This is a genomic window from Nocardia citri (assembly GCF_054065835.1).
This window is the reverse complement of sequence record NZ_JBSUQM010000009.1, coordinates 1-55,655: the sequence shown is the minus strand read 5'-3', so window position 1 is coordinate 55,655 and position 55,655 is coordinate 1. Positions and strand designations below refer to the sequence as shown.

Sequence of the window (55,655 nt, the reverse complement as noted above, 5' to 3'; positions counted from 1 at the left end):
GCGAGCCCGGCGGCGACGGCGACCGGGTTCCCGGACAGGGTGCCTGCCTGATATACCGGGCCGAGCGGCGCAAGGTGATTCATGATCTCGGCGCGCCCGCCGAACGCCGCAGCGGGTAGTCCACCGCTCATCACCTTGCCGAAGGTGTAGAGGTCACCGGCGACGCCGTCGCGACCGAACCAGCCGGACCGGCTCACCCGGAATCCGGTCATCACCTCATCCATGATCAGCAGCGCGCCGTCCTCGGCGGTCAGCTTGCGCAGGCCCTCGTTGAAACCGGGCAGCGGTGCGATCGCACCCATATTGCCCGCGGCCGCCTCGGTGATCACACCCGCGATTTCACCCGGATGTGCGGCGAAGGCAGCGGCGACGGCGTCGATGTCGTTGTACGGCAGCACGATGGTGTCACCGGCTTGCGCGCCCGTAACGCCAGGCGAGGTCGGCAGGCCGAGCGTCGCCACGCCGGATCCGGCGTCGGCGAGCAGTGCGTCCACATGGCCGTGGTAGCAACCCGAGAATTTTATGATCTTGGCGCGACCGGTGTAGCCGCGAGCCAGCCGGACCGCGCTCATGGTGGCTTCGGTACCGGAGTTGACCAGGCGAACCCGGTCCACCGGAGCCATCCGTTCGGCGATCAACTCGGCGAGTTCGATCTCGGCCTCGGTCGGCGCACCGAAGGACAGGCCGCCGACGGCCGCACGCTGCACCGCCTCGACCACCTCGGGATGTGCGTGGCCGAGAATCATCGGACCCCAGGAACACACCAGGTCGACATACTCGTTGCCGTCGACATCGATGAGTGTGCAGCCCTTGGCCGATGCGATGAATCGCGGGGTGCCGCCGACGGACTTGAACGCCCGCACCGGCGAATTCACACCGCCCGGAATCACCGAAGCGGCCCGATCGAAGAGCCGAGCCGAGACCGGCACCGATGCCCTGGTCACGCGGGGAGAAGAACTCACGACGTCCAGTGTCTCAGCCCGATTGGAAGGAGTCGACGACAGGGTGTAGTCGAGTGACGCAGACCGCAGCTCGGTCGTGCCCATCGGGGCAACACGCCGATCATGGTTGCGGCCGATATCGGTCGCTGACCGATGGCTGATGCGTAATCTCGGTGCGTTGTCGCACCATCCAACCCATCGGGAGGGTCCTATGCGGTTCGCCGTCATCAGTGCCACGATCTTCGCCGCGCTCGCCGCCCTTGTCACCTTCGGCACCGGGACCGCGGCCGCCGCGGATCTGATCAGCCAGCCCGACCGGATCGGGCTACATCTGGATCACACGGAGACCGTGGCCCTCGGCGACGGACCGCTGCCCGCGTTGGTCACCATGGTGGTACCGCTCGACCGGATCGGTGCCGGACTCAAAAGCGATACCGAGATCTACCGTGACGAGAACGGCGGTGTGCACGCCTCATTGCGGCAGGTCATCATGGAGGCGGCCGGCCATCCGGACGGCACCGTCACCCTGTACGTCAACGCGCCGGGCGCGAGGGGCGGCCGCATGTTGGACGTTTATCAGAACTGGGGTTAGGTGTACATGCACGGCGCGGAGGCCGAGATGGTGTGCAGCTGGCACATGAAGTTGTTGTACACACTCGCCGAACCCGAGTCGGGCACGAAGATCGGCGCGGGCTGGGCCACCTCGGCCTGAGTGTCGGTCTGGGCAGCGGGCTCCAACGGCAGTCCCGACGCGGCCCATGCGGGCGCCGCACCGATCGCAGCCGCCGCGACGACCGCAGCGCACACTTTCCCGGCAAAACGAATCACAAGCATTTCTCCCAGTCGACACAATTCGGATACCGGCCGAAAGCTTAACGGCCACAACAGTATTCACTGAATGCCGACCATTGCACCTCGCGGCTGCGGCACTTGCACGGTAGTGCAGTCGCGGCCGATGCGCCAGGGCACGTCTGTCGATAGCGCGATCGGCACTAGATGGTGATGCCCAAGCAGAACAGGGCGAATCCGGTCGTCAGTAGGCAGTCCAACGGGACCGGAAGCAGATTCAGCGGCGAGAACGATGAGACTGTCATGCTGCGATGTTCCCGCGAAACTCGAGACCAAACAGCCCAGGCGATGTCGATCGCCGGTAATTGCCCGCGTTCAGCGCGAACGCACGGCCCGGACTGTGCGCGCGACGGCATCGATGGCGAGCACACCGGACACCATGACCAGGACAGCGGCCAGGACCAACCACGGAGCGCTGTAGCGGGTGGCATCGAAGCCGGGCACCTCGCCCGACGGCGCGAAGGTGGTCCTGATCAGTCCGTTGCGCCAGCTCACCACCGCGAGAATCGCGCAGCCGAGTCCGAGGGTGAACTCGACCAGTGCCGTCAGCATCCGGTCACCGAGCGCGATCAAGCGCCTCAACGATCCGCTCCGTTCTCGCTGTCTTCGGTTTCCTCGGTCCGCATGGCCTTATCGGAATCGGTCCGGCCGAGCGCTTCGGCGAGCGCGGCCCGCAATCCGCGATGATCCTTCGCCCACGCCTGTACCAGTTCACCACCGACGAGCCGCAGCCCGATGCCTTTACGCCGGCGTGGCATCCCGCTCAATTCGCCGAGCGAACGCGCCGATTCCCAATCCTCGTCATCCCAGGAGTCATCGTCCCGCTCGGGCAGCACCGCGTCGATCGCCGCGAGCGGCAAGGTCTCGGTGCCCGCGCGCAGCGCGGCGGGGGTCAGCTCGATACTCACATGTCGCTGCCCCGCGATCACCTGCAACACAACGAAACCCGCGATCAGCGCGGCACAGAAAATGAGGGCGAGCCAGTGCACCTGGGCAGCGGTCACCAATTCCAGAATCAGTACGACAAGACATAGCAACGGGCCGTAGGCCACCGAACGCCAGCGTGCGCCCGGCTCGGCGAACAAGACGGTCGTGCCATACCCGGAGGCCGTCACACCCTGCTCCCGGTCGCGCCGAGCACGGCGACGGGAATCGACATCCGGCCCCTGATCAGCCGACCGCGCCAGGCAGAATCAGCAGCGCGACGGTGACCACTGCGAACAGGATCAGCAGGCTCAGTACGAGCAGATCTCGTCGAATGCTCTGCGGCTGTTGGATCACCACTCGCATCGCTGTCTCCGATCTCCCGGAACCATCTGGTCGACGTACTTACAAAACGTAAGACAACGTGCAACGAACGACTTCCGGTTCCCATGTCCTCTGTGACAACCCTCACGATACATGCTGCCGATTTCTTGACAAACTCGCAGACCGCTGCGCCTTCCGTTCACCTGCGACTCATCTGGAAGTACGCAGTCGAGTCCGGACGGTGACTCAGATACACCGCACCCGCCGCCAGTACTCCCTGCACGATCGCCGCACCACCGGCTACCAGCGAGGCCGCCCCGGTCACCGCTTCCAGCGCGAACAGGGTGCCGACCGCGACCAGCACCAGCCAAACGCCCACAGCAGTCAGAAGCGTCCGCGCCCACAGCTTTCCGCGCACAAACTGGTGCACGAACAGCAAAGCGAATGCGGCCAGCGCCAACCCGATCACCACAGCGACCGCAAAAGCCAACGAGACCATCAGCTCCGCACTGGGCATCGTGAAATTCGGATCGCTGACGTGCACCTGGTCATACATCTTCTGCGCGAATTCCCTGCGCTGCTGAAACGCCGCGAAAACCGAACCGATCATCTGCACAATGCCGAATCCGATTACACCCCACCACAATTGCCGCGCCGTCCGAACATCCTCCGGCGGCTCCGGCCGGGGCCGTGGCGGCCCGACGACGGACCCACGCGGATATGACCCGGGTGGATATTTCTCAGGCGGATACGGCATCGGCGCATACACCCCAGGCGGAATCGCGCCCTGCGCATACGACCCAGACGGATACACGCCTTGCGGATGCGAACCCGACGATTGCGTACCTACGCCACTCGGCCCCGGCGATTGCGCAACTGCGGATCTCGGGCCGTGTGGACTCGAACCAGCCGCCTCGGGTACTTCGGCACCCCGTGGCCGCACGGCCGACTCAACATCGTGTGGTGCAGCCAGATGTTCCCTCGGCAGATGCACCCCCTCCGGGAGTGGCGCGGGCGAGCTCGGTGCCGGAGTATCCGAGGCATGCGGATTCGACCCGCTCGACTCACGATTCGGCGCATTCGAATCGCTGGACTCGGAGCCGGATGACTGCGGTGTGGTGGGATCCGGGCTCGACGAATCCGACTCGACCGACTTCGGATTGCCGGACTCCGAACCCTTGGGTCTGAGTGGATTCGTCACGACAGCCAGTGCGCGGCCTCGGTCGCCCAGTAGGTGAGCACCATATCCGCGCCGGCCCGGCGGATGCCGATCAGTGATTCCAGGATGGCGGCGCGGCGGTCGATCCAGCCGCGCTGGGCGGCGGCGGTGATCATCGCGTATTCGCCCGAGATCTGATAGGCGGCCACCGGCACCGTCGATTGGTCGGCGACATCGCGCAGAATGTCCAGGTACGACATCGCGGGCTTGACCATCACGATATCGGCGCCCTCGGCCAGATCCAGTCGCAGTTCCCGAATGGCCTCGCGGCGGTTCGCCGGATCCTGCTGGTAGCTACGCCGATCCCCTTCCAGCGAGGAGGCGACCGCCTCGCGGAACGGACCGTAGAACGCCGAGGCGTACTTCGCCGCGTAGGCGAGGATGCCGGTATCGGTGCGCCCGACCGCGTCCAAGCCGCGCCGGATCGCGCCGACCTGGCCGTCCATCATGCCGCTGGTACCGAGCAGATCCGCACCGGCCTCGGCCTGAGTGAGGGCCATCTCCACGTAGCGGTGCAGCGTGGCGTCGTTATCGACGGCACCGTCCGCGGACAACACGCCGCAGTGCCCGTGATCGGTGAATTCGTCCAGACAGGTATCGGCCATGACCACGGTCGAACCGCCGACCTCGTCCGCGAGCGCGCGCAGCCCCCGGTTGAGAATGCCGTCGGGATCGCTGGCCTTGCTGCCGGTGGGGTCCTTGTCTTCGGGCAGCGGCACGCCGAAGAGCATGAGCCCACCCACACCCGAGGTGACAGCGTCGACCGCCGCCTTGCGCAGCGAATCCATCGAATGCTGTAGCACGCCGGGCATGGAGCCGATTTCGCGTGGCTCGTCCAGCCCGTCGGCTACGAACATCGGCAGCACCAATTGCCGTGGTTCCAGAGTTGTCTCGGCCACGAGACGACGCAGGGCGGGGGTACGGCGCAACCGCCGCGGGCGGTCCAATCCGGTCATGAAACGCACCATACGCTCGGTTCGAATGCGCGTCACAAGCGGCGGGTGCGCCGACCGATCAGCGGGCCGGGAAGCCGAGCGGCATCTGTTCCCTCGCCATCCCTGTTAAGGCTGCCTCGAGGATTCGATAAGCCCGGTGCGCGACACTGCGGGCCACCCGGCAGTCGCCGGCGATCTACCAGCCGCTCGAAGAGTGCGGAAATTGTGGGTGCGAGGGGGCGGATGATGGTGGGGAGTGGCCGGTCTTGTTCCAGGAGTACGCGATGACCGAATTCGCGATGCCACCGCGGCGACGCACCGATTGGGAGGGCCTGCGCAGGCTGGCGCGTGGCGGGGACCCGGGCGTGATCGTGCAGTTGGCGCAGCGGTTAGCCGAGGCGGGTGAAACCGCCGAGGCCGAGCAGTGGTTCCGCCGTGCCGCCGCCCAAGGCAGCGGACCGGCCATGGCTGGCCTCGGCGCATTACTCGCCGCGGATGGTCGGATCTCGGATGCGATTCGATGGCTGGAGTTCGCGGTCGCCGCCGGCTGTCCGGGTGCGGATCAGCAGTTGGGGACGTTGTATCTGGAGCGCGGAAATCTCGACGCCGCCGAACTGTGGTTCCTGCCCGCAGCCGAGGACGGGCTGCCGGAGGCACTGTGCAATATGGGCGTTGTCGCGAGTCGCCGCGGTGTCGATAATGAGGCACGGCATTGGTACGAGCGGGCGGTGCGCGCCGGAAGTCCAACGGCCATGCGCACTCTCGGGGTCCATCTGGCACGCGAGGGTGACATCGCGCAGGCGATCACGCTGCTCACCGAGGCGGTCCGGCGCGGCCGCGACGACGCCATGGCCGTACTCGGCGCGATCTTCCTCGACCACGGCGACTGGGTCGAGGGTGAGCGGTGGTTGCGCCGCGGCGCCGCGACAGGCGATGCCGATTCCATGTTCCAGCTTGCGCGATTCCTGCGCGAACAATCCGCGCACCCGGACAACTCGGCTGCGGCCGACGCGGCAATAGCCCAGGCGTACAAGGACGCCCGCTATTGGCTCGAGCGCGCCGCCACCCTACGCCATCCCCAAGCGCTCGACCTCCTCCACCAACTCTGAACAAACACCCGACCGACGGATCAGCCGAGCGGACCACCAGTTCCACAGCCGGACACCCGGTCTCACAGCGGCGCACCCGTTTCACGACAGGGCACCGTTTGCCCCGAGTGCCCGAGTCACCGTGTGGTTGTCCGGAACCGCCGAAAGGCCTTGTGGGCAGGCGTTTTTGTCGGTGGGCAGGAGTAAAATCGAAGGCGTGTTCGAAGGGAATCGCGCCAGATTCCCGATTGCGACGGGAGGACGCCACCGTGCCCAATACCGCACCGAAGTCGAAGGTCATCGATCGGCCCTATGTTCCGCTGCAGAAACGGCCGCTGCCCGCCGGGCGGCCGCGCAAGTGGTACATCTCGCACAATCGGCGACTCAAGGCGATGCGGCTGACGATCGCTCTGCTGGACTCCGGCATATATCTGCCGAGCCAGGCCAGTAACGAAAGGATCCGGCGCACAGCCGAACTCATCGATATCCGCCCGCCGTCCGACACCACCTGCCGCTTGGTGCGGACCCTGATGCGCTACAGCCGCTGATCAACGGGGCTCGACAGCTGCGGCGGCTCCGGTTGTGCGGCGGGGCCGACGCTAGCGACTACTCGCAGGTCGCTCGAAATAGCCCGCCCTCGCCGCCCAACCGGATAGCTAACGGCTGCGGCGGCTCTTCTTGCGTGGCGGAGGCAGCAGCCCCTCGGCACGCAGGCGAGCCGCATGCTCGGCCAATGCCTCGACCAGCGGGCCGACCTGGGCGACCTCCGGCTGCACGTCCACGCGCAGGCCGAATTCGATAGCCGTCTCGGCGGTCTTCGGACCGATGCACGCAACGATGGTGCGCGCGTGCGGTTTACCCGCGATACCGACCAGATTGCGGACCGTGGAGGATGAGGTGAACAGGACCGCGTCGAAACCACCGGTCTTGATCATCTCGCGAGTCTCGGCCGGTGGCGGCGAAGCACGCACCGTGCGGTAGGCCGTCACGTCGTCGATTTCCCAGCCGCGGTCGCGCAGACCCTCGGCCAGAGTCTCGGTAGCAATGTCCGCGCGCGGCAACAGGACTCGGTTCACCGGGTCGAAAACGTCGTCATAGGGCGGAAAGTCGGCGAGCAGACCCTCGGAGGACTGTTCACCGCTCGGCACCAACTCCGGATTGATGCCGAACGAGCGCACCTTATCCGCGGTGGCCTCGCCGACACAGGCGATCTTCACACCGGAGAAAGCCCGAGCGTCCAGACCGAATTCGGCGAACTTCTCCCAGACGGCGCGCACGGCATTGGTGGAGGTGAACACCACCCATTGGTAGCGGCCGTCGACCAGCCCCTTGACCGCGCGCTCCATCTGCGCCGGACTGCGCGGCGGCTCGACCGCGATGGTCGGCACCTCCATCGGAATGGCGCCGTGGGTGACCAACCGCTCGCTCATCTCGGCGGCCTGATCCTTGGTGCGCGGCACCAGCACGGTCCAGCCATACAGCGCCCGCGACTCCCACCACGACATCTTCGACCGCTGCGCGACCACCTTGCCGATGGTCACCACCAGCGGGCCGACCAATTCGGACGCCGCACTGTTGAGCGTAGCCAGGGTGGCCTCGATGGTGCGCTGCTGGCGGGTGGTGCCACGCACCGTCACCGCAACCGGAGTCTGCGGTGCCATACCGTGTTCGACCAGCGCACTCGCGGTTTCGGCGAGGTGGCCCGAGGTCGCCGACAGCACCAGCGGGCCGGGCGCGGCGGCCAGTGCGGCCCAGTCGACCTCACCGCGCACATCGGCCTCGGTGTGGCCGGAGCCGAGCGCGATACCGGCGAAACTCGGCACCGCGGAACCGTTGGGCAGCCCCGGCAGCACCTCGAAGACCATATGCGAGCGCGTCACCGCATTGACCTCCGCGATCACCGAATCGGTGGTCAGCGGATCACCCGCGACCACCCGGACCACGTCGTGCCCACCGCGGGCCTCGGCGATCAGGGTCTTGGCCACCTCGGCGGGGTCGCCGAGCGCGGGCCGCACGTCCACCGGACGCTCACCGTCCTCGCCCGGCTCGACCGCGATACCGATCAGGGCGAGCACGCCCTTGTCGACATCGGGATCGGTGAATGCCAATGTCGCCCGCCTCAGCACCTCGCGCGCACGCACTGTCAGCAGTGCGGCGTCGCCGGGCCCGGACCCGACGAACAGGATCCGACCTGGATGCTTCTTGGTTACACGACTCATGCCCGCACCTCGCTAACGCTCGGCACAGACATCGCCGAAGGCGCTGTGCTGTTGATTCGCTCGCTGCGCTCGCTCATTGGCTGTTCTCCGTTGGGCTGGAATTGGAAAAGTCAGTGGGCGGGTTAACCGCTGCTTCCGGTGTGCTGAGCAATTCGCGGGCGCCCAGATCGAGCAGTTCGCGGGCCAACTCGCGGCCGAGCTCCGCTGCGCGCTCGGGCGCACCGACCACGGAGGCTCGCAATACATCGGATCCGTCGATGGCCGCCGCGCAACCGCGCAGCGACAGTTCATCGACAATTCTGCCGTCATCGTCAAGCGATTCGACGACCTCGGCGATCGCGCCGATCGGCGCGGTGCAACCGGCCTCCAGTTCGGCCAGCAGCGACCGTTCGGCGATCACAGACGCGCGGGTCGCGGCGTCGTCGAGTTCGGTCAGTGCCTCGCGCAATTCGGTGTCATCGCTACGGCACTCGATCGCCAACGCACCCTGTGCGGGCGCGGGCAACATCTGCACCGGCTCCAACGCCTCGGTGACCGCGTCGAGCCGACCGATTCTGGCCAGTCCCGCCCTAGCCACCACGACCGCGTCCATCTCCCCCTCGCTGACCTTCCGCAGCCGGGTGTCGAGATTGCCGCGCAGCGGGACGATCTCCAGACCGAGCCCGAGCGCGCGCAATTGGGCCGCGCGGCGCGGTGCCGAGGTGCCGACCTTGGCACCGGGGGGCAGCTCACCGAGCACCAGACCGTCGCGCGCCACCAGTGCATCGCGCGGATCCTCGCGGGACGGGATGGCGGCGATGGTGAAACGGGGATCCTGTGCGGTCGGTAGGTCTTTGTACGAATGCACCGCGATATCGATATTTCCGGCGGCCAGTTCGTCGCGTAATGCCGAGGTGAAGACGCCGACACCGATCTGCTGCACCGGATCCGCGGACAGGTCACCCGCGGTCTTGACGATCACCAGCTCCGCCTCGTGTCCGGCCGCGATCAGGGTGTCGCGGATGGTGCTCGCCTGGGTGCGGGCGAGCAAACTGCCTCTGGTACCGATCCGCCACGGCACGCGAATGCTGCCTGCGGTCACATTTTCCTCTTCCTGCACAGCTGTCATGCCGTATGCCCCTGTTCTTCGCCGCGGTGTCCGGCGGTGAAGTCGTCGGCCAGTGCGATCTCGCCGTCGCCGACGAAGCGATTCGCGGTGTGCTCGTCGGCGATCGGACTGATCTCCATCGGGGTCGCGACCGCTTGCGCCGCACCGGGTCTGAGCTCGAACAGTTCGCGCAGTGCCTCGGCGTAGGTATCGCCGCCCGGGGTGGAGGCCAGCTGCTTGACCCGCACGGTCGGCGCGTGCAGCAACTTGTCGACCACGCGACGCACCGTGCGCGCCACCTCGTCACGCTCCGGATCCGCCAGTCCGGGCAGCCGGGAATCCAGGCGCAGCAATTCGGCCTCGACCACATCAGCCGCGCGCTGCCGTAGCGCGGCTACGGTTGGGGTGACCTCCGCCATGCGCTGGCCCGCAAGGTATTTCGCGAGTTCGTCCGCGACGATCGAGCGTGCGGCCGCGGTGTCATCGGCGGCCGCACCGGCCGCCGGATCGCGCTGCAATGTCTCGATATCGATGACGGTGACACCGGGCAGTCCGGCGACGGCGTGTTCGACATCGCGTGGCAGCCCGAGATCGCAGAACACCAACGGCCGTTCCACCGCGCTGGCACGCTCACGTTCGGCGAGTGCGCGATGGGTATCGGCCAGCGTCACCACCGCGCCGACCGCGCCGGTACAGGTGATGACGACATCCGCGACCGCCATCGCCTCGGTCAGCCGCGACAATTCCATCGACTCAGCCGCGACACCATGACTGCGCGCGGTCGCGGCGAGCCGCTTGGCGCGGGCCGGTGTGCGATTCACCACGAGGATGCGGCCGATGCCCGCACGCGACAGATGCGCCACCGCGAGCCCACCCATCGCCCCGGCACCGAGCACCACGGCGGTCTGTCCGGCGAGTGGGCCGAGCATCTGCTGCGACCGATCCAGCGCCACCGAAACCACCGACGCACCGGCCCGGTCGATACCGGTCTCCGAATGCACTCGCTTACCGACGCGCAGTGCGTGCTGCGCGAGTTCGTGCAGGGTCCGCCCGACCGCCTGCTGCGCATCGGCGGAGGCGTAAGCGCCGCGGATCTGGCTGAGCACCTGCTGCTCGCCGACCACCATCGAATCCAGGCCGCTGGCCACTGCGAACAAATGTTCGGCGGCGGCCTCGCTGTAGCGCACGTAGGCGTGCTTGGTCAGATCCGGCATCGGCAGCCCGGAATGTTTGGTCAGCAGTTCACCGACCTCGGCGAGACCGCCGTGGAAGGCGTCCACCACCGCGTAGACCTCGACGCGATTGCAGGTCGAGACGATCATCGCCTCGGACACATGGCTGGAAGTGAGCATTCGATCGATCAGTTTCGGCCGGTCCGCGTCGGTGATCGCGACCTTCTCCAGAATGGAGACGGGGGCGCTGCGATGCGAGATCCCGACTAAAAGAATGCTCATGGTGTAACCACCGATCCCTTGCTGGATGGCTCCGTTGCCGAATGCGAGGTCGTCGAGTGCTTGAGCGCCGGATGTCCGGCAGCGGTGTGCGCGGGCACGCGGTGGGCGATTCGGCCGGCGGAAACCGCGTGCGCGACCTCGGGCAGCGGCGGCGCATTGCGCGCGGTCTCGAACGACAGCATCTGCAGTTCGACCGCCAGATCGACCCGGCGCACCTCCACCGTCTCCGGTGCGCTCAGCTCACAGGGGGCAAAACTCAGAATCGATTGCAAACCGGAGGCGACCAGCAGATCGCAGACGTTCTGGGCCGCGTCATCGGGCACGGCGAGCACCGCGATGGTCGGCTTCAGCACCTCGATGGCCGGGGCCAGGTCGGCGACATCGCGCACCATCAGACCGGCGACGGACAGGCCGATCACCTCGGGGTGGTTGTCGAATATGCCGACCACCGTGAAACCGCGCCGCTGGAACCCGCCGTAGCCCACGAGGGCCCGGCCCAGATTTCCGGCGCCGACCAGTACCACTCGATGCCCCTGGGACAGCCCGAGTACATCCTCGATCCTGGTGCGCAGCTTGGCCACGTCATAGCCGACACCCCGAACACCGTTGGGGCCCAGGAAGGAAAGGTCCTTGCGTAACTTGGCCGAATTGACACCCGCCGCGACAGCCAGTTCCTCACTCGATACGATGGCAACACCGTCGTCGGCCAACATGGCGAGGACCCGGAGATAGGTGGCCAGCCGCGCCACCGTGGCCTGCGGGATGTCCTTCTGCAGAGCCCTGCCGGAGACGCCGTTCGGCGCCTCATGCTGCTCTGTCACGTCGTCGGCTCCTCGTTCCGGCCTCCGGCGAGGTCCGGTCGTCGTTCGATCTCGGGCCCGGGGCGGTCCGGTGCCATGGTCGAAGTATTCGGAATGCTGGGTTCGTTACGCGGTGGATCCGCAGCCTCGGCATGCGGGTCGCGTGCCACCACCGTAACCGCTTGTGCAGCCCTTCACAAAGTCGGTGAATTTGACCTCATTTTCCGCCGCGACCAGCAGCGCGGCCGAATCGGGCCGGATCAGCAATCTCTCAGCGAGTCAAGTCGGCCCGCAATCGGGGCTCGTCGACCTCGAAATAGCTGTGCTCACGACCGTCCAAAAGCACGACGGGAAGCCGGTCACCGTACTCCGCGCGCAGGCCAGGGTCGATTCCGGCGGCTTCGTCGACGTCGACGGTCGCCGGTTCGATATCGAAATCGGCGCAGATCGCCTCGAGTCGCTCGAGTGCGATAACACACAGCCCGCAGCCCGACCTCGTCAGCAGCGTCACCGAATGTGTGGGATTGGTCATGACCGATATTAAATCCCCTCGCCACGCTCCGATCGGAGCGCGCAGTAGTGCCTGCACTGTCACAGTGGACAGCTAATGTGGTTGTGGTTCGCGCGACGGGCGGAGGTACTGGTGCCGGAACGATCGAAGGTGGCAAGGGCAGGTTTCATCGCGGGACGATTCGGTGAGTTTCCGGTGCGGTGGAATCAGGGTCGACTCGGCCAGGGTCTGCAGGACCAGCTCGCGCGCATCTCTCGCAGCCCCTTCGGCCCGAGCGAGGAAGAGCTGCGGGCCAATCTGGCCGGTGAGGCCAGCGCCGAGGCGGCGCTGTCGCTGCACGATGCCGAACTCGCCGAAGCCGATGTCGAGGCGACCGGCCCTGAGGTGCCGCGGGATCTGACCGCCGCCGCGTTCTTCGATGTCGACAACACCATGGTGCAGGGTGCGTCGATCGTGCATTTCGCCCGCGGCTTGGCCGCGCGCAAATACTTCAAGACCTCCGATCTGGTGGATGTCGCCTGGAAACAGGTGAAGTTCCGGGTCACCGGCAAGGAGAACAGCACCGATATGGCGGCGGGCCGAGAGAAGGCACTGGCGTTCATCGCCGGTCGCCCGACCGCCGAGCTGGCCGCGCTCGGCGAGGAGATCTACGACGAGATCATCGCCGACAAGATCTGGCCCGGCACAAGGGCTTTGGCGCAGATGCACCTGGATGCGGGTCAGCAGGTGTGGCTGGTGACCGCGACCCCGGTCGAGCTGGCACAGGTCATCGCGAAGCGGCTCGGACTGACCGGTGCGCTCGGCACGGTCGCCGAGAGCGTCGACGGCAAGTTCACCGGACGACTGGTCGGCGACATCCTGCACGGACTCGGTAAAGCGCATGCGGTGCGCACGCTGGCGATCCGGGAAGGCCTGAACCTCAAGCGTTGTACGGCCTACTCCGACAGCCACAACGATGTACCGATGCTGTCGCTGGTCGGGACCGCGGTGGCGATCAATCCGGATTCGGACCTACGCGAGGTGGCGAAGAATCGCGGCTGGGAGATCCGTGATTTCCGCACCGGACGCAAGGCCGCCAAGATCGGCGTGCCGACGGCGCTAGTACTCGGCGCCGCCGGCGGCGCGGTCGCCGCGGCGGTCACCCGACGCCGCGAACACTAGCCCGTGAACGGGTTGCGGCGCTTGGTGAGCAGTTTGTAGAGGGTCTGCTGAATGGTTTCGCGGACCTGGTCGGTGACCTCGAACATGGTCATCGGATCGTCCGCGTCCTCGGCCTCGTAGCCGGTGGTCGCGATCGGCTCGCCGAATTCGATGTACCACTTCGACGGCAGCGGCAGCGCACCGAGCAGACCCAGATGCGGGAACAGCGGCGTCACCGGGAAGTACGGCACATTGAGCAGCCGGGCGAGCGGCTTGATATCGGCCAGCTTCGGATAGATCTCCTCCGAGCCGACGATCGAGCACGGGATGATCGGCGTGCCGGTGCGCACCGCCGCCGCGACGAATCCACCGCGGCCGAACCGCTGCAGCTTGTAGCGGTCGGTGAACTGCTTACCGACGCCCTTGAAACCCTCAGGGAAGACACCGGTCAATTCGCCCGCGCGTAAAAGCCTTTCGGCATCCGGACGGCAGGCCATGGTGTGCCCGGCCTTGCGGGCGAGCGCACCGAGCATCGGCATTTCGAAGATGAGATCGGCGGCCAGCAGGCGTAGTGCGCGTTCCTTCGGATGGCGATCATGGATCGCCAGTTGCAGCATCAGCCCGTCGAGCGGGATGGTGCCCGCATGGTTGGCGACGATCAGCGCACCGCCGGCCTCCGGAATGTTCTCGATCCCATTGACCTGCACCCGGAACCAATAATCCGAGAGCGGCCGCAGCGCGGGCAGGATCAGCGATTCGAGCAGATGTTCGTCGAAACCGAACTCGTCGACCTGATAGTCCCCGGTGAGCCGACGGCGCGCGAAATCCGCGGTGGTGCGGATCTGCTTGCCGATAGCGTCGCGCAGCATATCCGTCACCGAACGCGGCGCCGGAGGTTCGGCGGCTGCGAGACGTTCGGTCAGCGAGGTCACCACCTGGCTCGGCGTGTGCTCGCCGGTCAGCGGTTCCGGCCAGCGCCGCTGCGTGGTCCGCTGGCGCGTTTCGACATTCAGATCGTGGAGTTGGATGACTTTGGCTACGTCATTCATGTATGTGCTCCCGTACCGGCCCCAAGAGGCCGAGCAGTTTATGTTCTGCGGCATCGATCCAGGCTGGATCGATGACGGGCCGCGACGCTGCGCCCCCGATGAAGTCGTCGAATGCCTGCACCGTTGTCCAGCGCGGGACAAACCCGAGTTCGGTGCGCATCCGGGTGGTGTCGAGACCACAGCCGAAATGGAAATAGTCGATCTGTTCACTGGTGAAATCCCGCATGATCGGGCCCATGAGCGCGCGGCCCGCGGTGCGGAACACCAGCCACGGGATCGGCAGCTCGATCCGGCCTGCCCGTCGGATGGCCTGCGACAACGCCAGTGCACCGTCCCCGGCGATGTTGTAAGTGCCGCCAGGTGCCTGCCGGGCCGCGTGCGCCATCACGGCGATGGCGTCCTCCTCGTGCAGCAACTGCAGCCGGGGATCGCGACCCAAGACGGTCGGCGCGACCGGTGAACGCAGATACTGCACACCGCGTCCGGCCAATCGCGGACCGACAATCGGCGCCAAACGCAAAATCGAAGCGGCGATATCGGGACGTCGCCGCGCGAGTCCGCGCACGAATCCTTCGATTTCGATCATGTCGCTAGCAAACCAACCGCTCGGTGGGGTTCGCGCACTCATTTCTTCGGTGAATTTCGCGGGATCCTTCGCGCTACATCCGTACACTGCCGATGTCGAACGCACCACCACGCGCCGCACCGAAGGCGATTTCTGACATACCGCGAGCAGCTGCATCGCGCCGAGGACATTGAGGTCCTTCATCACCGCCCGGCCGCCACCAGCCGGTGGATGCGTGACCATCGCGGAGTGTACGACCGTATCGACCTCATTGCCACTGATCACCTTGCGGATCAAGGGATTTCGAATATCGGCGCGCACGAATTCGGCGCGTCCCATGCGCCGTTGCAAGTCGCGACTGGGGGTCATGGTGTCGACGGCCAGGATGCGTTCGATGTTCTGGTCCTGGGCCAAACGCGCGATCACGTTGCCGCCGAAGAATCGGCTGGCACCGGTCACCATTACCACCTTGGGTGTATGTCCATCCCGAATCTCAGAACCCACCGCACCGGATCCCAACTGTGACAGCCCCCCAATTCCATTTGCTGCGGTACCAGAGTAACCGGTCGACTCCGATACGCAGAGAGTATTAACCAGGTTCTAACGACGACTTCAGCCATCTGATACATGAGCAAATTTCAAAATTCGCTGTTTCAAAAAGAAAGGCCCGCCACCAATCGGTGACGGGCCCTCCAGTTGACGCGCTGCCCCTTTCGAGCGACCTGCAAGCAGTCGCTGCGGCCGGACTTACTTGCCGAGTTTGCGCCGCTGAACGCGCGTGCGGCGAAGCAGCTTGCGGTGCTTCTTCTTCGACATGCGCTTGCGGCGCTTCTTGATCACAGAACCCATAGGGTCGTCCTCGCGTTCTCTCTACTCGGCGCGCACGCCAATCACGTACGCCTATTTCAGCGTCCGCGCCGCCAGCTGGCACCGGACACCACAAAGCGGTGCCGCCGGCAGGCGCACACGAACCGAGGGTTCATCCTACCGGGACACCGGCAACCTGATGAAACCGCCTCATCCAGCGTCGAAGTAGGACGTCTCCAGGTAGTCGTGCACCGCCTTGGCGTGCACACGGAACGAACGACCGACGCGCACGGCGGGTAACTCACCCGAGTGCACCAACCGATAGACCGTCATCTTGGACACTCGCATAAGGCTCGCAACCTCGGCGACCGTGAGGAACTGAGTACCTCCACCGAGCACCGATTGCGACGGAGCCGCCGAACCGCCTTGGGTTCGGGAACCGGCCCGGCCACCCGATTGTCCGGAACTTCCTGGCGACGTCCCCGAACTATTCGCAGACATCTTGTTAGACATCATCGCACCACTGACCTCCGGCACGTCCGCGCCGCCGGCTTCCCCACCGGCGGAACAGACACGCACGTGCTCCTTGAAGCTTAGCGGGACCTGTGGGATTACTGCGACGGGTGTGAGAAATCAGGTTTACATGCAGGGAACCGACCGGTCACCCCATAGATGCGCGGTGTTCGATCATCGCCCGCTCAGGACGATCAGGACGCGCTGCCGCCCGCACCGTCGTGCGCGCCCTGTTCAGCGGATCGATGCTTCGCAGCGTGCAAAGCCTCGAGGAAGGCCGAGCGCACCCCGCCGCGCTCCAATTCCCGCACCGCGGCTGCGGTCGTGCCCGCCGGCGAGGTCACGGCGGCGCGCAATTCGACGGCGGTCTGGCCGGTGCTCTCCAGCAGGGCGGCCGAGCCGACCATGGTCTGCACCACGAGTTCGGTGGCGACGTCGCGGGTCAGACCGAGCCCGACACCGGCATCGATCATGGCCTCGACCACCAGGAAGAAGTACGCGGGTCCCGAACCCGAGACCGCGGTCACCGCGTCCATCTGCGCCTCGGTCACCGTCGCCACCTTGCCGACCGCGCCGAGCAACTCGGTCACCTCGGCCAACTGTTCCGAGCGGGCGTAGCGGCCCGGTGCCAGCACACTCATGCCCTGGCCGACCAGCATCGGGGTATTCGGCATCACCCGCACCACGGGGAAGCCGGCAGGCAGCTTGTTCTCCAGCCGCGCCGTCGGCACACCCGCCGCCAGCGACACCAGGATCTGATCGCGGTCGGCGTCGAGTTCGGCCTTGCCGAGCTGAGTCAGGACCGTATCCACGTCACTCGGCTTGACCGCGATGACCAGAACATCCGCGCCGACGATCGCGTCCGCGATCGAATCGGTGACCCGCACGCCGAACCTGTCGCCGATGAGTTCGGCCCGATCGGCATGGGTCTCTACGACAACCAGATCCTTCACCGCGCGTCCGGATTCGAGCAATCCGGCGATCAACGCCTCCCCGATGCGACCGCCACCGATCACCGCAACTCTCGTCATGGGCCTAAGGCTAGTCGCGCGACCATATCGGCTCGGCGCTGGGGAACAGCCGGACCTATGGCTGCTGCGGCACCAGCGCGAGCTGACGGCTCTGCGCGACGACGGCGCCGGTGGAGTCGAGAATGAGCTGGTCCTCGTCGAACATACGCTCGCCGACCTCATGGCTGGTCGCGACGATCCGCATCCAGCCCGGGGCCGGACGGCGGCGCAGATAGGTGGTCATCTGAACCGTCGGGGCCCAACCGAAGTGGCCGAGGTTCACCGTGACGGGCGGGCTCATATCAGCGGACATGATCGCGAAGTACATGGCGATATCGGGATCCTGCCGATCGCCGTCGAATGGGCGCATCCAAAGGCGCAGGCGCGGTTCACCTTTCGCGCCGTCGAGGAATCGGGCCGACTCCCGGTCGATGAACAGTTCGACCCCTTGCGTCATATGGACGAGCTCGCCGATTGACGAATCCCGGTAACCGACGGCATCGGCGGGCGGTTCGACCGGCATATCACCGTGCGCGGGTGCGTAGATCGGATCGGCATCGTCGAGATGACCGAAGGTGAACGCGGTGTGCACCAGCGTGCGCCCGCTCTGGATCAGGTTCACATCGACCAGGCAGATCTGGCGGCCGATCTTGCGGATGTGCACCTCGTATTCGACCTCACCCGGTTCGGGTGCGCCCAGGAAGTCCGAGCTCGCCGCGATCGGTGCCATGGCGACCAGGGCCGGATCGGATGCGCGCAACCAGCGGGTAGCCGCGGCGGCGCTGGTCGCGACCATGGTGCCGCCGTGCACCTTCGGGCCGATGGTCCAGATCTTATCGATGATGCCCAGGTAGCGACCGGTATCCGGGGTGGCGGACAACAGTTCGGTCAGCTTGCACACCCGGCTGAAGGGTGCGTTTGTCGTGATGGCCTGCTCGGTTTCAGCGGTCAACTCCGGCATCGTCACTCCTGTCGTCGGTCGGCCGCGTCGGCGGGACACAGCGTTCGTGCAGCCTAGAACGAAGCGATTCGCGGTCGGAATTCCCCTCTGTCGCCAGATCGGTGCGACGTCACACCTGGTTGGCGTGCGTGGGTGCCGGAGCGGGTGTGCTGAGGTGGGTTCTAGCGAAGTCCAGTGTGCGGTTCAGCATGCCCGCGCGGTCCTGGGCGGTGCGCGCGTTCTGGGTATTGATCTCGGCGATCGCGTGGCCGGCGAAACCGGAACGCAGCAGCGCCGCGCACAACTCGACACAGGGCTGGGTGCCCTCGCCCGGGACCAGATGCTCATCGTGCGCCGCACCGCGGCCGTCGGCGAGATGCAGATGCGCAAGGCCCAGGCCCATCCGCGCGGCAAGGGCCAGCGGATCGGCACCGGCGGTCGCGGTATGTGAGAGATCGAGAGTGTAGTGCTGGAATCCGGTATCGGTCGGATCGTAGGACGGGCTGAACGCGGTGAGACCGGGACCGGGTCCGCCGCGACGCTCCAGTCGCTTCACCGCCCCGCTCTTGCGACCGAAGAGGGTGTCCGCGCGCATGGGGAACATATTCTCCACCGCCACGATGACGTGGCTGTGCTCCTCCAACTCGGCCACCTGATCGGCGAAGCCCTGCGCATACCTACGCTGCCAGCGGAATGGTGGATGTACCACCACGGTGCCGGCGCCGAGCGCCTCGGCGGTGCGCACACTGCGCTCGAGTTTGGCCACCGGATCCGAACCCCACACCCGCTGCGAGATCAGCAGGCACGGTGCGTGGATCGCCAGGATCGGCACACCGTATTTGCGGGAATAGGCCTGAACCGCGGCGATGCTCTGGCTGGCCGGTTCGGCCCAGACCATCAATTCGATTCCGTCGTAACCGATTTCGGCCGCGTATCGAAAGGCCGACTCGGTGTTCTGCGGATATACCGAGGCCGTCGAGAGGCCGACGAGGATCTGCTGACCGGCGGATCCGCCGATCGGTGCATCAAGCGAATGGGGTTCGGTGCACACATCGAGATCGGGAGCGCGGCCTCTGGTCGCGCCCGCTGATCCGGTGTCGTCCGCCTGCCCGATGTTCCCCACAGTCGCTCCCTGCTCAGTTCGTACTGAGTAGAAAGGCTAGCGGTCCCAAGGTGACGAAGATGCCGACAACGACCGCTATCACCGTGCTGAGGATGTCATCGGTGCGCCGCAGTATGCGCACCAATGCCACCAGGCCCAGGATCACGATCATCGCCAGGCACAGCGCCACCCAGGGCAGCATTTCCCACATGCGCTCGAAGCCCTTGAACAGCAACATTCCGGCGACCGCCGCGCCGGTGCTCTGACCGCCGAGAATCATCCACTGTCGGCGATTGGCGTCATAGTCCGACCTGCGTGCGAAGCGCGAGCGCGCCCGTCTCGGGGACAGGCGGGAAGCGAAGGAGTGGTCCGAACCGACATCGTCGCCGTCGAAATCCTCGTCGTCGTCGAGGGCATCACCGGTCGGGAACGGTTCGTACACATCGGTTAGACCGTCGTACACCTCATCCGGCTCGGGACCGGTATCACGTTTCGATCGACCGCGCCGTCCCCACCCGTTGCGCTCGGCGACGCGGCTGTTCGCCCGCTCCGCCTCGGCGCGTTCGACTTCGTCACGCAGCAGGTCGCCCGCGACGGTCTGGCCCGAGACGAGCTGTTGATCCTGACTGGCCAGCGACCACGCGGCGGTGGGGATGCCCTCGGACTCGAGCGCGCTGTTCTTCGGCGGTACATGTCTGCGCGCCGACCAGGCTGGCAGAGCGCCTTCGACCGGACCGTCCCGGCGTGCGGATCTTCGCTGATCCGGCGGCTCGGGGTGGGCGCCGCGCTCGAGGCCCGGGCGTGCCGGACCATCCGGTAGCGGGGGCATCGGCGGCGCGGGCATCGGCGGCGGCGCGGATTCCTGGGCGAAGCCACTGGTGGACGGCGACCATCCCACTGTCGCGGGTCCGGCTTCGGCCGCCTCGGCTGCCTCCGCCGCCCGTCGCCGAGCGGCCCGACCGCCGGGTCTGGCGCCGTCCCGGTGCGGGTCGGGCGGCGTGTCCGCGCCGCGGCGACCGATGCCGTGGCCGAGTTCACGCAGCGCCGGTACGTCGGGAGTGTCTTGCTCCGGTTCGGCATACCGACGACGGCGGCCGGTGCGTCCGGAGTCGACTGCCGGGGCGGCATCGGCCAGCGGATCCCGCGTGTACGGATCGGGCGCCGGGGCGTACAGATCCGATATCGGCGCGGATAGCGGATCCGCGGGCGCGGCATATCGCGCCGAATCGGCGCCAGGCATTTCCCGCCCCGGCATGACCCGGCTCGACCAGCCCGGCGCGCCCTGCGGATCGGCGGGCGCCTCCGGGGCGGCGTACGCCGAGAGCGGGTCGTATGGGGTGATCGGCCCCGACATCGGCGAGTAGTTGGGTAATTCGGGCGTGGCGTCACGCGCTGGATCCGGTGCCGCGGACGACGCGGGTTCCGGCGCAGGCGTTTCGAAACCAGACGCATAGCCGCCGGACTGGAAACCGGAGGGTTGGTAACCCGACGCGTCGAACCCGTTGGATTCGGGCGCGGGTGGCTCGTAGGCCGGTTCGTCGTCGTCGGCGGGTGCGGCGTGCGCGGAATGGCCACCGCCGCCGACCGGAATGGCGGGCAGGTCACCGGTCAGCTCGGCCACCGAGATGCCGCGACCGCTGCGCCGCCGCCGTCCGCCACCACCGGACGATGCCGCGCCCTGCTGTCCGTTGCGTGCCAGCAGCTCGGCAACCGATAGCTGCTTGGAATCCTCACTCATGACGACACCGTTTCGATCGGGTCCGATAGACCGCCGCCGGGCACCGGCTTACCACTCGCGTCCACAACGGCACCCGGCAATGCCGTAGCCCGCGGTCCGCCGTTCATATCGGTATCCAGTTTGCGCAGGATGAGCCCTTCGCGCAGTGCCCACGGACAAATCTCCAGGGTATCCAGCGATAGTGCCCGCATACTCGCCTCCGCGACCAGCGCACCAGCCACCAATTGCTGTGACCGATCGGAACTTACGCCTTCCAATTCTGCACGGTCCGCCGCCGTCATTCTCGAGATGAAGGCAATCAGTTGGCGCAGACCTGAGCTGGTGAGTGTACGGCGCACGCGCAGTCCCGCCGAAGAGGGTGCCGCTCCGGTCAATCGGGAAAGGGAGCGAAATGTCTTCGAGGTGCCGACGGCGAGATCCGGTTTGCCGGCCTCCAGCAGCTGTCTCGTCGGTGCGACGAGTTCCGCGTCGAGCCAATCGCGCAGCACCGCGACGCGGCGCTTGCCCGGCGGATCCGAGCTCAGCCATTCTCTGGTCAATCTCCCAGCGCCGAGTTGCAGGGAGAGCGCGACATCGGGTTCCTCGTCGCCGCCGTTGGTCATTTCCAGCGAGCCGCCGCCGATGTCGAGATTGAGGATCCTGCCCGGGCTCCAGCCGTACCACCGCCGCACGGCGAGGAAGGTGAGCCGGGCCTCGTCGACACCAGAGAGAACCTGCAGTTCGACGCCCGTTTCGGTGCGAACCGTGGCGAGCACTTCATCGGAATTCGCGGCCTCACGCAGCGCCGAGGTCGCGAACGGCATCAGTTCGACGCACCCGGAGGTCTCGGCGATGCTGGCGAATTCGGCGACCGTCGCGATCAGCCGTTCGGCCCCCTGGACGGTGATCCGACCATCGGAGTCCATATTCTCCGATAGCCGGAGAGTGGCCTTCGTCGAGCTCATCGGCATCGGGTGACCACCGCGATGGGCGTCCACCACAAGCAGGTGGACGGTATTGCTTCCGACATCGAGTACCCCAAGCCGCACATGAATACGGTACTGGGTGATCCAGGCCTTCAGCCCAGGCGCCTGAACTGTTAGCGTCCTGAAGTGTGACCGTAGGCGCAGCAATGAGTGAGCGCAGCGAGCGAACCAGCAAGCACCGCGCGCAATCGCGCACGACGGAGCCGAGCACCAGCGAGGTGGAGTCGTGAGCGGCTCCAAGAGGCCCCGACCAGCGGGAAAGATCGATCCGGCGCCGGAGGTCGATCTCGATTTTCCCCGTGAATGGATCGAGTTCGTGGATCCCGCAAACGACGAGCATGTAATCGTCGCGGATTTGACCTGGCTGCTGTCGCGCTGGACGTGCGTCTTCGGAACTCCGGCCTGTCAGGGAATTCTCAGCGACCGCCCCGATGACGGCTGCTGCTCGCACGGAGCGTTCCTTTCCGACAAGGACGACCGCAAGCGCCTGACCAATGCTGTGAAAAAGCTCACACCGAGCGACTGGCAGCTGATGGACGAGGCGACCGACTCCGACGGCAAGATCACCAAGCAGGGCTATCTGGAGCTCGACGAGCTCGAGGACGAGCCCGCCCTGCGCACCCGGCGCTTCGATGGCGCCTGCATTTTCCTGAACCGTCCCGGCTTCGCGGGCGGCGTCGGCTGCGCGCTGCACACCATGGCGCTGCGCAAGGGCATCGAGCCGCTCGAGGTGAAGCCGGATGTGTGCTGGCAGCTGCCGATCCGACGCACCCAGGACTGGGTGGATCGCCCCGACGGCGTGCAGATCCTGAAGACCACTATCACCGAATACGACCGGCGCGGCTGGGGTCCCGGCGGCGAGGACCTCGACTGGTACTGCTCGGGCTCCCCCGACGCCCACGTCGGCACCCGCCCGGTGTGGCAGTCCTACGCTCCCGAACTGAAGGAGTTGCTGGGCATACCGGCCTATGAAGAGCTGGCCAGGCACTGCAAGCGGCGCGAGGGACTGGGCCTGATCGCGATCCATCCGGCGACCGTGCATGCCGACCGGATGAAATCCGACCAACCCATTGCCGATCAGTCGGCGTGAGATGTGCATAGGCGGGCTCGTCTGCGCTCGGCCGAGCGCAGACGCTAGCGACGAACTGCGTCCGGCGGCGCTCGAGCAGAGGTGATTCACCTCCCCGCCATGCGAGCTTCACTCAGATGCGGTTGGATGTGCGCTCATGTTGAAGAAAGCTCTGACCCTGACCGCTATCGCGCTCGGTACCACCGCCGCACTGACCGGTGCCGCGCATGCCGAACCCAATGGCGACCCGGCCAAATACGCTGATTTCACCGCCGACTTCCTGCCCGCCAACACCCCGGAGGCGATCAACGCTCAGGCGAACGGCAAGAACCTGATCATGAGCCCGTACGGCATCTCGCACACCATCGCCTGCCGTGGCACCAGCGCGGCCGACGTCTACGAATGCATGCAGGAAGACGATCTCGGCTGGATCACCCTGCACAAGCAGGACGTCCCCGGCCTCGGCCCCACCTGGGTCTACCTGCCCTGATCCGGATAAGCAGCAGCACCGAGGTTGTCGGGGCCTCGGTTGCTGCGAATCTTTTGCCTGCGTATCACCTGATTTCGCAAGCACACGGGCAAATCGCCGGGTAGGCCCGAGACCGGTGACCGTCACGACCGCCGGTCCGTGACGCGCGTCTTGCCTCGCCTACCCGATCGGCAAAATATTCGGGGCGGCGGTCAAGCCTCGAGCTTGTAGCCGAGGCCGCGTACGGTGACCAGGTGCTCCGGCTTGGCCGGATCACCCTCGATCTTCGAGCGCAACCGCTTGACGTGCACGTCGAGGGTCTTGGTGTCGCCGACGTAATCGGCACCCCAGACGCGGTCGATCAGCTGGCCGCGGGTCAGCACGCGGCCGGAATTGCGCAGCAGATATTCGAGCAGATCGAATTCCTTCAGCGGCAGGGTGACCTGCCTGCCGTTGACGTGCACGGTGTGGCGGTCGACATCCATCCGGACCGGTCCGGCCTCGAGCACATTGCTCTCATTGCCCCCGTCCAGTTCATCGCCCGCGCCGCGGCGCAGCACGGCCCGGATGCGGGCGATCAGTTCGCGGGCGGAGTACGGCTTGGTTACGTAGTCGTCGGCGCCGAGTTCCAGGCCGACCACCTTGTCGATTTCGCTGTCGCGTGCGGTGACCATGATCACCGGGACGCCACTGCGAGTGCGCAGCTGTTTACATACGTCGGTGCCGCTCATGCCGGGCAGCATGAGGTCGAGCAGTACGATATCGGCGCCGGAGCGGTCGAATTCGGCGAGCGCGGATGGTCCGTCACCGACGACGGTGACCTCGAAGCCCTCCTTGCGCAGCAGGAACGCGAGCGGATCGGCCAGCGACTCCTCATCTTCGACGATCAGAACACTCGTCATCTGCGTGCCTCCACACCATTCGGTCTGCCCGGCCCCATGGGGCGCGGGTGTATTTCTCTCATGCTCACCTCGACACCGTCGACCTCTTCTTCGCCGCCGGATTCATGGTGGGCAGGTATTCGCAGGGTGAACGTCGATCCGGTGCCGAGCTTGCTCCACAGGGTGATCTCACCGTTGTGATTGGCCGCCACATGCTTGACGATAGCCAGCCCGAGTCCGGTACCACCGGTGGCTCGCGCGCGTGCCTTATCGGATCGGAAGAAACGTTCGAACACCCGCTCCTGATCTTCCTTGGCGATGCCGATGCCGCGATCGGTCACGGCCATCGCGACGTGATCGCCGCGCAGAGAGCGGCTCACCGAAACGTGGGAGCCGGTGGGCGAGTACGCGATGGCGTTCTCCACCAGGTTCGACAGTGCGGTGACGAGCAGGGTTTCGTCGCCGAGCACCTCGAGTCCACTCGGGCGATCGGTGCTGACGGTGATCCCCGCGGCCTCGGCGGCGGTGCGAGAGCGATCGACCGCCTGCATGACCACGGTGTCGACGTCGACCACCTCGAGCTCGGGTAGCTTTTCGGCGCCCTGCAGTCGCGACAGCGCGATCAATTCGGTCACCATCTTGCCCAGGCGCCGGGATTCACCGAGTACGCGCTGACCGAAGTGCCGGACCGCCTCGGGATCGTCGGCCGATTCCAGCATGGCCTCGGCCAGTAGGCTCATCGCGCCGACGGGAGTCTTGAGTTCGTGGCTGACATTGGCGACGAAGTCCCGACGGGTGGCCTCCATGCGGGCCTGTTCGGAATCGTCGTCGGCGAACAGCACGGTGAAACTGGTCTCCTCGCGCGATAGCTGCCTGGCCACCCCGCGCACCGCGATCCGGCTGCGGCCGGGCATCGGGTTCTTCGCGGTGAGATCGAATTCGGCGGATTCGCCGGTGGCGAGCACCTTCTCCACCGCCGCCCAGGCGCGTTCGTCGAGTAGTCGGTTGCGGACCAGGCCCAGTTCTTCGGCGCGCGGGTTGACCAGCACCACATCGCGGTATTCATCGACGACGGCGATGCCGCTCTCGGAAGCGAGCACGATCAGGTCCAGCACCTGCGACATGGTCAGACCGGAATCCTCCTGGCTGCGGGCCGCCTGCCGGGCGTTCACGAACGGGATCAGTAGCCCGCCGACTGCCAAGCCGACGACAGACGCGAGGACTGCCAGCAGGACGGCCTGGGGAACACTCACACTTGAATCGTACGGTCGCCAACCGACAACCCAACTCGGGGTACGCGAAGTTTCGCGCAGGTCATAGGTACTTCCAGGCCCGTTAGCCGCTTGTTTACGCGCTGTTCTCGCGACGAAGTCCGGATCGTTTCACCCGTCCGAATCCGACATTGCCGCCCCACCGCGTCGCCATAGCGATCGGCCCATTCGCCGAGGCGCAGATCGGCATGAGCAGATCGCGTCCAGCGTCGGTGAATTCGTGTTCGACGCGGGGCGCGGCCTCGCCGTAGCGGTAGCGCCCGATGAGGGTCATGGACTCCATCCGGTGCGCCATAGACGCCATGGGGCGGGAACACCACCGGATCGACATGTTCGACCGTCATGACACCCGTTGCGGCATTCGCCGTGGACGACCAGTGTTCGGACCCGGTCCGAGCGTGCACGACCGCCCATACCCCGCGGATTCGAGCATGAATGCGCGAGAGGTGCACGCTCGGACCGGATACGGCTTACCAGCCCGGGCTTCCCCGCATCGGGATATTCACGAAACTCGGCCGATTCGGATCGGTTGCACGGGCTGTGGCTTCCGGCCTGTATCGATCAGTATCGACAGACCCTTGGGGAAGTTGCCCGCGCGCAGGCGGTGCCCCGGTGGCAGCAACGCCTCGGTGGCGGGCAGGGCGATATCAAGGGTCGTCTACTCCCCCCGCGCCGCGACCGAGTCCGGTCGCGACGCGTTGCCGTCTCGAGGTAGGTGCTTATTTGCCGCCCTGGCTGGCGACGGCCGCGGCACCCGCGGCGGCGGCCTCGGGGTCCAGGTATTCGCGCGGGCGCACCGGGCGCAAGTTCTCGTCCAGCTCGTAGCGCAGCGGAATGCCGGTAGGGATGTTCAGGCCCGCGATCTCGTCATCCGAGATCCGGTCCAGGTGCTTGACCAGGGCGCGCAGCGAATTGCCGTGCGCCGCAACGAGAATGGTCTTGCCCGAGAGCAGATCCTTGGAGATGGTCGACTCCCAGTACGGCACCATCCGGTTCACCACGTCGAGCAGGCATTCGGTCTTGGGGATATCGATGCCCTCGTAGCGCGGGTCGTTCTCCTGGCTGTACTCGTTGGCCACATCGATCGGCGGCGGCGGGGTGTCGTAGCTGCGCCGCCACAGCATGAACTGGTCGTCGCCGTACTGGTCGCGGACCTGCGCCTTGTTCTTGCCCTGCAGATCGCCGTAGTGGCGCTCGTTGAGGCGCCAGTCGCGCACGACCGGAATCCAATGCCGGTCGGCCGCGTCCAGCGCGATATTCGCGGTGCTGATCGCGCGACGCAGCAGCGAGGTGTAGACCATATCGGGCAAGATGCCATGTTCGGCCAGCAGTTCCCCGGCGCGCTTACCCTCGGCGATGCCCTTGTCGGTCAGGTGCACATCAACCCAGCCGGTGAAAAGGTTCAGGGCATTCCATTCGCTCTCGCCGTGGCGCAGCAACACGAGGGTGTACGTCATGCAGGCCATTCTGGCATGTGCGCGAACCGGCCTCGCATCCGTTCCCACTGCTCAGGAGATGACATCGGCCGTATCGTGGCCAGCGGCGAGCACGCCCGCGCCGACGAGGGTGGCGCCATTGGTGATTCGCGACGGCACCACCCGCAGCTCGCGGAGGAAGTCCAAGCCCGCGTGTCGGGTCAGTGCCGCGCGCAGCGGTTGCCAGAGCGGCTCGCCCGATTGCGCGAAGCCGCCGCCGATCACCACCCGATCGATATCCAGCGTCGCGGCCGCCGAGGCGATGGCCGCGCCCAGTGCGGTTCCCGCCCGGTGCAGTGCGGCCAATGCGATCTCATCGCCGAGGTGCGCGGCCTCGGCCAGGTCGGCGCCGGTCGCACCGCGCCAGCCCTGTTCGCGCGCCCAGCGCACCGACGACATGCCGCTGGCGATCGCCTCGACGCAGCCGATGCCGCCGCATTCACACGGCACATCCCAACCCGGCACCACGATGTGGCCGACGTGGCCGGCATTACCGGTACGCCCGAGCACCACCCTGCCGTCGGCGATGAAGCCGCCGCCGATGCCCGAGGAGACGGTCATGGCCAGGCCGTTCGGCATGCCGCGCAGCGCGCCGACATGATGTTCGGCCAGCGCGAGGCAGGCCCCGTCGATAGCGAATCGCACCGCTGCGGAAGGGAACAGCCGCTGTACCTCGGCCACGATCGGAAAGCCCGGCTTCCATTCCGGAATGTTCAGCGCCCTGGTGACACCGGTCCGCACATCGACCGGTCCGGCCGAACCTATCCCGATCGCCGAAACCGGTGTGCGACCGGCCACTTCCAGCAGCAGTTCGCGGCAGGCCGCCCACACCGACTCCCGAGGCACATCGACCCGGCGCACATCACGCACCTTCCGGCCCGCGTAGACCACCCCGGCGGCGAATTTCGTCGCGCCGATATCCAGAGCAAGAACCATCATCGCCGGGCGCCTCCTTGTACCTCGCCGACCACTACGAACAGTGCGCCACAGCGCGATTGTCGCTCGAGGGGGACCACACCGGCGCCCGATCGGCTATGCCGTCACCCAGCGACGGCCTGCCGGAGCCGGAATCGGGTCCGGCACGAAATCAGGCGGCAACACTGATCCGAATGATGTAGTACGGCCCCGGCGCTCGGCTCGGACCAGGATGTCAGGGCTGGTCGGCAGCTTCGACCAGATGCTCGAAGGCGCGCAGGTTCTGCAGGGATTCACCACGCGATACCCGCCACTTCCATTCGCGGCGAATGGATTCGGCGAAGCCGAGTTCCAGCAGGACATTGAAGTCGGCGTCGACGGCCTCGAGGATCTGGCCGAAGATGCGGTCCAGTTCGTCGGGGGTGACGGCGTGGACGGCGGTGCGGCCGACCAGGTAGATATCGCCGATGCGGTCCAGGGTGTAGGCCACACCGTAGAGGCGGCGGTTGCGGCGCAGCAGGAATTTGTACACGCCCTCGAAATTCTCGTCGGGCTTGCGGCAGACGAACGATTCGATCCGCAGTCCGTGTTTGCCGACGGTGAGCATCACGGTGGTCTGGAGTTTGCGCTCACCAGGCAGGATGACAACGAAGGTCTCCGGGCTGGGATGGGTGTACTCGATCTCGCGCTCGCGCAGCGTTTCGTCGATCAGCCGTGCGGTCGCGACTGCCGTACTCATCGGTGCGCTCCCGTCCGGCGCCGCCACAGCACCCGCGATCTGGCCTGACTGCTCTCGCCGAGGAGAACAGCGCCGCGTTCCCCCGCGAGGCCGGCGTGTTCCTCCGGCAACTCCGCCAGCGCGGCCTCGAAGACCTGGTGGCGGCCCGTGCGCGGCGCATGGAAATCGGTCAGTGCCGCCGAATAACTGGCGAGCAGGCCGTCCGCGGTGTGTTCCCAGGAGAAGTGGTCGGCGTGCTCTACCGCGCGCAGCCCCATCCGGCGCAGTCGCTCGCCATCATCGAGCAGGTGCCCCAGGGCATCGGCCCAGTCCGGAGTTCGATGTCCGGGGACGAGCAGGCCGGTCTCACCATGTCGCACGGCGGTGCCGAGTCCACCGACATCGGCCGCGAGTACCGGGGTGCCGCTGGCCTGCGCCTCGATGGCGACCAGACCGAAGGATTCGTTGTAACTGGGCACCGCGACCAGGTCGGCGGCCCGATACACCTGTACCAGGCGCTCCGGGGGCTGCGGCGGCAGGAAGGTGACGTGTTCGGCGATGCCGAGCGCGGCGGCGAGTTCGATCAGGGCGTCGGGGCGCTCCAGTCCGGTGCCGGAGGGTCCGCCGACGATGAGCACCCGCAGCTTGCGCGCCGGGTCCCGGTGCAGCAGTTCGGCAGCCGCGCGGACCAGCACGTCCGGGGCCTTGAGCGGCTGGATGCGGCCGATGAACGCGACGATCCGCTCGTCGTTCGCCAGGCCCAATTCGGCTCGGGCCGCGACCTTCTCACCGGGACGGTAGCGCGCCAGATCCGCGCCGGGTGGCACCACATCGATGCGTTCGGGATCGGCGCCGTACAGCTCGACGAGCTGGCGCGCCTCCTCCGCGGTATTGGCGACCATCCGATCGGCCTCGGCGATCACCTGCTTCTCGCCGATCTCGCGGGTCGCCGGCTCGGGGCAGTCGCCTTCGGCGAGTGCCGCGTTCTTCACCGCCGCCAGCGTGTGCGCGGTGTGCACCAGCGGCACCCGCCAGCGGTCCCGTGCGAGCCAGCCGACCTGACCGGAGAGCCAGTAGTGCGAATGGACGAGGTCGTAGTGACCGGGCAGATGTCTGGCCTCCTGGCGCAGCACCTCGGCCGTGAACGAGCACAGCTGGGTCGGCAGATCGTGCTTGTCCAGCCCCTCGAACGGACCCGCCACCACATTGCGCACCAAGACACCCGGGGCCGCCTCCTGGACCGCCGGCACGTTCGAGGACGTGGCCCGGGTGAAGATCTCGACCTCGGTGCCGCGTCGGGCCAGCTGAACGGCGGTTTGCAGCACGTAGACGTTCATGCCGCCCGCATCGCCGGTACCCGGTTGAGCAAGTGGTGAGGTGTGCACCGATAACACGGCTATCCGATTCGGCCGTAGGTCCGGGCGTTGACTCACACGTCCATAGTGCACGTTGGACTCCCCAACCCAGACACCGCAACCGGACCAAGTGACAGCCGTCACAGCAGTTTCGTAAAGGTTTTCACGCGCGGTGCACAAAATCCGACCGGCGCCGATCCCGACACCGGACACGACTGGTCTGCTCTGGTCCAGTGTGTGGCGCCAGCGAATTTCGGACAGCTAATTCAAACCGTCGACGAACGCGCTCACCTCGGCGACGAAGCGGGCGCGATCCTCGATGAAAAGCCCGTGCTGCGCATCCTCCCAGAACGATGCGCGGCCGTCGGGCACGACCTCGAGGATGTATCGGCCATTCTCGATCGGCACGACCGGATCCTTGGTTCCGTGCAGGACGAGCACCGGAATGTCCAGGGCACGTAACGTTTCGGTGTTGTCGACGGTCCGGTAGAACAGCGCCTTGCGCACCCGGGGCGGGGTGGCGAGGCTGGCGCCGAAGAAGCGCTGCGCGTCGACGCCCTTATCCGGATCGGGACCGGTATTGGCATTGCCGAAGGCGCCGAAGGCACGCAACGCCCGACCCGCACTCTCCTCGAAGACCCCGGGAATGGCCTGCTGCATCGCCGGACCGATCGCCGCACCGGGGGCGTGGCCGATATTGACCATCGAACCCGAGTAGATGACGCCCGCGACCGCGCCGGTCCCGTAGGCGGTCAGATAGTCGCTGATCACGATGCCGCCGTAGGACCAGCCGAGCAGCACCGCACCGGATTCGATGCCCTCGGCGGCGAGCACCACGGCGATATCGGCGGCCCAGTTCTGCGGATCGTCGTAGCCGGTCTCCGGAGCATCGGAGTAGCCGTGACCACGCAGGTCGACAGCGAGTACCCGAAAGCGCTCGGCCAGCTCGTCCGCGGCCGCGCCCCAGCACTGCAGATTGGCCGCCCAACCATGTACCAGCACCAGCGGCCGACCCTCTGCCGGGCCACCGACTCGATAGACGATGCCCGTTCCGTCCGCACTGACCGCTTCCCGAATAGCCATGCACCGAGGCTAACGGGCTCGCTCCGCATGCGGTGATCCACGCAACAGGTGCAGTCACCAGCAAATGTTCTGCACTTAGGATCGGGTTCATGAGCATTCGCACTGCCGTCGTCACCGGAGCCAGCTCGGGAATCGGCGCGGCCACCGCCCGGGAACTCGCCAAACAGGGCTATCACGTGTACGTCGGCGCGCGCAGGCTCGATCGGCTGCACCGCCTCGCCGACGAAATCGGCGGCACCGCACTCGAACTCGACGTGACCTCGCAAGATTCCGTGCGCGCCTTCACCGATGCGATCGAGAACGCCGATGTGCTCGTCAACAATGCGGGCGGTGCGAAGGGCCTGGCCCCGGTGACCGAGGCGGACCTGGACGACTGGCGCTGGATGTGGGAAACCAATGTGCTCGGCACGCTGCGGGTGACCAAGGCTTTGCTGCCCAAGCTGATCGCCTCGGGCGACGGGCTCATCGTCACCATCACCTCGGTCGCCGCCTTCGAAGCCTACGACAACGGCTCCGGCTACACCTCGGCCAAGCACGCGCAGGCCGTTCTGCATCGCACCTTGCGCGGCGAATTGCTCGGCCAGCCCGTGCGACTCACCGAAATCGCGCCCGGCGCAGTGGAGACCGAGTTCTCACTGGTGCGATTCGCCGGGGACGCGGAGCGGGCGGCCAAGGTGTACGAGGGTATTGATCCGCTGGTCGCGCAGGATATCGCGGAGATCATCGGGTTCGTGGCCGCGCGACCGTCCCATGTGAATCTGGACCAGATCATCGTCAAGCCACGTGACCAGGCCGGTCCGGGTCGCTTCGCGCGCCGCGGCTGACAGGATCGATTTCTGTCGTCACCATGGAGGCGACAACCGATTTCGCAAGTACATGGCTAACTCACCGGGCACGCCCAAAACCTAGCTGACACCCGACCGCCGGCCCGGATGTGAACTCGAGTGGCACCCGACGCCCGGAACACGGCGTGGGCAGGCGGACAAGTCCGGATTGGAGTTGCTCGGCTCATGCTCAAGGGGTTCAAAGATTTCCTGATGCGCGGGAACGTCATCGATCTCGCCGTCGCGGTGGTCATGGGTACCGCGTTCACCGCGGTGGTGACAGCGGTGACCAAGGGGATCATCAATCCGCTGCTCGCGGTATTGGGTAAGACCAATGAGCTGGGGCTCGGCGTTCAGCTGGTCGCCGATAAGCCCGCCACTTTCATCGCGATCGGGCCGATTATCACTGCGTTCATCGACTTCGTGCTGGTCGCCGCGGTGCTGTACTTCGTGCTGATGGTGCCGATGAAGACCCTGAAGAACCGCTTCGGCACCGCCAAGGTGGCCGAGCCGACCGAGGTCGAATTGCTCATCGAGATCCGCGATCTGCTGGCCGAGCAGCAGAAGAGGTCCACCGTCGACATCGAATCCTTCGGTAGGGACGGTTCGCTCGTCGAAAAGAGCGCTGCGCGGTAACCGCCGAATATGTTTCGCCCCTGCCCGGACGTCCGGGCAGAGGTGAATGTCGTTCAGGCGCCGACGTATGCCGCGAGGTGTTCGCCGGTGCGGGTGGCGCGCTCGGCGACCAGGTCGGCAGGGGTGCCCTCGAAGATGATCTTGCCGCCGTCGTGGCCCGCGCCGGGACCGAGGTCGATGATCCAATCGGCATGCGCCATGACGGCCTGGTGGTGCTCGATGACGATGACCGACTTGCCGGAGTCGACCAGCCGGTCGAGCAGACCGAGCAGCTGCTCGACGTCGGCGAGGTGCAGACCCGTTGTCGGCTCGTCGAGGACGTACACGCCGCCCTTCTCGGCCATGTGGGTGGCCAGTTTGAGCCGCTGCCGCTCGCCGCCGGACAGCGTGGTGAGCGGCTGACCGAGGGTGAGATAGCCCAGCCCGACGTCGGCGAGCCGGTCGAGGATCTTTTCCGCGGCCGGTGTGCGCGCCGCGCCCGCGCTGAAGAACTCCTGCGCCTCGGTCACCGGCATCGCGAGCACCTCGCTGATGTCGCGGCCGCCGAGGTGGTACTCGAGCACCGCGGCCTGGAACCGTTTACCCTCGCACTCCTCACAGGTGGTGGCGACGCCGGCCATGACCGCGAGGTCGGTGTAGATGACGCCCGCGCCATTGCAGTTGGGGCATGCGCCCTCGGAATTGGCACTGAAAAGCGCTGGCTTGACGCCGTTTTCCTTCGCGAATGCCTTGCGGATCGGGTCGAGCAGTCCGGTGTAGGTTGCCGGGTTGCTCCGCCGGGAGCCGCGGATCGCGCCCTGGTCGACGGATACGACGCCCGCGCCAGGGGGTATCGATCCGTGTACGAGTGAGCTCTTTCCCGAGCCTGCGACACCGGTGATGACGGCGAGCACACCGAGCGGGATATCGACATCGACGTCGCGCAGGTTGTTCGTCGAAGCGCCACGAATCTCCAAGGCGCCGTTGGGCTTTCGCACCGTATCCTTCAGCGCGGCCCGGTCGTCGAAGTGGCGGCCGGTGATGGTGCCGCTGCCGCGCAGCCCATCGACGCTGCCCTCGAAGCAGACAGTGCCGCCGGACGTACCGGCGCCGGGGCCCAGGTCGACGATGTGGTCGGCGATGACGATCGTCTCCGGCTTGTGCTCGACGACCAGCACCGTATTGCCCTTATCCCGCAGCCGCAGCAGTAGTTCGTTCATCCGCTGGATGTCATGCGGGTGCAACCCCGCGGTCGGCTCGTCGAAAACGTAGGTGACGTCGGTGAGCGAGGAGCCGAGATGGCGGATCATCTTGACGCGCTGCGCCTCACCGCCCGACAGCGTGCCCGCGGGCCGGTCCAGCGAAAGGTAACCGAGCCCGATCTCCACGAACGAGTCGAGAGTGTGCCGCAGTGAGGTCAGCAGCGGCGCCACCGACGGTTCGTTCAGCCCGCTGACCCATTCGGCCAGATCGCTGATCTGCATGGCGCAGGCGTCGGCAATGCTGATGCCTTCGATCTTCGACGAGCGCGCCAATTCGCTGAGTCGGGTGCCCTCGCATTCGGGACAGGTCTGGAAGGTGACCGCGCGCTCCACGAAGGCGCGGATATGCGGCTGCAGCGCGTCGACGTCCTTGGACAGCATCGACTTGCGGATCCGCGGGATCAGGCCCTCATAGGTGAGATTGATACCCTCGACCTTGATCTTGGTCGGCTCCTTGTACAGCAGATCGTCGAGTTCACGCTTGTTGTACTTTTTGATCGGCTTATCTGGATCGAAAAAGCCGCAGCCGGCGAAGATGCGGCCGAACCAGCCATCCATGCTGTAGCCCGGAATGGTGAGCGCGCCCTCGTTCAGGGATTTGGTGTCGTCGTACAGCTGGGTCAGATCGATATCGTTGACCGCACCCCGGCCCTCACAGCGCGGACACATACCACCGGTAATGCTGAAGCTGCGGCGCTCCTTCACCGTCTTCCCGGCGCGTTCGATCGCGACCGCACCCGCACCGCTGATCGACGCGACATTGAAGGAGAACGCCTGCGGCGAGCCGATATGCGGCTGCCCGAGTCGGCTGAACAGGATGCGCAGCATCGCGTTGGCGTCGGTGGCCGTGCCGACCGTGGAGCGCGGATCGGCGCCCATCCGTTGCTGATCGACGATGATCGCAGTGGTCAGCCCGTCGAGCACGTCGACCTCCGGCCGCGCCAGCGTGGGCATGAAACCCTGCACGAAGGTGCTGTAGGTCTCGTTGATCAGCCGCTGCGACTCCGCGGCGATGGTGTCGAATACCAGCGAACTCTTACCCGAACCGGACACACCGGTGAACACCGTCAGCCGGCGCTTCGGGATCGCGATGCTGATGTCCCTGAGGTTGTTCACGCGCGCGCCGAGCACGCGGATCAGATCGTGGCTGTCGGCAGCATGCGAGGCGGGCGCTGGTCCGTCCGTCTTGTCGGTCGGCCCACCTGCCACTCGACCACCACCCCTCGTGGAATCGCTTCGCGATACTGTGCTCATCGTTTCTCCATCTATTGCGCGGGCCGCTCGCGCGCTCACCGTCGGAGTCGGCTGGCTCGATCTCATCAGCTCCGACCAGAGCGTTCGGTAGTTATTCGGCAGTGGTCAGTGGCCATTGTCTGCCGGACGCCGGTGGCCAGCGGCACCAACGGCGTCGGCAGCTATGCGGTGATTTGCTCGAACGCTCAGCTGACCTGCTGAATACGGACCATATTGCCCGCCGGATCCCGGAAGGCGCAGTCGCGAACCCCGTACGGCTGATCGGTCGGCTCCTGGACGACCTCGGCATCGGCGGCCTGCACCTTCTCGAAGGTGGCGTCGACATCCTTGGTCCCCAGCAGGATGCTGGCGTAGGTGCCCTTGGCCATCATCTCGGCGATGGTGCGGCGCTCGTCATCGGTGATGCCGGGGTCGGCGGCCGGGGGGTGCAGAACGATGGATGTGCCGGGCTGGTCGACCGGGCCTACAGTGAGCCAGCGCATCCCGTTGAATCCGACGTCTTTGCGGAGTTCGAAGCCGAGGGCGTCGCGGTAGAAGGCCAGGGCGGCCTCCGGGTCGTCCTGCGGGAGGAAGCTCGCTTGAATGGTGATGTCCATGGCATTCACGCTAGTTGCGCCTAGGTGAGCTGCGCTTCTCGATTCCTGATCGGTCTCGTCACCCGTTTCACGACGAGCGTCGGCAGATCCACGGGGGCATGCACCGCCTGCTCCCGGTAGGCGCTCGGCGGTATTCCGACCAACTCGGTGAATCGAGTGCTGAAGGTGCCCAGCGACTGGCAGCCGACCGCGAAGCAGACCTCGGTGACGCTGAGATCGCCACGCCGCAACAGCGACATAGCGCGCTCGATGCGCCGCGTCATCAGGTACGAGTACGGCGACTCGCCGTAGGCGGCCTTGAACTGGCGGCTCAGATGCCCCGCTGACATGTGCGCGTCCCGCGCGAGCGCCTCGACGTCCAGCGGTTGCGCGTACTCCCGGTCGATCCGGTCCCGGACGCGGCGCAGGCGCGCGAGGTCGCGTAGGTTGTCCTCCTTGGCGGGTCTGCTGGTCACGCGTCCGATCGTCGCATGTTGCGCCGGGTTTGCCTAGCTCAGCGACCACCGGCCGGCAGCGGCGGCACGGGTGTCGCGGATACCGGATTCTTGGGCTCGCCCTGCAATGCCGACAGCCCGGTCCAAGTATTCCAGTCGATGGTCCAGTCATAGAGATCGCCGTCGGCGGCCGACAGCGCGATCGATGTGCCGGTCACCTCGACCGGATCGCCGTAGAGGGCGGTCGGGAAGTAGGCCTGCGCGTCGGTCGGCGACAGATTGATGCAGCCGTTGGTGACATTCGAAGAACCCTGCGCTGTAAGGGATTCCGGGTTGGCGTGAATGAATTCACCATTATTGGAGATGCGTACGGCCCAGCGTTCGCGAACGTTGGTGTAGAACGGCGGATTCGACATCATGAAGTCTTCGTACTTCTCGGTGACGACGTGCACACCGGAGCGCGTGACATTGCGCGCCTCATTGCCCTGGCCGTAGCTGACCGGGAAATCGAAGACGACCTGTCCGTCGCGCACGACCTGTATGCGATGGCTCGGTGCGCTGGCCTTCACGATCTGGCTACGGCCGATGCGGAAATCCGAAGTGAGATCGGAATATCCGTAATTCCCGCCGCCGAGATCCAGACCGTATAGCTTGGCCCCGATGTGCACGGTGGTGCCGGGCACCCAGTAGTCCTTCGGCCGCCAATGCACGCGCGAGCCGCCGTTGTCGTCCGGGAACCAGGCCCAGGCGCCCTCGGTCGGCGGATTCGTGGTGATGGTGAGCGCCTTCTCCACCGCGGCCTTGTTCTGCACGGAACCCTTGAACTGCAAGATGATCGGCGCGGCGATGCCGACTTCCTGGTTATCGGCGATATTGACGGTCGCGGGGAAGGTGTTCTTCGGTGCCAGGGTGGTGAAGCTGCCGTCGATCGGGACCGGCTTGTGGTCGGCGCCGACCGCGGTGCCGGACCATTTGTATTTGGCGTTGTAACCGAGCGGTTCGGTGGTCTGGAAGCTGTGCCGGTCCGCGGCGAGTTCGCCGGTGACCTGCTTGCCGTTGGCATTGGTCAGCGCGATCTGATCGATGGTGCCGTCGGTGACGGTCACCGAGATCGGTGTGGTCGGGTTGACGTTCTTGGCGTCGGCGCCCGGTGTCAGCGTGACCTTCGCGACGGGGGTGTTGTCTTTGGCGGAGTCACTCTTACCGCCTTTGTCGGTCGTGCATCCGGCCACCAGCGCGACTACCACGAGCAGCACGGCGGAGACGGCGGCGGCTGATCTGTGGAGGGCTGGACGATGGCTCACCGCACCGAATTTACGCGGCGACAACCGTTCGCCACGCCAGGGAAGAATGTGGTGTCCGCTTCATCGTTTAAAGCGCCACCCCAATGGGTACAGGTTCCGGTTCCAGCCGGATCCCGAATCGGTCCGCGACACCGTCGCGGACCGTGCGCGCCAGTGCGACCAGATCGGCGGCGGTCGCGTCGCCACGGTTCGTCAAGGCCAGCGTATGTTTTGTGGATAGCCGGGCCGGGGCATCCGGACCCGGAAAACCCTTGGCGAAGCCCGCCCGCTCGATGAGCCAGCCCGCGGAGAATTTGACGCCGTCGGGCGCCGGATAAGTGGGGATTGTGACGTCGCCCACATGGGCGACGATCGCAGCCTTCACATCCGCCACGCGGTGGTCCGCGACGACCGGATTGGTGAAAAACGAACCCGCGCTCCAGGTGTCGTTATCGGCGGGGTCGAGCACCATGCCCTTGCCCGCGCGCAGCTTCAGCACCGCCGCCCGGACCTGATCGGCGGGACGGGAGTCACCGTTGTCCGCGCCGAGTGCGTTCGCTAGTTCGCCATAGCGCAGCGGTGCGCTCGAGCCGTCCGGATTCAGCGCGAAGTCCACCGCGAGCACCACGGCGGTGTCGCGATGTTTGAGTGCGCTGGTGCGGTAGCCGAAGCCGAGTTCGGCCGGTTCGACCCAGCGGATTTCGCCGCTCGCGCGATCCAGCAGGCGCACCCGGCGCAGCAGGCTCTCGACCTCGACGCCGTACGCGCCGACATTCTGTACCGGCGTCGCACCGGCCGATCCCGGAATGCCCGACAGACATTCCAGCCCGCCCAACCCGGCCTCGATCGTGGCCGCGACCACCGTGTCCCAGTTCGCCCCCGCCTCGGCGACCACGCCGTCCACGCCGATCTCGACCGCCTCGTTGCGCACCCGGACCACAACACCGTCGAAGCCGTCGTCACCGATGAGCAGGTTGGATCCGCCCGCGAGCAGTAGCAGCGCAATGCCCGCGGTGTCCAGCGCCCGGACCGTCGCTACCAGCGCTTCGGTCGTCGCACACTCCGCGACGGTGGCCGGACCGCCGACCCGTAATGTGGTCAGCTCGGCCAATCGCACCGATTCGCGCAGCCGCGCGCCGCTATCGACCAGCAGCTCGCGCAGCTGGTCCGCCGACACCACCCGTGAAGTTCGCACGCCCCAGACGGTAGCCTGTTCGACCATGGCTACACCCCTGGCGTACACGGCTCGCTACTCGTATCCGGTTGGCGCCGTACGCGCGGCCTTCGCCGATGAACAGTACTGGAAGGACCGCATCGCCGAGGTGGGTGGCGAGAATGCCCGGTTGGATTCGGTCACCGTCAACGGCGACCGGGTCGAGGTCGAGATGGTGCAGGTCATCGCCGCTGACCAGCTGCCCGCCGCGATCACCGCGGTGCGGCCGGGTGATCTGATCATCCCGCGCACCGAGATCTGGACCGGCGATTCGGCCACCTTCACCGCGCGGGTGGAGGGTGCGCCCGCCGAGGTCCGCGGCACCATCGCGCTGGCGGCCGACGGCTCCGGTTCGGTGGCGCAGACCAAGGGCAGCATCGAGGTGAAGATTCCGCTGTTCGGCGCGAAAATCGAGGCCGCGATCGCGCAGCGATTGACCGAATTGCTGACCAATGAGGAAGAGTTCACGAACGGCTGGCTCGCCGAGCACTGAGGCCGAGGCTGCCTGCCCACGCCGCCCAGTGCCGTTCATATCTCGATTCTGTCCCGACGATGTGGTGGATTCCGCGTGGCGGTGGTGTGGGTTTGTGGTGAATCCCCACACCTACCGCCGAGCGATGCGGCGGCGACCGGTGCCGGTAACGTACTCCCCCATGGCTCGCCGACTGGACTATTCAGCCCGCTTCCCGCTGCACACCACAAAGGAGCTGTACGCGGCGCTGTCGACCCGGGAGTACTGGGATGACCGGTGCGCGGAGATGTCGAAACTCTCGCCGGGCAATGAGGTCGGCAGCCTGGATATCGGCGACTCCGGTATCGACGTCGTGCTCAATCACATCCTGCCGCGCGAAATGCTGCCGGAGATCGCGCAGGCGGTCATGCGCAAGGACATGGTCATCACCCGCAAGGAGAGCTGGGGACCGTTCGACGAGAACGAGTCCGTCGGCAAGTTCTCGGCCTCCATTCCGGCCGGGCCCGGCAGCCTCGGCGGCACCATCCGGTTGTTCCCCACCGATACCGGCTGCACCATGCGGTTCTCCTCCGAGGCCAAGGTGTTCATCCCGATGGTCGGCCCGCGACTCGAACAGCTGATGCTGGTGAACCTCGTCGACCTGTTCCGCGCCGAGGCCGAGCGAACCGTGCAGTGGCTGGAAGCGCAAAACCCGACCCGCTGAGACCGGTCGGCACCATCACCAGGGGCACCACCGGTGTCAACCGATTGCGACGCAGCGACCGCTGGCTGATCCACGACGAGCTGGTCACCGGCCTACTGCGCGAAGCAACCGATCCGCTGGTCGTCGACCTCGGCTATGGGGCGAGTCCGTGGACCACATTGGAGTTGGCGTCTCGATTGCGCACGGTCTGTGCGAACGTTCGGGTGGTCGGGCTGGAGATCGATCCGGAACGCGTGGTGCCCGGCCGCGACGGCGTCACTTTCGCCCGCGGCGGCTTCGAATTGGCCGGGCTGCGGCCGGTGCTGGTGCGTGCGTTCAATGTGCTGCGGCAATATCCGGAGTCGGCCGTTCCCGATGCGTGGGCCACCATTCTGTCCAGGATGGATTCGGGCGGATTACTCGTCGACGGCACCTGCGACGAGTTGGGCAGACGCTGCGCCTGGGTGCTTTTGGATCGGTCCGGACCGCTCTCGCTCACACTGGCGTGGGATCCGTTCACGGTCGAGCGTCCGTCCGATATCGCCGAACGCCTGCCAAAGGTGTTGATTCACCGCAATATTCCCGGTGAGCCGATCCATGCGCTGTTGACGGCCGCCGATCGCGCGTGGGCCCGCGCCGCTCCCCTGGCGCCCTTCGGCCCCCGAGTGCGCTGGCGCACGGCGGCGGAGTACCTGCGCCAGCAGGGTTTTCCGGTGCGCGTATATCGCCGCCGCATGCGCGACTGCGTGCTGTCGGTCCCGTGGGCCACCGTGGCGCCCAACCGAACTGGCTGAGTACCGGCGAGACCGGAGACCGGATGAACTCATAGCCGAATCGGATCAATCACCGATTCATCGCGCCATCAGACGGCGGTGAGGGCTCGGTACACCCGGACCGCCGCGCGCGGGGGGAGTCGCACACTCGCGGAACGGATTTCATCGCTGGCGCAGCGATGGATGGCGACCGCGTCGGCGACCACCTCATCCAATGCGGATTGTCCGATATCGCTCTCGGCCAGATCGAGCACCGTGCGCACGGGAGTGGTCACCAGGAAGGCGCCCGCGGATTCGAGATCGGCCGGAACAAGCGGGCGGCGCTGCACCACCAGTCGCGGGGTGAGCGGCGGACGGCCCGCACCTACCGACATATGCAGGAATCGCGGCCGTAGTGAACCGAGACCGTGCAACTCCGCGGCACTCTGATGGGATACCGCGGCGGCCCCGTCGAACCAGGCCGCCCACATGGCGTATTCGTCGAGCGGACCGGCGGGCCAATCGGCCAACCGCAATAGTCCGACCCCGGCCCGGCTCACCGTGCCGTCGCCGAGTCCGGCACGGACACGCGTCTCACAGCCCACGCGTAGTGCCTGTCTGGTCGTGAAGAATCCGGCGTGACGTCCGGCCAATCGCCGCAGCACACGCCAACCGCGCTCGGCGGAATCTAGTGCGCGGCCCGCCGCATCGCCAACCATATCGACCAGGCTACGCTCGAATTCTGTGTCGCATGTCACAATTGCACCCCTCACAGGGTCCACAGAGCGAGCTCAGAAAAGTCGGGAAGAATCGACCGCATGAGTACGAAGAGCCAATCCACCCTGACGGTCAACCGGCGTGCCCTGGTGATCGCCCTCGTCGTGGTAGCGATTCTGCTCGCTACCGTGCTGGTCGGCGGGGAGGCGTATGCGCGGCATCAGGTTTCGCGGTGCATCAGCACCCAATTCGAGAAAGATATGGGTTCGAAGATCGACGTGAGCTTCGGAGCCAAACCCATGCTGATCACGTGGATCGACGGAAAAGTCGATCAGGTGAAGGTCGACAGCGCCGATTCCAAGTTCGGTCCGGCCGTCGGCATGGTGGTGCACGCCAGATTCAACGACGTCGAGGTCGATAACGGCAGCGGCGGCACCATCGGCAGCTCGTCGGCCGATGTCACCTGGGGCAACGACGGTATCCGGGAGACGCTCGGCGGCCTGGTCAGCGGCGTGAGTTCCTCCTCGTCGAGCGGGGTGCTCACCCTGGATGTGCTCGGCGGGTTCGCACAGCTGCAGGTGAAGCCGCAGGTCAAGGACGGCACCGTGCAGGTCGAGACGATGTCGGCGGAGCTGCTCGGTATGGGAATTCCGAAGGATCTGGTATCGGGCATCGTCGAGGTGTTCACGCAGAGTCTGCAGAGCTACCCGCTCGGTATGAAGGCCACCGAGGTCAAGGTCACCGATAACGGCATCGCCGTGAAGCTGGCGGGTGGGCGGACCGAACTGCCCGCCGCGCAGAACAACAGCAGCAGCGTCAGCTGCTGATTCGCGGTCAGGCGGGGAATCCCGCCAGCACCGCACGGGATTTCGAGAGTCCGAGGCGGGTCGCGCCCGCGGCGATCAGTTCGGCGGCGGCATCGGAGGTCCGGATGCCGCCGCTGGCCTTCACCCCGAGACGCCCCCCGACGGTCTCGGCCATCAACTGGACCGCGTGCACGCTGGCACCACCGGACGGATGAAATCCCGTGGAGGTCTTCACGAAATCGGCACCGGCGCGTTCGGCGGCGCGGCAGACCTCGACAATCGCGGCATCGGACAAGGCCGCCGATTCGATGATCACCTTGAGCACCACGTGATCCCCCACTGCCTCACGCACCGTCACGATATCGGACAGCACCGCGCCGTAATCGCCTGCGCGCGCGGCTCCGACATCGATCACCATGTCGACCTCGGTGGCACCCTGCTCGACAGCGAGCCGCGCCTCGGCACCCTTGACGAGCGAATGATGCTTCCCAGATGGGAATCCCGCGACCGTCGCGACCACCACTGCGGACGCCCGAATCGGCAACATGGACGGCGATACACAGATCGCGTACACGCCGAGTTCGCGTGCCTCCGTGACCAAAGCCGCCACCTCCGCTGCCGTCGCCTCCGGCGCCAGCAGCGTGTGATCGATCATGGCGGCCACTTCGGCCCTGGTCAGCGACGCGGAATTTGCCACAGGGTGAGAGTCTGGCATACCCGCGGCGAATTCCATTGCGCGCCTCCGGCGCATCGCGCACACTCGATACTGTCGGTGACGCTACGGACAGCGTTTTGCGACTGCCCGGCCGATTGTTGCGTAGTTACGGATGGCCCATTCGTTCAGGAGGAGACGACACCGTGCTGATCCGTCGCGAACGCGCCGACGATGCCGCCGCGATCGCGGCCGTCCACCGCAGCGCCTACGCACCGCCGTACGCGAACGGCGATAACGACCGGGAGATAACCGAACTCATCGGCGAGCCCACCGACGACGCTGCCGCCGACCCGCCCGAGGTCGACCTCGTCACCCGGCTGCGCAGCGACTCCGGTTGGATCCCAACCCTGTCGATGGTCGCGGTGGAACACGGCACCGTCATCGGCCACGTCTGCCTCACCCGTGCCGGCGTCGGCCCGTTCCCGGTACTCGCACTCGGCCCGCTCGGCGTCCTCGCCGAACATCAGGGCAATGGGGTCGGCGCGGCACTCGTGCACGCCGCCCTGGGAGCCGCCGATGCCCTCGACGAGCCGCTGATCGGACTGGCCGGCAGCCTCGACTACTACCCGCAGTTCGGTTTCCTCCCCGCCGCACGGTTCGGTATAACCCCGGATGAACCGAGGTGGATTTCGCATTTCCAGGTGCGCACGTTGTCGGCGTACGAGGTGCAGATCGCTGGCGAATTCCGTTGCGCGGAGCCGTTTTACGAGGTCTAGGGGCGGACACGCCAGGAATGCGTTGTCGACGGCTTCAGGGGTGGTGGAGCATTCGTAGACGTAGGAGCGTTGGTGTTTACGGGAGACCCAGGCTCCTTCAGGAGGGAGTTCGCCTTGGCCGGGATCGTCGAAGGGTCGACTCGAGACTTCACCGGAGGCGGTGCAGATGGACCAGCCGAAGTCGGGGAGGCGGCGGCACCAGAGGTCGTCGTCGACTTGTTTGTACGACGGGTGGCCGTAGGCCCAGCCGTCGCGCACGAATTCGACCGTCAGCCCGTCGAGCTGTCGTACGAACTTGACACGCGTCACATTCCCATTGTCGACCGGTTGGCCGGTGCGAGCCAGGACCACCGATGCGCGGCATCGCAGGTGGTGCGAATCGCGCATGATCGACCTGGGAGGATGAGGTCATGAGTTCCGCTCCACCCGCCTTGGACGATCGACGCTTCGTGCTCTGCCTCGGATGCCCGGACCGTCCGGGCATCATTGCCAGGATCACCTCCTTCATCGCCGAGTTCGGGGGGTCCATTGTGGAGGCGGGCTATCACTCGGACCCGGCTATCGGGTGGTTCTTCACCCGCCAGGCGATCAAGGCGTCGACGGTGCCGTTCGATATCGCGCAGCTGCGCGATCGGTTCGCCGGTGTCGCGGCCGACTTCGGCCCAGAGACCGAGTGGCAGTTGCTGGACTCCGGGGAGCGGCGCCGAACCGTGCTACTGGTCAGCAAGGACGGCCACTGCCTGCACGATCTGCTCGGCCGTGCCGCGAGCGGGGAACTGCCCGCCACCATCGAAGCGGTGATCGGTAATCATCCGGACCTCGCCGGTATGACCGAGGCACACGGTGTGAAGTTCCACCATGTGCCCTTTCCGAAGGATCCGGCCGAGCGCGGCCCGGCCTTCGAGGTGGTCCGCGCGTTGGTCGATGCGCACGACCCGCACGCCGTGGTCTTGGCCCGTTTCATGCAAGTACTCCCCGCCGAGTTGTGCGAACACTGGGCGGGCAAGGCGATCAATATCCACCACAGCTTCCTGCCCTCTTTCGTCGGCGCCCGCCCGTACCACCAGGCCTTCGCCCGCGGCGTCAAATTAGTCGGCGCGACCTGCCATTACGTCACCCCCGAACTCGACGCGGGCCCGATCATCGAACAAGATGTCATCCGCATCGACCATGCCGACGAAGTCCGCGATATGGTCCGCCAAGGCCGCGATATCGAACGCGTGGTCCTGGCCCGTGGCCTGCGCTGGCACCTCGAGGGCCGAGTCCTGGTGCACGGTCGCCGCACAGTCGTCTTCTCCTGACCGTGCGGCAGCCACCTACCGGGCGGCTTCGACGGGCTGACGCCCGAGGACCAGCGCCAGTTCCACGTTGCACCGCTCATGCATCTCGGTATTGCCTGATCGGACAGACTCTGCTGATCTAGTCGGCACGCAGTTTGACGGGCATGGAGCGATAGGCGTGCAGATTGCGCAGGGGATGCGGAATCGGCGGACCGTCCAGGGACAGATCCGGGTAACGCTCGAACAGAGCTCGCAACGCGATGGAGCCCTCCAATCGGGCCAGCGTGGCCCCCAGGCAGCCGTGCACCCCGCTGCCGAACGCGAGATGATCCCCGGCGTTGGTCCTGGTCACATCGAATCGTTCGGGATCGGGGAAGGCGGCGGGGTCGTAGTTGGCGCCCGCCAACGACAGCAGGACCAGAGAACCGGATTCGATGCGCTGATCGGCGATGTCGACCTCGCAGTTCGCGACTCGACCCGTCATCCGCACCGGCCCGTCGTAGCGCAGGATTTCCTCGACCGCGCACGGCCACAGCTGCGGCTGCGCCGCCAGCAGTTCCAGCTGGTCCGGATGGCTCGTCAGCAGCGCGATTCCGTTGCCGAGCATATTCACCGTCGTCAAGAATCCGGCGTCCAGCAGCAGCGCCGCATTGGCCATCTGCTCGTGACGGGTGAGCTCGCCACCTGTCACCAGCATGCTGAGCACGTCGTCGCCCGGTTGGGCGGTGAGTCCGTCGAGGTGTCGGTCGAAGTACCGCCGAACCTCGACCAGGTCGTCGATCGCGTGGCGGTAGGTACTCCAGCTCAGGCCGCGTTCGATCAGCGGCGCACCGGAATCTCCCCACTTCAACAGGGTCGAATGCATATGGGCGGGCAACCCGAGAATCTCGGCGATGATCGCGACCGGCAATTGTGCGGAGAAGTCGACGATCAAATCCGGTCGCGGCTTCGATTCCAGGCGTTCGAGCAGGTCATCGGTCACTTCGATGACACGCTCACGCAGTTTGGCGATCGCCCTGGGGGTGAATGCCTGCCCGACCAGGCGTCGGTACCGGGTGTGGTCGGGCGGATCGGTCACCAGCATCGAGGGCGGTTCGGCGAGGTTGGGCAGCCCTGGATCGGTTTTGGTCATCACCCAGCGGATCGGCTTCGGTAAGGCCGGATGGTTGGGGATGACAACGCCGAAGCGACGGTCCCGCAGGATGAGTCGGCACAGTTCGTAGTCCGTGGTCACGCGCAACCCAGAAATGTTGGGTATCCGGCCCCGCTGCCGGATCTCCTCGATGTACGGCGACGAGCCGAGCAAACGATCCGGACCGACCGCGAGCTGTCCGAGAGGATTGCCCCGACGCGCTGCCCACCGGAGGAACAGCCGTGGCAGCCCATGCATCATCAGCCATCGAATCCATACTCGTACACACATGTTGTCACCTCCCACGCCAACCTTTCCATATGATAGGTAGCCGCTATCGACTCTGATGGCGCGCCCTTCGGATCAGGTGAGAGGCACCATGGACAGGCGCGGTTTCGTCAAGGGCGCCGGCCTGGCGACGATGCTGGGTTTTGCCAGCGGAGGCAGGTCGGCGGCGGCGCGGGCCGATGATTACAGCCCGAGCCCGAGGTCACCGATGTATCGCACGCTGGTGCCGGAGATCTTCGCGCCGCTGCCGGATCCGGCCGATCATCAGCCCGCGATTGTCATCGGATCCGGATTCGGGGCGTCGATCACCGCGCTGCGCTTGGCGCAGGCCGGTACCCAGGTCGCGGTGCTCGAGCGGGGGTCGCGCTGGCCGAGGGATCCGTGGCGCAATATCTTCGCCAACGACACGATTCCCGATGGCCGCGGCTTCTGGCATCGCACCACCTTTACCGGCGTGAACAGGATTACGGTGCAGATCGATCCGTTCGGTGGGGTCCTCGACGTTTCCGATTACCCGGGCATCGACGTATGGCGCGGTGCGTGTGTGGGCGGTGGCTCGGTGGTGTTCACCGGCGTGATGGTCGAGCCGGAGCAGCGGTTTTTCGACCATGTCTTCCAAGGTGTGGTCGACTACCGCGAGATGCGTGAGGTCTACTATCCCAGGGTCCGAAATACGTTGCGGCTGAGCCCGATACCGAACGATATCTACGACTCCTTCGCGTTCACCCATGCGCGGGCCTGGGACGAACAGGTCCGCGCGGCCGGCTATCTGCCACAGCGCATCGACGGCAGTTGGAATTGGGACGTCATCCGCGACGAGCTGGCCGGACGATCGATGGCGTCGGCGACGGTCGGCTGTTCGAACCTCGGCAATTCCAACGGCGCGAAGTTCGATCTGAATCAGAACTACCTGCGCTATGCCGAGGACACCGGCTGTGCCCAGATCTATCCCGGCCATCGCGTGGACGCCATCGCCAAGGAACCGGGAGCGTCGGGTCGCTACACCGTCGCGGTTACCAAGCTCGCCCCTACCGGCGAAGCGCTCCGCGTCCGTACGCTGACCTGCGACAAGCTGTTTCTCGCCGCGGGCTCCATCGGCACCTCCGAGCTACTGGTGCGCGCGCGGGCGACCGGTGCGCTGCCGAACCTGAACGAGCATATCGGCGAAGGCTGGGGCAGCAATGGCGACGTCGCCTTGGCGCGGGCCGCCAACTCGCTCGACATCGGTACCCAGGGCACGCCGTCCGCGAGCCGGATTCTGGACGAGGCGGGCACACCCGTGTCCCTGGAGAACTGGTTCGTTCCCGGCACGACGCCCTTCGATATCGGCATCGTCGCGTCGCTGGGCATTGTGCTCGACGACACCCGCGGCCGTTTCGTCTACAACCCGACCGATGGGAGCGTGGACCTGCAGTGGCCACCCGACGGCTCGGCCGGCTACCTCGCACACGCGCGGGAAGTCAACAACAAGGTGACCTGCAACTGCCCGTCACCCGCCCAACCAGTCTTGGAGGCGGACGCCTCGTTCACCTCACATCCGTTGGGCGGTGCGGTGATCGGACGCGCGACGGACGCGTACGGTCGGGTGCGCGGCTATCGAGGCCTGTATGTGATGGACGGGGCGGCGGTGCCCGGCAGCACCGGAACAGTGAACCCGTCGCTGACGATCAGTGCGCTGGCCGAGCGCAATATCGAAGAGATCATTCGTTCCGGAGAGTAGTCGGCGGACGTCTATTACCAGCGCGGCCCGCGCTGAATCTCATCCACCTTCGGCCGCACATCGGCCAGGTACACACCGGTCGCGATAATCGACACCAGCGCAAGCAAACTCGTGACGCTCAGCGAGAGCAACAGGAAAACCAGGGCCGCGCCCAGGATGGCGATCCAGATCGGTTTGGTCAGCTTGTCGACCGCGGTGAAGGCGTCGGGGCGCTGGCGGATGGCGTGGATGAGCGCGAAAATCGTCGCGCCGAGCGCCAAGAGCCGCAGCCCGTACAAGATCCAGCTGGCCAATCCGTGCGCTGTGTCCACGAGCCCATCATAGAAGCAACGGCCCCGCACACGTCGGTGTGCGGGGTCGTCGGCGTGGAGAAGGGAAGAGCGTCAGTCGTTCTTGGGAGCCACCTTCTTGGCCGCGGCCTTCTTGGCGGGCGCCTTCTTGGCCGGAGCCGTCTGCGCGGCGACGCCGTCGGTGGCGGGTTCGGTCTCGGTGGTCACCTCGACGACCTCGGCCTCGACGACCGGCTCGGCCTCGGCCGCTTCTTCCTTGGCCGGACGGCCGATCAGCTCGTTGACCTTGGCGAGCGCATCCTCGGCGCGGCTGGCGGCATCCTTGTACAGCGTCTCGACGCGCTCGATCTGATCCTCGACGAGGTGGTTGGCGCGCAGCCGCTCGACGGTCTCCTCGCCGCGCACGGCCAGATCCGAGTACAGGTCGATGACCTGCGTGTAGTACTTCTCGGCGAGCCCCTTCAGCTCCTCCGAGGTGAACTTCTCGCGCAGCTCGGCGAGGTCCTCCGGCAGCTCCGAGGGCAGTCCGGACAGCCGCTCGCGCAGCGACTCGAACTGGGCCCGGACATCGGCGGGCACATTGGCGAAGCGCCCGCGGGCCTCTTCGACGCGACCGCTGACATCGGCGGAGGTGGCACGCTCACGCACCTGCGTGACGGCGTCGACAACCGCGGCGTACACGGCGTCACCGGCACCGACGGTTGCGAACAGTGGCTTGATGGTTGCGTTTTCGGTCATTCTTCGTTCTCCTGGCGTGGCGGAGTTGGTGATGTGCTCGGAACGTCGCTGTCCCACTCATTCCCCCCTGGTTCGCTTCCTCCGTTTTCCCGGCGAAACGATTCATAGATATCCAGTAGCACCTGCTTTTGCCGTTCGCTGATCGACGTATCGGCAAGCAGGGCATCTCGGACCGGACTGTGCGGCCGCTGCTCCAGATAGCCGGCCCGTATGTACAACACCTCCGAAGACACCCGCAGTGCCTTGGCGATCTGCGCGAGTACTTCGGCGGACGGATTACGCAATCCGCGCTCGATCTGACTGAGATATGGATTGCTCACTCCCGCCAGCGTGGCGAGCTGACGCAACGAGACTTGCGCCGCTTCTCGCTGTGCCCTGATGAAACCTCCGATGTCGTGTGCCGCGTTGGCCACACGAGCCGCCTTTTCGCCGACACCGCCGGATCTCTCCGGTGAATCGTCGATGTACTCGGCGTAACCTTCGGGCTGGTCTGCCATCACTCACCTTCTGGCGGTCGTACGTTCCAATCATAAAACAGAGTGCTAGCTATTGCAAGCACCCTGTTAGCACCATTTCGGCAAACATTCAGCGCGTTATGGTCAGCCGCCGAACATCACATGCGAAATCGTGTAGATCACCAGCCCCGCAAGCGATCCTACGACCGTGCCGTTGATACGAATGAATTGCAGGTCACGCCCAACCTGCAATTCGATCTTCTTGCTGGCTTCCTCGGCATCCCACCTCGCAACGGTATCGGTGACCAGCGTGGTGATCTCCGCGGCGTAGTTTCCCACCAGATACCGCGCCCCGCGGTCGATCCAATTGTCGACGTTGGCACGCATCTCGGCATCGTCGCGCAGCCGCTCCCCGAGCTGCTGCACATTCTCGGCGACCTTGCGCCGCAGCGTGGAATTGGGATCGTCAGCCGACTCCAGGATCAGCCGCTTGGCCGCGCGCCAGGTCGCCTCGGCCATGCCGGTGATCTCCTCACGACCCATGATCTGCGCCTTGATCCGCTCCGCCTTTTTGATCATCGCGTCGTCGTGCTGGAGGTCGTAGGCGAATTCCTCGAGGAACCGATTCGCCGCGAGCCGAACCTCGTGTTCCGGATTCGACCGTACCTTCCAGGTGAATTCGACCAGCTCCCGATAGAGCCTTTCTGAAAGCAGAATGTTGACGAATTTCGGAGCCCATTGCGGCGCATCCCGCAAAACGATCCGGTCGATCGTCTCCTGCGAACCCAGCGCCCACTGATGCGCCCGCTCGGCAAGCAGGTCGAGCAGCGGTAACTGCCGATTGTCGGCGAGTAGTTCGGCGAGCACCCGGCCGATCGGCGGACCCCACAACGGCTCGGCGATCCGCTTGACGATGGTGTTGTCGATGACCTGCTCGACATCCTCGTCCCGCAACACCGCGACCACCGCGCGCAGAATGGTCGAACTCTCCTGCGCCACCCGGGCCGCGTGTCCGGGCTCGGCCATCCAGCGCCCCACCCGCCAGGAGACCTGCGCCGAGGTCACCTTCGCCGAGACTACGTCCGGAGCAAGGAAATTCGAGCCGACGAAGGAGCCGAGGCTGGCGCCGAGCTGATCCTTCTTCTTCCTGATGATCGCGGTATGCGGGATCGGCAAGCCCAGCGGATGGCGAAACAGCGCGGTCACCGCGAACCAGTCCGCGAGTGCGCCGACCATGCCGGCCTCGGACGCGGCCCGCAGGTAGCCGACCCAATCACCGCCCGCTCCGCGCGATTCCACCCAACGGCAGAACAGGTAGATCGCCGTCGCGAACGCCAATAACCCGGTGGCCACTGCCTTCATCTTGAACAGATCGCGGCGCTTGCCCGCCTCGTCGACGAAGGCCGCGAAACTGGTCGATGGCGCGGACGTGGGCGCATCCAGCACCGCGGTGCTGGGTCGGCGGCGCTCGCGGGGCCCCCCGTTGGCCCGCCCGTCGCCCACCGCCGCCCGCGACGGACGGCTTTCGGCCGACTGCGCCGACCCGGCCGCTGCCGCCTGCGGGCCCGTCGCTCGCGCCGCGATGTTGCCGGGAGCTTTCTCCATGACACCCATTCTGCGGTGTGTACCGACCGACCGCTCGGGCGATCGCAAGCGACACCCAACCGACGCCGAATGGCCGGATTATGTGCAACCCCTCGCAACCAACACCCAAACGCGCATATGGGTCATTGCCTGGACCTAAGCTGGTGGTTCACGAACCCATCCGAATGAGGGAGTTCACGCTGTCCACCGATGACCTTGTCGATGTCGGCGAGCTTGCCGGCCGACCGGCGGCGGTGCGCACCGGTCGGCCGGACGGCCGCAAGCGCCGATGGCGGCAGCACAAGATCGACCGCCGCGAAGAGCTGGTCGATGGCACCCTCGCGGCTATTCGCACGCGGGGCAGCAATGCGGGCATGGACGAGATCGCCGCGGAGATCGGCGTCTCCAAAACCGTGCTCTACCGCTACTTCTCGGATAAGAACGACCTGGTCCACGCGACCATGCAGCGGTTCATCGAAGCCACCCTGATGCCCCGGGTGTACGAGGCGATCAGCCTCGACGCGGACGAGTACCGCCTAGTGCGTTCGGCGCTGGCCGCCTATGTCGGCACGGTCGACGACGACCCCGAGGTCTATCGGTTCATCATGGGCAACGGCTCGAGCGACCAGTCCTCGCTGGCCGAATTCGAGAAACTCTTCGCCGAGGTCGTCACCACGGTCATCGTCGACCGCAGCGCCGAGCACGGCTTCGAAACCGAGGGCGCGCTGCTGTGGTCGTATGTGCTCGTCGGCGGCATCCAGTTGGCGACGCACTGGTGGTCCACGGATAAGGCGATGTCGCGCGAGGAAGTCATCGACTACCTGACCATGATGGCCTGGAGCGCCATCGAGGGGATGGCGCGCGCGGGCGGCTCCCGGGAGATCTTCAACGCCCAGCCGCACATCCTGCCGAACCCACCGCAGACCGGTGCTCGAGCGCCCAGCTCGTGATCGCCACCTGACCGATCGCCCGACTTCGCGCGCTAACCGGCCGCTAGCTGAGGTAGCGACGCCGACCAAGGAACCGCGGGCCCGGGCGAAGAAGCCGACCGTGCGCGGTTCCGGCACCAAATAATCCACCACAGCGGCTATCGAACGGAAGACCATGGTAGACAACCGAGAATTCGACCTAGTGCTGTTCGGCGCAACAGGTTTCGTCGGCAAACTCGCCGCCGAGTATCTGCTCGGCGCGGCACCCGCCGAGGCCCGCATCGCGCTGGCGGGACGTTCGCTGGACAAATTGACAAAGGTCCGTGACGAACTCGGGCCGGGCGCCGCGAAATGGGGGCTGGTGGTCGCCGATTCGACCGATCGGTCCGCACTCGACGCACTGGCCGCGCGGACCACGGTCGTGGTGACCACCGTCGGTCCGTACCTGCGCTATGGCATGCCACTGGTGGCCGCGTGCGCGCAGGCCGGAACCCATTACGCCGATCTCACCGGTGAGCCGCTGTTCATCCGGGAAGCGATCGACCGGTACCACGAGCAGGCGGCGCAGACCGGCGCGAAGATCGTGAATTCCTGTGGCTACGACTCGATTCCGTCGGATCTGAGTGTGTATCAGCTGTACAAGCGCACGGTCGCGGACAATACCGGCGAACTCGCGGACACCACCCTGATCGCGTCGATGAAGGGCGGGGCGAGCGGCGGCACCATCGACTCGATCCGGGCGATGATGGAGACCATAACGACCGACCCGTCCAAGGTGTCGGTGTTGAGCCACCCGTACTCGCTGAGTCCGGACAAATCGATGGACCCCGATGTCGGCCGCCAGTCCGATCAGGCGCTACAGCGCGCGAACACCATCGACCCCCGCTTGGACGGGTGGGTCGGCACCTTCTTCATGGCCGCGCACAACACCAAGATCGTGCGCCGCACCAATGGTCTGCTCGGCTGGGTCTACGGCAAGAACTTCCGCTACCGCGAGGTGATGAGTGCGGGCAAGTCGGCCGCGGCGCCGCTGGTGGCCGCCGGTATGGCGGGCGGCATCGTGGCGACGATGGCGGTCGGGGCGGTGCTGTCGCGAGTCGCGGTGGGGCGCAAGGTGCTCGACCGGATCTTGCCCAAGCCCGGTACCGGGCCGAGCGAACAGGCGCGCACCAGCGGCTGGTTCACCATGAAGACCTACGCGCGTACGTCGTCGGGCGCGAAATATGTGGCGACCTTCGCCGGCTCCGGCGATCCCGGCTACCAGGCCACGGCCGTCATGCTCGGACAGGCCGGACTGTGCCTGGCCTTCGACGGTGCCCAGCAACCCGAATTGGCGGGCATCCTCACCCCGGCTGCCGCGATGGGCGACGCACTCACCGGCCGATTGCGCGCCGCGGGCATGACCATCGAGGTCGAGCGCGCCTAGCCGCCACGACGGTACGGACGGAATTACGTCACCGCCACTCGCCCGCTCGACAGACCCGCGCTGTCGTGCGCCACATCGCGATGGCGCGGACACCGCGGGAGGTGACATGCGGGTTACACCGGTCGGTATCGAACGGTAAAGTGCCCGCAAGTGCGGTGGGTGGACCGAACGTGAGGGGGCGACCAGATGGCGGTACCGGATACCGGTCAGCGGATGGCCAGGCAGTTGTATGCCGCCGCCACCGGAACCAGCGGCGGCGAGCCCTTCGAATTGGCCGAGGATGTCGCCGAAAACCTTTCCGCCGCATGCGACAAGCTCATCGAAGACCTGCAAAAGGTCACGGCCACCAGACATCTCGTCACCGAGGTATCCGGTTTTCCCGACCTGCCGACGGGACACAGCCTGGCAAAAGGCTTCGGCGACAAAGGCACTCAATTCCTCGATACCGTCACGGCTTTTCAGGAGACGGCCCAGCTGTACAAGGCGGCCTACCTGGCCGCGGGCAAACGTTTCGAGGATGCCGAGGCCGCGAATCGCGCCGCGCTGCAACTGATCACCGACTACCTGGAGTCGCCGCACGGCGAGCCCGCCGACGGAAGTCGCTGACCCATGGCCGATTCCGGCACCAGAGCCGCCGCCGATGCCATTCGGGCACAGCAGCGTGCCGCCGCCGCGTCCGCCGGATCGGCAAGCGGCGGAACCGATCCCCCGTACGCACCCGAGCACGAACTGTTCGGCGCCTACTCACATCAGGAGATCTGGGATCTGGTGCACGAGGTCATCGATCCTGTCGCCCTCGGCCGGGTCGCCGATGCCTGGCGCGCCAACGCCACCGCGATCGCCGAGGCATTCCAGGACTTCTCCGATGCCACCAATCGCGAATTCGCGCACTGGTCCGGTCGCTGCGCCGATGCCGCGCTGCGCGCCACCCGCGAATTCGTCCGGGCCGGCACCGAGGCGCACGACGTCTGCCACGCGGTGCAGCACCTGATGGAGCTCAATTCCGATGCGGCACAGGCCATCCGAGCGGCGATTGCGCCGCCGCCGCAGTATCGTGCTCTGGAAGATCCGGTCGCCGAGGCGATCCACGGCGGACAACGCAGGATGGACCACGACATGGCGGCTGCTACGGCGCAGGCCGACGTCCAGGACACGATGACCTATGTCTACACCCCGATCATGCCCGCGTCCGGCGACCACGTCCCCCGATTCACCCCACCGCCCGGCGGACCACAGATCGCGCGGCGCAATGCCGGCAGCGGGGGCGCGCGGTGAAATGGGTATTCACCCCGGACGAATTCACCTATGTCTGGGAGAACGAAACGAGTCTGGACCGGCGCCCTTACCCGGTCAATCTGACACCCGCCGCGACCGTCCGGACCGAATCCGGATACACCGCACTGCGACTACCTCAGCGCTTCGCCCGCCAGGCCGATGCCGATCTGGCCGCCGCGCTCATGCTGTGCGCGCGTCTCGACGCCACCACCATCACCGTCTCCGGTGAGTCGGGCGCCCGGCGGATCCTGATCTTCGCCGCGGTGGTGCACAACCACGCCGGCATTCTGATCGCCGATATCGACAAGGTGACGGTGCGCATGTCCCACGCCCGCAACCTTGGCAAACACCTCATCGAGAGCATCGGCTCCGCCCAGTCCGGCAAGCTCGCACCCATGCGGGAGCCACAGGACGCCGTGCTGAACTCCGAGGACGGCGACAGCGCGACCAACGGTTATCGCCACGCCGCCCGCTTCCGCCAGATCCTCCGAAAACCGGTGGACGGTCGCGGCTTCATCACCGTGACCGTGGAACCGGAAAACCCGATGTCGCCGCCCACCCGGCACCGCAGCTGGCTCGATTTCACCGGCGACGGACGCTATTTGCTCACTACCTCGCACGAGCTGACCCTGACCCCGGTCAGCGATGAGGAATTCGCCGATCAACTGCTCCGCTTAGCCCAGATCAGCTGATCCCAACACTGGGCAATCGAAATAACCGCCCCATCGCAGCATCAGCGACCCGTCGAAACGCGAGCGCGGGACTAGGCCCCGGACTAACC

At 66.2% G+C, this 55,655-nt stretch carries 60 protein-coding genes (1 of these 60 running past the window's edge); 20 read left to right on the top strand and 40 right to left on the bottom strand.

The window, feature by feature from the left end; genetic code table 11:
• On the bottom strand, nt 1-962 hold the 5' portion of the coding sequence (hemL, locus tag ACW2Q0_RS15690; protein WP_457190674.1) for a glutamate-1-semialdehyde 2,1-aminomutase. 376 nt of this gene lie to the left of the window's left edge; the window shows 962 of its 1,338 coding nt (coding positions 1-962); its start codon is at nt 960-962; the stop codon falls past the left edge of the window.
• 190 nt (nt 963-1,152) lie between these two features.
• Here hemL and ACW2Q0_RS15685 point away from each other — a divergent pair, with 190 nt between their 5' ends.
• Complete coding sequence (locus ACW2Q0_RS15685; protein WP_457190672.1) at nt 1,153-1,533, top strand: hypothetical protein; 381 nt, start codon at nt 1,153-1,155, stop codon at nt 1,531-1,533.
• On the opposite strand, the gene ACW2Q0_RS15680 is transcribed toward ACW2Q0_RS15685, so the two are convergent.
• The 5 genes from ACW2Q0_RS15680 to hemB all read right to left on the bottom strand — a co-directional run bounded on the left by ACW2Q0_RS15680 (nt 1,530) and on the right by hemB (nt 5,213).
• Nucleotides 1,530-1,769 (bottom strand): hypothetical protein, encoded by a 240-nt coding sequence (locus tag ACW2Q0_RS15680; protein WP_457190670.1) that lies wholly within the window; start codon nt 1,767-1,769, stop codon nt 1,530-1,532. The genes ACW2Q0_RS15685 and ACW2Q0_RS15680 overlap by 4 nt on opposite strands.
• Before the next feature lie 336 nt (nt 1,770-2,105).
• Nucleotides 2,106-2,372: a hypothetical protein gene (locus ACW2Q0_RS15675; protein WP_457190668.1), complete on the bottom strand. Its 267-nt coding sequence runs from the start codon at nt 2,370-2,372 to the stop codon at nt 2,106-2,108.
• Nucleotides 2,369-2,905, bottom strand: coding sequence for a hypothetical protein (locus ACW2Q0_RS15670; protein ID WP_457190666.1), 537 nt, complete (start codon nt 2,903-2,905; stop codon nt 2,369-2,371). Before ACW2Q0_RS15670 ends, ACW2Q0_RS15675 begins: the two co-directional genes overlap by 4 nt.
• 332 nt (nt 2,906-3,237) lie before the next feature.
• The gene (locus ACW2Q0_RS15665) at nt 3,238-3,684 is read right to left on the bottom strand and encodes a hypothetical protein (RefSeq protein ID WP_457190664.1); all 447 of its coding nucleotides are present in this window, start codon (nt 3,682-3,684) and stop codon (nt 3,238-3,240) included.
• Between the two features lie 551 nt (nt 3,685-4,235).
• Nucleotides 4,236-5,213: a porphobilinogen synthase gene (gene hemB, locus ACW2Q0_RS15660; protein ID WP_457190662.1), complete on the bottom strand. Its 978-nt coding sequence runs from the start codon at nt 5,211-5,213 to the stop codon at nt 4,236-4,238.
• 263 nt (nt 5,214-5,476) lie between these two features.
• On the opposite strand from hemB, the gene ACW2Q0_RS15655 reads away from it, so the two are divergent.
• Both ACW2Q0_RS15655 and ACW2Q0_RS15650 read left to right on the top strand, forming a co-directional pair.
• The gene (locus ACW2Q0_RS15655) at nt 5,477-6,301 is read left to right on the top strand and encodes a tetratricopeptide repeat protein (RefSeq protein ID WP_457190660.1); all 825 of its coding nucleotides are present in this window, start codon (nt 5,477-5,479) and stop codon (nt 6,299-6,301) included.
• A 248-nt stretch (nt 6,302-6,549) separates the two neighbouring features.
• A complete protein-coding gene (locus ACW2Q0_RS15650) occupies nt 6,550-6,828 on the top strand; it encodes a hypothetical protein (protein WP_062983719.1) in 279 nt (92 codons plus the stop codon).
• 108 nt (nt 6,829-6,936) lie between these two features.
• Here ACW2Q0_RS15650 and ACW2Q0_RS15645 read toward each other — a convergent pair whose 3' ends face one another.
• From ACW2Q0_RS15645 to ACW2Q0_RS15625, 5 genes are all read right to left on the bottom strand, one after another.
• Nucleotides 6,937-8,499: a uroporphyrinogen-III synthase gene (locus tag ACW2Q0_RS15645; protein WP_457190657.1), complete on the bottom strand. Its 1,563-nt coding sequence runs from the start codon at nt 8,497-8,499 to the stop codon at nt 6,937-6,939.
• Between the two features lie 73 nt (nt 8,500-8,572).
• Nucleotides 8,573-9,607 carry a hydroxymethylbilane synthase gene (hemC, locus tag ACW2Q0_RS15640; RefSeq protein ID WP_457190654.1) on the bottom strand — a complete coding sequence of 345 codons (1,035 nt, stop codon included), beginning with the start codon at nt 9,605-9,607 and terminating at the stop codon, nt 8,573-8,575.
• The gene (locus ACW2Q0_RS15635) at nt 9,604-11,040 is read right to left on the bottom strand and encodes a glutamyl-tRNA reductase (RefSeq protein WP_457190652.1); all 1,437 of its coding nucleotides are present in this window, start codon (nt 11,038-11,040) and stop codon (nt 9,604-9,606) included. Before ACW2Q0_RS15635 ends, hemC begins: the two co-directional genes overlap by 4 nt.
• Nucleotides 11,037-11,861 (bottom strand): redox-sensing transcriptional repressor Rex, encoded by an 825-nt coding sequence (locus ACW2Q0_RS15630; RefSeq protein WP_457190650.1) that lies wholly within the window; start codon nt 11,859-11,861, stop codon nt 11,037-11,039. Before ACW2Q0_RS15630 ends, ACW2Q0_RS15635 begins: the two co-directional genes overlap by 4 nt.
• A gap of 250 nt (nt 11,862-12,111) precedes the next feature.
• A complete protein-coding gene (locus ACW2Q0_RS15625) occupies nt 12,112-12,372 on the bottom strand; it encodes a glutaredoxin family protein (RefSeq protein WP_457190648.1) in 261 nt (86 codons plus the stop codon).
• Nucleotides 12,373-12,501: 129 nt separating this feature from the next.
• Here ACW2Q0_RS15625 and ACW2Q0_RS15620 point away from each other — a divergent pair, with 129 nt between their 5' ends.
• Nucleotides 12,502-13,512: an HAD family hydrolase gene (locus ACW2Q0_RS15620; protein ID WP_457190646.1), complete on the top strand. Its 1,011-nt coding sequence runs from the start codon at nt 12,502-12,504 to the stop codon at nt 13,510-13,512.
• Here ACW2Q0_RS15620 and ACW2Q0_RS15615 read toward each other — a convergent pair.
• The 9 genes from ACW2Q0_RS15615 to ACW2Q0_RS15575 all read right to left on the bottom strand — a co-directional run bounded on the left by ACW2Q0_RS15615 (nt 13,509) and on the right by ACW2Q0_RS15575 (nt 22,243).
• Nucleotides 13,509-14,540, bottom strand: a complete 1,032-nt coding sequence (locus ACW2Q0_RS15615; protein WP_457190644.1) for a lysophospholipid acyltransferase family protein — start codon at nt 14,538-14,540, stop codon at nt 13,509-13,511. The genes ACW2Q0_RS15620 and ACW2Q0_RS15615 overlap by 4 nt on opposite strands.
• Complete coding sequence (locus ACW2Q0_RS15610; RefSeq protein WP_457190882.1) at nt 14,533-15,567, bottom strand: NAD-dependent epimerase/dehydratase family protein; 1,035 nt, start codon at nt 15,565-15,567, stop codon at nt 14,533-14,535. Before ACW2Q0_RS15610 ends, ACW2Q0_RS15615 begins: the two co-directional genes overlap by 8 nt.
• A gap of 285 nt (nt 15,568-15,852) precedes the next feature.
• Nucleotides 15,853-15,954, bottom strand: a complete 102-nt coding sequence (locus ACW2Q0_RS15605; RefSeq protein WP_003402602.1) for a 30S ribosomal protein bS22 — start codon at nt 15,952-15,954, stop codon at nt 15,853-15,855.
• A gap of 168 nt (nt 15,955-16,122) precedes the next feature.
• Nucleotides 16,123-16,413 carry a helix-turn-helix domain-containing protein gene (locus ACW2Q0_RS15600; RefSeq protein ID WP_457190642.1) on the bottom strand — a complete coding sequence of 97 codons (291 nt, stop codon included), beginning with the start codon at nt 16,411-16,413 and terminating at the stop codon, nt 16,123-16,125.
• Between the two features lie 206 nt (nt 16,414-16,619).
• Complete coding sequence (gene proC, locus ACW2Q0_RS15595) at nt 16,620-17,456, bottom strand: pyrroline-5-carboxylate reductase (protein WP_457190640.1); 837 nt, start codon at nt 17,454-17,456, stop codon at nt 16,620-16,622.
• A 55-nt stretch (nt 17,457-17,511) separates the two neighbouring features.
• Complete coding sequence (locus tag ACW2Q0_RS15590; RefSeq protein WP_457190638.1) at nt 17,512-18,396, bottom strand: thioesterase family protein; 885 nt, start codon at nt 18,394-18,396, stop codon at nt 17,512-17,514.
• 109 nt (nt 18,397-18,505) lie between these two features.
• The gene (locus ACW2Q0_RS15585) at nt 18,506-19,426 is read right to left on the bottom strand and encodes a sugar phosphate isomerase/epimerase family protein (protein ID WP_457190880.1); all 921 of its coding nucleotides are present in this window, start codon (nt 19,424-19,426) and stop codon (nt 18,506-18,508) included.
• Nucleotides 19,427-19,511: 85 nt separating this feature from the next.
• Entirely contained in the window at nt 19,512-21,215 is a 1,704-nt protein-coding gene (locus tag ACW2Q0_RS15580; RefSeq protein WP_457190636.1) for a hypothetical protein, read from the bottom strand.
• Nucleotides 21,212-22,243, bottom strand: a complete 1,032-nt coding sequence (locus ACW2Q0_RS15575; protein ID WP_457190634.1) for a Ppx/GppA phosphatase family protein — start codon at nt 22,241-22,243, stop codon at nt 21,212-21,214. Before ACW2Q0_RS15575 ends, ACW2Q0_RS15580 begins: the two co-directional genes overlap by 4 nt.
• Nucleotides 22,244-22,406: 163 nt before the next feature.
• On the opposite strand from ACW2Q0_RS15575, the gene ACW2Q0_RS15570 reads away from it, so the two are divergent.
• Both ACW2Q0_RS15570 and ACW2Q0_RS15565 read left to right on the top strand, forming a co-directional pair.
• Complete coding sequence (locus ACW2Q0_RS15570; RefSeq protein ID WP_457190632.1) at nt 22,407-23,270, top strand: hypothetical protein; 864 nt, start codon at nt 22,407-22,409, stop codon at nt 23,268-23,270.
• Nucleotides 23,271-23,406: 136 nt separating this feature from the next.
• The gene (locus ACW2Q0_RS15565; protein ID WP_457190630.1) at nt 23,407-23,739 is read left to right on the top strand and encodes a hypothetical protein; all 333 of its coding nucleotides are present in this window, start codon (nt 23,407-23,409) and stop codon (nt 23,737-23,739) included.
• 191 nt (nt 23,740-23,930) lie between these two features.
• Here ACW2Q0_RS15565 and ACW2Q0_RS15560 read toward each other — a convergent pair whose 3' ends face one another.
• The 8 genes from ACW2Q0_RS15560 to ACW2Q0_RS15525 form a co-directional block, all read right to left on the bottom strand.
• Nucleotides 23,931-24,620: a response regulator transcription factor gene (locus tag ACW2Q0_RS15560; protein ID WP_062983697.1), complete on the bottom strand. Its 690-nt coding sequence runs from the start codon at nt 24,618-24,620 to the stop codon at nt 23,931-23,933.
• Complete coding sequence (locus tag ACW2Q0_RS15555; RefSeq protein WP_457190627.1) at nt 24,617-25,852, bottom strand: sensor histidine kinase; 1,236 nt, start codon at nt 25,850-25,852, stop codon at nt 24,617-24,619. The genes ACW2Q0_RS15560 and ACW2Q0_RS15555 overlap by 4 nt, the downstream gene beginning before the upstream one ends.
• A 94-nt stretch (nt 25,853-25,946) precedes the next feature.
• The gene (locus ACW2Q0_RS15550; protein ID WP_457190626.1) at nt 25,947-26,144 is read right to left on the bottom strand and encodes a hypothetical protein; all 198 of its coding nucleotides are present in this window, start codon (nt 26,142-26,144) and stop codon (nt 25,947-25,949) included.
• Nucleotides 26,145-26,589: 445 nt separating this feature from the next.
• Nucleotides 26,590-27,327 (bottom strand): phosphoglyceromutase, encoded by a 738-nt coding sequence (locus ACW2Q0_RS15545; RefSeq protein ID WP_457190625.1) that lies wholly within the window; start codon nt 27,325-27,327, stop codon nt 26,590-26,592.
• A 51-nt stretch (nt 27,328-27,378) separates the two neighbouring features.
• A complete protein-coding gene (locus tag ACW2Q0_RS15540; RefSeq protein ID WP_457190623.1) occupies nt 27,379-28,284 on the bottom strand; it encodes an ROK family protein in 906 nt (301 codons plus the stop codon).
• Nucleotides 28,285-28,495: 211 nt separating this feature from the next.
• Complete coding sequence (locus ACW2Q0_RS15535) at nt 28,496-28,999, bottom strand: YbjN domain-containing protein (RefSeq protein WP_457190621.1); 504 nt, start codon at nt 28,997-28,999, stop codon at nt 28,496-28,498.
• Nucleotides 28,996-30,411, bottom strand: a complete 1,416-nt coding sequence (gene mshA / locus ACW2Q0_RS15530) for a D-inositol-3-phosphate glycosyltransferase (RefSeq protein WP_457190619.1) — start codon at nt 30,409-30,411, stop codon at nt 28,996-28,998. The genes ACW2Q0_RS15535 and mshA overlap by 4 nt, the downstream gene beginning before the upstream one ends.
• 183 nt (nt 30,412-30,594) lie before the next feature.
• Nucleotides 30,595-31,416 carry an alpha/beta fold hydrolase gene (locus ACW2Q0_RS15525; protein ID WP_457190617.1) on the bottom strand — a complete coding sequence of 274 codons (822 nt, stop codon included), beginning with the start codon at nt 31,414-31,416 and terminating at the stop codon, nt 30,595-30,597.
• An 89-nt stretch (nt 31,417-31,505) separates the two neighbouring features.
• On the opposite strand from ACW2Q0_RS15525, the gene ACW2Q0_RS15520 reads away from it, so the two are divergent.
• Nucleotides 31,506-32,240: an SDR family NAD(P)-dependent oxidoreductase gene (locus ACW2Q0_RS15520; protein WP_457190615.1), complete on the top strand. Its 735-nt coding sequence runs from the start codon at nt 31,506-31,508 to the stop codon at nt 32,238-32,240.
• Between the two features lie 186 nt (nt 32,241-32,426).
• On the top strand, nt 32,427-32,876 hold the full coding sequence (gene mscL, locus ACW2Q0_RS15515) for a large conductance mechanosensitive channel protein MscL (protein WP_457190613.1): 450 nt from the start codon (nt 32,427-32,429) through the stop codon (nt 32,874-32,876).
• Nucleotides 32,877-32,929: 53 nt separating this feature from the next.
• Here the strand turns inward: mscL and ACW2Q0_RS15510 are convergent, their stop codons facing one another.
• The 5 genes from ACW2Q0_RS15510 to ACW2Q0_RS15490 form a co-directional block, all read right to left on the bottom strand.
• Nucleotides 32,930-35,371, bottom strand: a complete 2,442-nt coding sequence (locus tag ACW2Q0_RS15510; RefSeq protein ID WP_457190611.1) for an ATP-binding cassette domain-containing protein — start codon at nt 35,369-35,371, stop codon at nt 32,930-32,932.
• Nucleotides 35,372-35,556: 185 nt separating this feature from the next.
• Nucleotides 35,557-35,967 carry a VOC family protein gene (locus ACW2Q0_RS15505; RefSeq protein WP_457190609.1) on the bottom strand — a complete coding sequence of 137 codons (411 nt, stop codon included), beginning with the start codon at nt 35,965-35,967 and terminating at the stop codon, nt 35,557-35,559.
• Nucleotides 35,968-35,987: 20 nt separating this feature from the next.
• The gene (locus ACW2Q0_RS15500; RefSeq protein WP_457190607.1) at nt 35,988-36,422 is read right to left on the bottom strand and encodes a helix-turn-helix transcriptional regulator; all 435 of its coding nucleotides are present in this window, start codon (nt 36,420-36,422) and stop codon (nt 35,988-35,990) included.
• Between the two features lie 38 nt (nt 36,423-36,460).
• The gene (locus ACW2Q0_RS15495) at nt 36,461-37,705 is read right to left on the bottom strand and encodes a L,D-transpeptidase (RefSeq protein ID WP_457190605.1); all 1,245 of its coding nucleotides are present in this window, start codon (nt 37,703-37,705) and stop codon (nt 36,461-36,463) included.
• 67 nt (nt 37,706-37,772) lie between these two features.
• Nucleotides 37,773-38,906, bottom strand: a complete 1,134-nt coding sequence (locus ACW2Q0_RS15490) for a UDP-N-acetylmuramate dehydrogenase (RefSeq protein ID WP_457190603.1) — start codon at nt 38,904-38,906, stop codon at nt 37,773-37,775.
• On the opposite strand from ACW2Q0_RS15490, the gene ACW2Q0_RS15485 reads away from it, so the two are divergent.
• The 3 genes from ACW2Q0_RS15485 (at nt 38,905) to ACW2Q0_RS15475 (ending at nt 40,845) form a co-directional block, all read left to right on the top strand.
• Nucleotides 38,905-39,390: a DUF2505 domain-containing protein gene (locus tag ACW2Q0_RS15485; protein ID WP_457190601.1), complete on the top strand. Its 486-nt coding sequence runs from the start codon at nt 38,905-38,907 to the stop codon at nt 39,388-39,390. The two genes, ACW2Q0_RS15490 and ACW2Q0_RS15485, sit on opposite strands and share 2 nt — an antisense overlap.
• A gap of 160 nt (nt 39,391-39,550) precedes the next feature.
• Nucleotides 39,551-40,072 (top strand): DUF2505 domain-containing protein, encoded by a 522-nt coding sequence (locus tag ACW2Q0_RS15480; protein WP_457190599.1) that lies wholly within the window; start codon nt 39,551-39,553, stop codon nt 40,070-40,072.
• Nucleotides 40,042-40,845, top strand: a complete 804-nt coding sequence (locus ACW2Q0_RS15475) for a class I SAM-dependent methyltransferase (protein ID WP_457190597.1) — start codon at nt 40,042-40,044, stop codon at nt 40,843-40,845. The genes ACW2Q0_RS15480 and ACW2Q0_RS15475 overlap by 31 nt, the downstream gene beginning before the upstream one ends.
• A gap of 68 nt (nt 40,846-40,913) precedes the next feature.
• Here ACW2Q0_RS15475 and ACW2Q0_RS15470 read toward each other — a convergent pair whose 3' ends face one another.
• Nucleotides 40,914-41,561 (bottom strand): type IV toxin-antitoxin system AbiEi family antitoxin domain-containing protein, encoded by a 648-nt coding sequence (locus ACW2Q0_RS15470; RefSeq protein WP_457190595.1) that lies wholly within the window; start codon nt 41,559-41,561, stop codon nt 40,914-40,916.
• A gap of 60 nt (nt 41,562-41,621) precedes the next feature.
• On the opposite strand from ACW2Q0_RS15470, the gene ACW2Q0_RS15465 reads away from it, so the two are divergent.
• The gene (locus ACW2Q0_RS15465; protein ID WP_457190593.1) at nt 41,622-42,347 is read left to right on the top strand and encodes an LmeA family phospholipid-binding protein; all 726 of its coding nucleotides are present in this window, start codon (nt 41,622-41,624) and stop codon (nt 42,345-42,347) included.
• Between the two features lie 7 nt (nt 42,348-42,354).
• Here ACW2Q0_RS15465 and deoC read toward each other — a convergent pair whose 3' ends face one another.
• Nucleotides 42,355-43,041 (bottom strand): deoxyribose-phosphate aldolase, encoded by a 687-nt coding sequence (gene deoC / locus ACW2Q0_RS15460; protein ID WP_457190591.1) that lies wholly within the window; start codon nt 43,039-43,041, stop codon nt 42,355-42,357.
• A gap of 143 nt (nt 43,042-43,184) precedes the next feature.
• Here deoC and ACW2Q0_RS15455 point away from each other — a divergent pair, with 143 nt between their 5' ends.
• The gene (locus ACW2Q0_RS15455; RefSeq protein WP_457190589.1) at nt 43,185-43,757 is read left to right on the top strand and encodes a GNAT family N-acetyltransferase; all 573 of its coding nucleotides are present in this window, start codon (nt 43,185-43,187) and stop codon (nt 43,755-43,757) included.
• Nucleotides 43,758-44,167: 410 nt separating this feature from the next.
• Nucleotides 44,168-45,058, top strand: coding sequence for a formyltetrahydrofolate deformylase (gene purU / locus ACW2Q0_RS15450; protein ID WP_457190587.1), 891 nt, complete (start codon nt 44,168-44,170; stop codon nt 45,056-45,058).
• Between the two features lie 118 nt (nt 45,059-45,176).
• Here the strand turns inward: purU and ACW2Q0_RS15445 are convergent, their stop codons facing one another.
• The gene (locus tag ACW2Q0_RS15445; protein ID WP_457190585.1) at nt 45,177-46,460 is read right to left on the bottom strand and encodes a cytochrome P450; all 1,284 of its coding nucleotides are present in this window, start codon (nt 46,458-46,460) and stop codon (nt 45,177-45,179) included.
• Between the two features lie 88 nt (nt 46,461-46,548).
• Between ACW2Q0_RS15445 and ACW2Q0_RS15440 the strand changes: the two genes are divergently transcribed.
• Entirely contained in the window at nt 46,549-48,177 is a 1,629-nt protein-coding gene (locus tag ACW2Q0_RS15440) for a GMC oxidoreductase (RefSeq protein WP_457190583.1), read from the top strand.
• A gap of 14 nt (nt 48,178-48,191) precedes the next feature.
• Here the strand turns inward: ACW2Q0_RS15440 and ACW2Q0_RS15435 are convergent, their stop codons facing one another.
• From ACW2Q0_RS15435 to ACW2Q0_RS15420, 4 genes are all read right to left on the bottom strand, one after another.
• Nucleotides 48,192-48,488, bottom strand: coding sequence for a DUF2516 family protein (locus ACW2Q0_RS15435; RefSeq protein WP_457190581.1), 297 nt, complete (start codon nt 48,486-48,488; stop codon nt 48,192-48,194).
• Between the two features lie 72 nt (nt 48,489-48,560).
• Nucleotides 48,561-49,205, bottom strand: a complete 645-nt coding sequence (locus ACW2Q0_RS15430) for a heparin-binding hemagglutinin (RefSeq protein ID WP_457190579.1) — start codon at nt 49,203-49,205, stop codon at nt 48,561-48,563.
• Nucleotides 49,202-49,702 (bottom strand): helix-turn-helix domain-containing protein, encoded by a 501-nt coding sequence (locus tag ACW2Q0_RS15425; protein ID WP_457190577.1) that lies wholly within the window; start codon nt 49,700-49,702, stop codon nt 49,202-49,204. The genes ACW2Q0_RS15430 and ACW2Q0_RS15425 overlap by 4 nt, the downstream gene beginning before the upstream one ends.
• Nucleotides 49,703-49,804: 102 nt before the next feature.
• Complete coding sequence (locus ACW2Q0_RS15420) at nt 49,805-51,022, bottom strand: DUF445 domain-containing protein (protein WP_457190877.1); 1,218 nt, start codon at nt 51,020-51,022, stop codon at nt 49,805-49,807.
• Between the two features lie 476 nt (nt 51,023-51,498).
• Between ACW2Q0_RS15420 and ACW2Q0_RS15415 the strand changes: the two genes are divergently transcribed.
• The 5 genes from ACW2Q0_RS15415 to ACW2Q0_RS15395 all read left to right on the top strand — a co-directional run bounded on the left by ACW2Q0_RS15415 (nt 51,499) and on the right by ACW2Q0_RS15395 (nt 55,566).
• Nucleotides 51,499-52,194 (top strand): TetR/AcrR family transcriptional regulator, encoded by a 696-nt coding sequence (locus tag ACW2Q0_RS15415; RefSeq protein ID WP_457190875.1) that lies wholly within the window; start codon nt 51,499-51,501, stop codon nt 52,192-52,194.
• A 154-nt stretch (nt 52,195-52,348) separates the two neighbouring features.
• Entirely contained in the window at nt 52,349-53,599 is a 1,251-nt protein-coding gene (locus tag ACW2Q0_RS15410) for a saccharopine dehydrogenase family protein (RefSeq protein WP_457190574.1), read from the top strand.
• 186 nt (nt 53,600-53,785) lie between these two features.
• Nucleotides 53,786-54,205 (top strand): hypothetical protein, encoded by a 420-nt coding sequence (locus ACW2Q0_RS15405; protein ID WP_457190572.1) that lies wholly within the window; start codon nt 53,786-53,788, stop codon nt 54,203-54,205.
• A gap of 3 nt (nt 54,206-54,208) precedes the next feature.
• Complete coding sequence (locus ACW2Q0_RS15400; RefSeq protein ID WP_457190570.1) at nt 54,209-54,874, top strand: hypothetical protein; 666 nt, start codon at nt 54,209-54,211, stop codon at nt 54,872-54,874.
• Nucleotides 54,871-55,566, top strand: a complete 696-nt coding sequence (locus ACW2Q0_RS15395; RefSeq protein ID WP_457190569.1) for an ESX secretion-associated protein EspG — start codon at nt 54,871-54,873, stop codon at nt 55,564-55,566. Before ACW2Q0_RS15400 ends, ACW2Q0_RS15395 begins: the two co-directional genes overlap by 4 nt.
• The last annotated feature ends 89 nt before the right edge of the window (nt 55,567-55,655 follow it).

Bases quoted from the DNA above. Each gene is read 5' to 3' on its own strand.
- ACW2Q0_RS15485 (WP_457190601.1), top strand. From the start codon at position 38,905: ATGGCTACACCCCTGGCGTACACGGCTCGCTACTCGTATCCGGTTGGC.
- deoC (WP_457190591.1), bottom strand. From the start codon at position 43,041: ATGCCAGACTCTCACCCTGTGGCAAATTCCGCGTCGCTGACCAGGGCC.
- ACW2Q0_RS15655 (WP_457190660.1), top strand. From the start codon at position 5,477: ATGACCGAATTCGCGATGCCACCGCGGCGACGCACCGATTGGGAGGGC.
- ACW2Q0_RS15440 (WP_457190583.1), top strand. From the start codon at position 46,549: ATGGACAGGCGCGGTTTCGTCAAGGGCGCCGGCCTGGCGACGATGCTG.
- ACW2Q0_RS15615 (WP_457190644.1), bottom strand. From the start codon at position 14,540: ATGAATGACGTAGCCAAAGTCATCCAACTCCACGATCTGAATGTCGAA.
- ACW2Q0_RS15505 (WP_457190609.1), bottom strand. From the start codon at position 35,967: ATGGACATCACCATTCAAGCGAGCTTCCTCCCGCAGGACGACCCGGAG.
- ACW2Q0_RS15525 (WP_457190617.1), bottom strand. From the start codon at position 31,416: ATGGCTATTCGGGAAGCGGTCAGTGCGGACGGAACGGGCATCGTCTAT.
- ACW2Q0_RS15400 (WP_457190570.1), top strand. From the start codon at position 54,209: ATGGCCGATTCCGGCACCAGAGCCGCCGCCGATGCCATTCGGGCACAG.
- ACW2Q0_RS15635 (WP_457190652.1), bottom strand. From the start codon at position 11,040: ATGAGCATTCTTTTAGTCGGGATCTCGCATCGCAGCGCCCCCGTCTCC.
- ACW2Q0_RS15685 (WP_457190672.1), top strand. From the start codon at position 1,153: ATGCGGTTCGCCGTCATCAGTGCCACGATCTTCGCCGCGCTCGCCGCC.
- ACW2Q0_RS15545 (WP_457190625.1), bottom strand. From the start codon at position 27,327: ATGACGTACACCCTCGTGTTGCTGCGCCACGGCGAGAGCGAATGGAAT.
- ACW2Q0_RS15405 (WP_457190572.1), top strand. From the start codon at position 53,786: ATGGCGGTACCGGATACCGGTCAGCGGATGGCCAGGCAGTTGTATGCC.
- ACW2Q0_RS15590 (WP_457190638.1), bottom strand. From the start codon at position 18,396: ATGCCGGAGTTGACCGCTGAAACCGAGCAGGCCATCACGACAAACGCA.
- hemC (WP_457190654.1), bottom strand. From the start codon at position 9,607: ATGACAGCTGTGCAGGAAGAGGAAAATGTGACCGCAGGCAGCATTCGC.
- ACW2Q0_RS15625 (WP_457190648.1), bottom strand. From the start codon at position 12,372: ATGACCAATCCCACACATTCGGTGACGCTGCTGACGAGGTCGGGCTGC.
- ACW2Q0_RS15410 (WP_457190574.1), top strand. From the start codon at position 52,349: ATGGTAGACAACCGAGAATTCGACCTAGTGCTGTTCGGCGCAACAGGT.
- ACW2Q0_RS15510 (WP_457190611.1), bottom strand. From the start codon at position 35,371: ATGAGCACAGTATCGCGAAGCGATTCCACGAGGGGTGGTGGTCGAGTG.
- ACW2Q0_RS15480 (WP_457190599.1), top strand. From the start codon at position 39,551: ATGGCTCGCCGACTGGACTATTCAGCCCGCTTCCCGCTGCACACCACA.
- ACW2Q0_RS15430 (WP_457190579.1), bottom strand. From the start codon at position 49,205: ATGACCGAAAACGCAACCATCAAGCCACTGTTCGCAACCGTCGGTGCC.
- ACW2Q0_RS15580 (WP_457190636.1), bottom strand. From the start codon at position 21,215: ATGAGTGAGGATTCCAAGCAGCTATCGGTTGCCGAGCTGCTGGCACGC.
- ACW2Q0_RS15550 (WP_457190626.1), bottom strand. From the start codon at position 26,144: ATGACCCTCATCGGGCGCTACCGCTACGGCGAGGCCGCGCCCCGCGTC.
- hemB (WP_457190662.1), bottom strand. From the start codon at position 5,213: ATGACCGGATTGGACCGCCCGCGGCGGTTGCGCCGTACCCCCGCCCTG.
- proC (WP_457190640.1), bottom strand. From the start codon at position 17,456: ATGACGAGAGTTGCGGTGATCGGTGGCGGTCGCATCGGGGAGGCGTTG.
- ACW2Q0_RS15565 (WP_457190630.1), top strand. From the start codon at position 23,407: ATGTTGAAGAAAGCTCTGACCCTGACCGCTATCGCGCTCGGTACCACC.
- ACW2Q0_RS15600 (WP_457190642.1), bottom strand. From the start codon at position 16,413: ATGTCTGCGAATAGTTCGGGGACGTCGCCAGGAAGTTCCGGACAATCG.
- ACW2Q0_RS15520 (WP_457190615.1), top strand. From the start codon at position 31,506: ATGAGCATTCGCACTGCCGTCGTCACCGGAGCCAGCTCGGGAATCGGC.
- ACW2Q0_RS15535 (WP_457190621.1), bottom strand. From the start codon at position 28,999: ATGAGTACGGCAGTCGCGACCGCACGGCTGATCGACGAAACGCTGCGC.
- ACW2Q0_RS15540 (WP_457190623.1), bottom strand. From the start codon at position 28,284: ATGATGGTTCTTGCTCTGGATATCGGCGCGACGAAATTCGCCGCCGGG.
- ACW2Q0_RS15425 (WP_457190577.1), bottom strand. From the start codon at position 49,702: ATGGCAGACCAGCCCGAAGGTTACGCCGAGTACATCGACGATTCACCG.
- mscL (WP_457190613.1), top strand. From the start codon at position 32,427: ATGCTCAAGGGGTTCAAAGATTTCCTGATGCGCGGGAACGTCATCGAT.
- ACW2Q0_RS15605 (WP_003402602.1), bottom strand. From the start codon at position 15,954: ATGGGTTCTGTGATCAAGAAGCGCCGCAAGCGCATGTCGAAGAAGAAG.
- ACW2Q0_RS15645 (WP_457190657.1), bottom strand. From the start codon at position 8,499: ATGAGTCGTGTAACCAAGAAGCATCCAGGTCGGATCCTGTTCGTCGGG.
- ACW2Q0_RS15465 (WP_457190593.1), top strand. From the start codon at position 41,622: ATGAGTACGAAGAGCCAATCCACCCTGACGGTCAACCGGCGTGCCCTG.
- ACW2Q0_RS15560 (WP_062983697.1), bottom strand. From the start codon at position 24,620: ATGACGAGTGTTCTGATCGTCGAAGATGAGGAGTCGCTGGCCGATCCG.
- ACW2Q0_RS15490 (WP_457190603.1), bottom strand. From the start codon at position 38,906: ATGGTCGAACAGGCTACCGTCTGGGGCGTGCGAACTTCACGGGTGGTG.
- ACW2Q0_RS15445 (WP_457190585.1), bottom strand. From the start codon at position 46,460: ATGTGTGTACGAGTATGGATTCGATGGCTGATGATGCATGGGCTGCCA.
- ACW2Q0_RS15610 (WP_457190882.1), bottom strand. From the start codon at position 15,567: ATGGTGACCGGTGCCAGCCGATTCTTCGGCGGCAACGTGATCGCGCGT.
- purU (WP_457190587.1), top strand. From the start codon at position 44,168: ATGAGTTCCGCTCCACCCGCCTTGGACGATCGACGCTTCGTGCTCTGC.
- ACW2Q0_RS15420 (WP_457190877.1), bottom strand. From the start codon at position 51,022: ATGAAGGCAGTGGCCACCGGGTTATTGGCGTTCGCGACGGCGATCTAC.